Annotated in this window: 53 protein-coding genes (1 of these 53 running past the window's edge); 8 read left to right on the top strand and 45 right to left on the bottom strand. The window is 62.6% G+C overall.

Translation table 11 applies throughout. From position 1 onward, the window contains the following. The 31 genes from JGR68_RS00270 to JGR68_RS00115 all read right to left on the bottom strand — a co-directional run. Positions 1-49 carry the beginning of a hypothetical protein gene (locus JGR68_RS00270; protein WP_199363108.1) on the bottom strand. It extends 458 nt beyond the left edge of the window, so only the first 49 of its 507 coding nucleotides appear in the window; it begins with the start codon at positions 47-49; its stop codon lies off the left edge, out of view. A 119-nt stretch (positions 50-168) separates the two neighbouring features. Beyond that, complete coding sequence (locus JGR68_RS00265) at positions 169-702, bottom strand: hypothetical protein (RefSeq protein WP_199363110.1); 534 nt, start codon at positions 700-702, stop codon at positions 169-171. 696 nt (positions 703-1,398) lie between these two features. Further along, on the bottom strand, positions 1,399-1,692 hold the full coding sequence (locus tag JGR68_RS00260) for a PH domain-containing protein (RefSeq protein ID WP_200672708.1): 294 nt from the start codon (positions 1,690-1,692) through the stop codon (positions 1,399-1,401). 1,042 nt (positions 1,693-2,734) lie between these two features. Further along, positions 2,735-3,073, bottom strand: coding sequence for a tRNA-binding protein (locus JGR68_RS00255; protein ID WP_191728689.1), 339 nt, complete (start codon positions 3,071-3,073; stop codon positions 2,735-2,737). A gap of 74 nt (positions 3,074-3,147) precedes the next feature. Continuing rightward, the gene (locus JGR68_RS00250) at positions 3,148-3,876 is read right to left on the bottom strand and encodes a hypothetical protein (protein ID WP_199363112.1); all 729 of its coding nucleotides are present in this window, start codon (positions 3,874-3,876) and stop codon (positions 3,148-3,150) included. A gap of 541 nt (positions 3,877-4,417) precedes the next feature. After that, positions 4,418-5,071, bottom strand: coding sequence for a DUF998 domain-containing protein (locus tag JGR68_RS00245; RefSeq protein WP_141066046.1), 654 nt, complete (start codon positions 5,069-5,071; stop codon positions 4,418-4,420). Positions 5,072-5,210: 139 nt separating this feature from the next. After that, positions 5,211-5,561: a hypothetical protein gene (locus JGR68_RS00240; RefSeq protein ID WP_199363113.1), complete on the bottom strand. Its 351-nt coding sequence runs from the start codon at positions 5,559-5,561 to the stop codon at positions 5,211-5,213. Positions 5,562-7,877: 2,316 nt separating this feature from the next. Then, on the bottom strand, positions 7,878-8,285 hold the full coding sequence (locus tag JGR68_RS00235; RefSeq protein WP_199363114.1) for a hypothetical protein: 408 nt from the start codon (positions 8,283-8,285) through the stop codon (positions 7,878-7,880). Positions 8,286-10,207: 1,922 nt separating this feature from the next. Further along, positions 10,208-11,200: a hypothetical protein gene (locus JGR68_RS00230; protein ID WP_199363115.1), complete on the bottom strand. Its 993-nt coding sequence runs from the start codon at positions 11,198-11,200 to the stop codon at positions 10,208-10,210. A gap of 187 nt (positions 11,201-11,387) precedes the next feature. Beyond that, positions 11,388-11,813, bottom strand: a complete 426-nt coding sequence (locus JGR68_RS00225) for a hypothetical protein (protein ID WP_199363116.1) — start codon at positions 11,811-11,813, stop codon at positions 11,388-11,390. 139 nt (positions 11,814-11,952) lie between these two features. Beyond that, positions 11,953-12,231: a hypothetical protein gene (locus tag JGR68_RS00220; RefSeq protein WP_199363118.1), complete on the bottom strand. Its 279-nt coding sequence runs from the start codon at positions 12,229-12,231 to the stop codon at positions 11,953-11,955. A gap of 135 nt (positions 12,232-12,366) precedes the next feature. Continuing rightward, a complete protein-coding gene (locus tag JGR68_RS00215) occupies positions 12,367-12,687 on the bottom strand; it encodes a hypothetical protein (RefSeq protein WP_199363119.1) in 321 nt (106 codons plus the stop codon). 134 nt (positions 12,688-12,821) lie between these two features. Further along, a complete protein-coding gene (locus JGR68_RS00210; RefSeq protein ID WP_199363397.1) occupies positions 12,822-13,226 on the bottom strand; it encodes a hypothetical protein in 405 nt (134 codons plus the stop codon). A gap of 871 nt (positions 13,227-14,097) precedes the next feature. Next, positions 14,098-14,466 (bottom strand): hypothetical protein, encoded by a 369-nt coding sequence (locus JGR68_RS00205; protein ID WP_199363382.1) that lies wholly within the window; start codon positions 14,464-14,466, stop codon positions 14,098-14,100. Positions 14,467-14,540: 74 nt separating this feature from the next. Continuing rightward, positions 14,541-14,786 (bottom strand): hypothetical protein, encoded by a 246-nt coding sequence (locus JGR68_RS00200; protein ID WP_199363392.1) that lies wholly within the window; start codon positions 14,784-14,786, stop codon positions 14,541-14,543. 1,408 nt (positions 14,787-16,194) lie between these two features. Next, on the bottom strand, positions 16,195-16,650 hold the full coding sequence (locus JGR68_RS00195; protein ID WP_200672706.1) for a hypothetical protein: 456 nt from the start codon (positions 16,648-16,650) through the stop codon (positions 16,195-16,197). Between the two features lie 147 nt (positions 16,651-16,797). Further along, positions 16,798-17,043 (bottom strand): DUF6429 family protein, encoded by a 246-nt coding sequence (locus JGR68_RS00190; RefSeq protein ID WP_199363390.1) that lies wholly within the window; start codon positions 17,041-17,043, stop codon positions 16,798-16,800. Between the two features lie 158 nt (positions 17,044-17,201). Beyond that, on the bottom strand, positions 17,202-18,107 hold the full coding sequence (locus tag JGR68_RS00185) for a hypothetical protein (RefSeq protein ID WP_199363389.1): 906 nt from the start codon (positions 18,105-18,107) through the stop codon (positions 17,202-17,204). A 1,442-nt stretch (positions 18,108-19,549) separates the two neighbouring features. Further along, positions 19,550-20,266, bottom strand: a complete 717-nt coding sequence (locus JGR68_RS00175; protein WP_199363387.1) for a surface-adhesin E family protein — start codon at positions 20,264-20,266, stop codon at positions 19,550-19,552. Between the two features lie 143 nt (positions 20,267-20,409). Then, positions 20,410-21,543, bottom strand: coding sequence for an alpha/beta hydrolase (locus tag JGR68_RS00170; protein ID WP_199363386.1), 1,134 nt, complete (start codon positions 21,541-21,543; stop codon positions 20,410-20,412). Positions 21,544-22,486: 943 nt separating this feature from the next. Continuing rightward, complete coding sequence (locus JGR68_RS00165; RefSeq protein ID WP_182825506.1) at positions 22,487-22,993, bottom strand: DUF2199 domain-containing protein; 507 nt, start codon at positions 22,991-22,993, stop codon at positions 22,487-22,489. Positions 22,994-24,843: 1,850 nt separating this feature from the next. After that, on the bottom strand, positions 24,844-25,329 hold the full coding sequence (locus JGR68_RS00160) for a hypothetical protein (protein WP_199363385.1): 486 nt from the start codon (positions 25,327-25,329) through the stop codon (positions 24,844-24,846). A gap of 87 nt (positions 25,330-25,416) precedes the next feature. Further along, the gene (locus JGR68_RS00155; protein ID WP_199363384.1) at positions 25,417-25,764 is read right to left on the bottom strand and encodes a hypothetical protein; all 348 of its coding nucleotides are present in this window, start codon (positions 25,762-25,764) and stop codon (positions 25,417-25,419) included. Positions 25,765-25,851: 87 nt separating this feature from the next. Continuing rightward, on the bottom strand, positions 25,852-26,538 hold the full coding sequence (locus JGR68_RS00150) for a hypothetical protein (RefSeq protein WP_199363383.1): 687 nt from the start codon (positions 26,536-26,538) through the stop codon (positions 25,852-25,854). 109 nt (positions 26,539-26,647) lie between these two features. Beyond that, positions 26,648-27,016, bottom strand: coding sequence for a hypothetical protein (locus JGR68_RS00145; RefSeq protein WP_199363382.1), 369 nt, complete (start codon positions 27,014-27,016; stop codon positions 26,648-26,650). A 652-nt stretch (positions 27,017-27,668) separates the two neighbouring features. Further along, the gene (locus tag JGR68_RS00140) at positions 27,669-28,073 is read right to left on the bottom strand and encodes a hypothetical protein (RefSeq protein ID WP_199363397.1); all 405 of its coding nucleotides are present in this window, start codon (positions 28,071-28,073) and stop codon (positions 27,669-27,671) included. Positions 28,074-28,135: 62 nt separating this feature from the next. Beyond that, positions 28,136-28,798: a DUF998 domain-containing protein gene (locus tag JGR68_RS00135; RefSeq protein ID WP_200672704.1), complete on the bottom strand. Its 663-nt coding sequence runs from the start codon at positions 28,796-28,798 to the stop codon at positions 28,136-28,138. A 127-nt stretch (positions 28,799-28,925) separates the two neighbouring features. After that, a complete protein-coding gene (locus JGR68_RS00130; protein ID WP_199362637.1) occupies positions 28,926-29,243 on the bottom strand; it encodes a hypothetical protein in 318 nt (105 codons plus the stop codon). A gap of 112 nt (positions 29,244-29,355) precedes the next feature. Then, positions 29,356-29,637, bottom strand: a complete 282-nt coding sequence (locus JGR68_RS00125) for a hypothetical protein (RefSeq protein ID WP_199362636.1) — start codon at positions 29,635-29,637, stop codon at positions 29,356-29,358. Positions 29,638-29,746: 109 nt separating this feature from the next. Beyond that, positions 29,747-30,169 carry a VOC family protein gene (locus JGR68_RS00120; RefSeq protein WP_199362635.1) on the bottom strand — a complete coding sequence of 141 codons (423 nt, stop codon included), beginning with the start codon at positions 30,167-30,169 and terminating at the stop codon, positions 29,747-29,749. Between the two features lie 77 nt (positions 30,170-30,246). Next, positions 30,247-30,687 (bottom strand): hypothetical protein, encoded by a 441-nt coding sequence (locus tag JGR68_RS00115; protein WP_199362682.1) that lies wholly within the window; start codon positions 30,685-30,687, stop codon positions 30,247-30,249. Positions 30,688-32,674: 1,987 nt separating this feature from the next. Between JGR68_RS00115 and JGR68_RS00110 the strand changes: the two genes are divergently transcribed. Continuing rightward, complete coding sequence (locus JGR68_RS00110; RefSeq protein ID WP_199362634.1) at positions 32,675-33,685, top strand: integron integrase; 1,011 nt, start codon at positions 32,675-32,677, stop codon at positions 33,683-33,685. 23 nt (positions 33,686-33,708) lie between these two features. Here JGR68_RS00110 and JGR68_RS00105 read toward each other — a convergent pair whose 3' ends face one another. Continuing rightward, positions 33,709-34,191, bottom strand: a complete 483-nt coding sequence (locus JGR68_RS00105) for an Lrp/AsnC family transcriptional regulator (RefSeq protein ID WP_199362633.1) — start codon at positions 34,189-34,191, stop codon at positions 33,709-33,711. A gap of 171 nt (positions 34,192-34,362) precedes the next feature. Here JGR68_RS00105 and phhA point away from each other — a divergent pair, with 171 nt between their 5' ends. The 4 genes from phhA to JGR68_RS00085 all read left to right on the top strand — a co-directional run bounded on the left by phhA (position 34,363) and on the right by JGR68_RS00085 (position 39,996). Then, positions 34,363-35,265 carry a phenylalanine 4-monooxygenase gene (phhA, locus tag JGR68_RS00100; RefSeq protein ID WP_199362632.1) on the top strand — a complete coding sequence of 301 codons (903 nt, stop codon included), beginning with the start codon at positions 34,363-34,365 and terminating at the stop codon, positions 35,263-35,265. Between the two features lie 296 nt (positions 35,266-35,561). Further along, a complete protein-coding gene (locus JGR68_RS00095; RefSeq protein WP_199362631.1) occupies positions 35,562-37,760 on the top strand; it encodes a TonB-dependent receptor in 2,199 nt (732 codons plus the stop codon). A 203-nt stretch (positions 37,761-37,963) separates the two neighbouring features. Further along, positions 37,964-38,977, top strand: coding sequence for a class 1 fructose-bisphosphatase (locus JGR68_RS00090; protein WP_199362630.1), 1,014 nt, complete (start codon positions 37,964-37,966; stop codon positions 38,975-38,977). Between the two features lie 314 nt (positions 38,978-39,291). Further along, positions 39,292-39,996, top strand: coding sequence for a 2OG-Fe(II) oxygenase (locus tag JGR68_RS00085; RefSeq protein WP_199362629.1), 705 nt, complete (start codon positions 39,292-39,294; stop codon positions 39,994-39,996). Between the two features lie 18 nt (positions 39,997-40,014). On the opposite strand, the gene JGR68_RS00080 is transcribed toward JGR68_RS00085, so the two are convergent. Genes JGR68_RS00080 through JGR68_RS00070 form a run of 3 tightly spaced genes read right to left on the bottom strand, consistent with a single transcriptional unit; the run spans position 40,015 to position 42,456 of the window. Beyond that, positions 40,015-40,452, bottom strand: a complete 438-nt coding sequence (locus JGR68_RS00080) for a response regulator (protein WP_199362628.1) — start codon at positions 40,450-40,452, stop codon at positions 40,015-40,017. Then, positions 40,449-41,264, bottom strand: coding sequence for an ATP-binding protein (locus tag JGR68_RS00075; protein ID WP_199362627.1), 816 nt, complete (start codon positions 41,262-41,264; stop codon positions 40,449-40,451). Before JGR68_RS00075 ends, JGR68_RS00080 begins: the two co-directional genes overlap by 4 nt. Positions 41,265-41,322: 58 nt before the next feature. Next, entirely contained in the window at positions 41,323-42,456 is a 1,134-nt protein-coding gene (locus tag JGR68_RS00070; protein WP_199362626.1) for a PA0069 family radical SAM protein, read from the bottom strand. A 50-nt stretch (positions 42,457-42,506) separates the two neighbouring features. Between JGR68_RS00070 and cls the strand changes: the two genes are divergently transcribed. The 3 genes from cls (at position 42,507) to JGR68_RS00055 (ending at position 45,362) form a co-directional block, all read left to right on the top strand. Beyond that, complete coding sequence (gene cls / locus JGR68_RS00065; RefSeq protein WP_234446665.1) at positions 42,507-43,955, top strand: cardiolipin synthase; 1,449 nt, start codon at positions 42,507-42,509, stop codon at positions 43,953-43,955. 173 nt (positions 43,956-44,128) lie between these two features. Beyond that, positions 44,129-44,470 carry a hypothetical protein gene (locus JGR68_RS00060; RefSeq protein WP_234446535.1) on the top strand — a complete coding sequence of 114 codons (342 nt, stop codon included), beginning with the start codon at positions 44,129-44,131 and terminating at the stop codon, positions 44,468-44,470. A 115-nt stretch (positions 44,471-44,585) separates the two neighbouring features. Beyond that, positions 44,586-45,362: a pyridoxine 5'-phosphate synthase gene (locus tag JGR68_RS00055; RefSeq protein WP_199362625.1), complete on the top strand. Its 777-nt coding sequence runs from the start codon at positions 44,586-44,588 to the stop codon at positions 45,360-45,362. 601 nt (positions 45,363-45,963) lie between these two features. On the opposite strand, the gene JGR68_RS00050 is transcribed toward JGR68_RS00055, so the two are convergent. From JGR68_RS00050 to dnaA, 10 genes are all read right to left on the bottom strand, one after another. After that, positions 45,964-46,377: a biopolymer transporter ExbD gene (locus tag JGR68_RS00050; RefSeq protein ID WP_199362624.1), complete on the bottom strand. Its 414-nt coding sequence runs from the start codon at positions 46,375-46,377 to the stop codon at positions 45,964-45,966. A gap of 15 nt (positions 46,378-46,392) precedes the next feature. Next, positions 46,393-46,818, bottom strand: a complete 426-nt coding sequence (locus tag JGR68_RS00045) for a biopolymer transporter ExbD (RefSeq protein WP_199362623.1) — start codon at positions 46,816-46,818, stop codon at positions 46,393-46,395. Positions 46,819-46,849: 31 nt separating this feature from the next. Further along, positions 46,850-47,596, bottom strand: coding sequence for a MotA/TolQ/ExbB proton channel family protein (locus tag JGR68_RS00040; RefSeq protein WP_199362622.1), 747 nt, complete (start codon positions 47,594-47,596; stop codon positions 46,850-46,852). A 93-nt stretch (positions 47,597-47,689) separates the two neighbouring features. Next, positions 47,690-48,355: an energy transducer TonB gene (locus tag JGR68_RS00035; protein WP_199362621.1), complete on the bottom strand. Its 666-nt coding sequence runs from the start codon at positions 48,353-48,355 to the stop codon at positions 47,690-47,692. A gap of 144 nt (positions 48,356-48,499) precedes the next feature. Beyond that, the gene (locus JGR68_RS00030; RefSeq protein WP_199362620.1) at positions 48,500-49,705 is read right to left on the bottom strand and encodes a tetratricopeptide repeat protein; all 1,206 of its coding nucleotides are present in this window, start codon (positions 49,703-49,705) and stop codon (positions 48,500-48,502) included. A gap of 109 nt (positions 49,706-49,814) precedes the next feature. After that, positions 49,815-50,630, bottom strand: a complete 816-nt coding sequence (locus JGR68_RS00025; RefSeq protein ID WP_199362619.1) for a M48 family metallopeptidase — start codon at positions 50,628-50,630, stop codon at positions 49,815-49,817. A 68-nt stretch (positions 50,631-50,698) separates the two neighbouring features. Further along, positions 50,699-53,152 carry a DNA topoisomerase (ATP-hydrolyzing) subunit B gene (gene gyrB / locus JGR68_RS00020; protein WP_199362618.1) on the bottom strand — a complete coding sequence of 818 codons (2,454 nt, stop codon included), beginning with the start codon at positions 53,150-53,152 and terminating at the stop codon, positions 50,699-50,701. 553 nt (positions 53,153-53,705) lie between these two features. Further along, on the bottom strand, positions 53,706-54,770 hold the full coding sequence (recF, locus tag JGR68_RS00015) for a DNA replication/repair protein RecF (RefSeq protein ID WP_234446664.1): 1,065 nt from the start codon (positions 54,768-54,770) through the stop codon (positions 53,706-53,708). Positions 54,771-54,858: 88 nt separating this feature from the next. Further along, complete coding sequence (gene dnaN / locus JGR68_RS00010; protein WP_199362616.1) at positions 54,859-55,959, bottom strand: DNA polymerase III subunit beta; 1,101 nt, start codon at positions 55,957-55,959, stop codon at positions 54,859-54,861. A gap of 267 nt (positions 55,960-56,226) precedes the next feature. After that, positions 56,227-57,561 carry a chromosomal replication initiator protein DnaA gene (gene dnaA / locus JGR68_RS00005; RefSeq protein WP_199362615.1) on the bottom strand — a complete coding sequence of 445 codons (1,335 nt, stop codon included), beginning with the start codon at positions 57,559-57,561 and terminating at the stop codon, positions 56,227-56,229. Positions 57,562-57,671: the final 110 nt, after the last annotated feature.

Raw genomic sequence — 57,671 nt, 5'->3', positions numbered from 1 at the left:
CAGAAGCGAACAGAGCGGTGCAGATCCACACGAGCGTGAGATTCTTCATATGACGCCTAACGCCAGAGTTAAGCCGCGGCGCGTAGGGGCGTGAAGCACATGGCAAGCTTTACCTGCCATGTGGTTTGCGCCCCGAAGCGACGTCGGCTTGAACGAATTGTTAGCTGCTTACCTCACGACAAAGGAGGTGCGCAACGGAAGAGCGACCCCACGAGCCAAATCTTTGACGTTTACAGCTACCTCCCAGATGCCGCGCTGATCTGAAGGCTCTGCGACGTATTTGAGCGAGGCAGCGGTGAGATAGACGTTCGTAGGATCCGTCTTGAGCTCATAGTTGAAGCAAGGCATGTTGATTTCACTTACAGACTTTGAGCCATCTGGTCTCGTAACGATGAAATCGCATGTCACCTCGGTCATTCCGGAGGGCGAGATTTTCGGATTTGACAGAAAGGTCAGGATAGTTAGCTCGCCGCCTTCTGAGACTTCGTCGGCTTCGGTGAAGTGGGGGACTGTCTCTGGAGGTGTTTCCCACTTGGCTTGCCAGTCTCGATCTGGGGTAACAACAAGCGAGGCGCTGAATCCACCTTGCGATTTCCGAGACTCCGTCTCAGGCAGAGCATTGCCGTCCATATCACGCCAGCCACTTTGCGCCGGGAGCGAGACCGCGAGAAGAAGGATGCTTGAGAATCGGACAATTGTCATAAGCAGCTAACACCTAAGTTAAGCCGAGACGCGTAGTGGAGCCAACCGCATGGCAAGCTCTACCTGCCGTGTGGTTGGTGGAACGAAGCGGCTTCGGCTTGAACGCATTGTTAGCTGTCAGTGGATGGGGGCGACGGTTGGACATTGCGTGGCTGAAGTTCAACAGGGTCTTCTGGCGTCACAAGCCAGTACGGTCCAAGGCACTGTCCTTTTAACTCTGCGCTTACGTAGTGAGAAACGACCGAGTCATCGTTTAGGGAGCCACCTCCGATTTCGCGCTCTGCACCAACGAAGCCCCACGGATCGGCTCTTGAAGTAATGATGTCCCAACCTTTTCTTGATTTCCGTAGTCTATAATCAGGCGGAAATACAAGAGTAACCATATCAGGCTGGACCGGGCTTCGATCTAGCTTGATGCAATTCTCATCGATTACGACCAGTCCACGAGTTAAACCCAAGGGCCAGACATTGATTTCAGCATCTGGGTCTGTGGTCACCAGTATTGGGGGGCTAAGGTGTTCTTCCCGCCCGCACCCAAGCGCAAGCGCCAAGAATAGAAGGACTATGAGCGCCGAGAGGCTTTTCATGACAGCTAACACCTAAGTTAAGCCGACCCGCGCAGTGGAGCGGCGCACATGGCAAGCTCTTCCTGCCATGTGGGCCGTGTAACGAAGCGGGTTCGGCTTGAACGCATTGTTAGGCCGCACCGCGACGGGCAGCCTCAATATCTCGGAGGAACCGTTCCTTGTTCCGTGGAGAAATCATGAGCGACCTTCCCGAGCCGTAGTCAATACGCAGCCGGTCCAATGAAAGCGCTGGGCTGGAGAGCGCGTTGGAACTGGGCGTAATGCTGGTGATGTCCGCTACTTTGATGTGCCACTTGAACGGGCCGCTTTGTACTCTTAGCTGACGGGGCTCCAACGTATAGCGCGTTGAAAGCAACAGCCAGATAGGCAGGCCGACACCGATGACGACGATGAACGCGGCCACGGGCCACGCAGCGGGGGACCCGTCAGACACGGTTACGACAGCGGCGAAAAGTGACACCGCAATCGCAACTGCGAGAACAGCAAGCAACCACGCATCAGTTTTTGATTTGTAAACGGTCGCCATAGCCTTCCTTTGCGGCCTAACACCTAAGTTAAGCCGAGACGCGTAGTGGAGCTAAACGCATGGCAAGCTGTACCTGCCATGTGTTTTGCGGAACGAAGCGGCTTCGGCTTGAACGCATTGTTAGGCCCTACTCTGCCACGAAGAACTCAACCTTTCCGCAGGTTTCGCATGCGTAAGTGTCAAAGTTCTCCCGGTTAGTGAAGAGTCTTGCCACGTCGAGCAGAAGTCCAGGCAAGAGGCTTCCTTCGTGCAGCCTCATGCGCCGAACAAAACTCATCTTGTTGCTACACCGCAAGCATGCCAAGGCTCGCTGCTCGGCCTGCGAAGAGGACTCGCGATATTGGACGAAGTCTTCAGCGGGCGGACTCCCATCTACTCCGGCCCCACATTTCCAGCACACGACATAGCCATCTTCGATGGCTTCACCACAAGACTTACACGTATCGGTTGCCATGTACGCTCCGTGTAGGGCCTAACACCCAAGTTAAGCCGAGACGCGTAGTGGAGCGAAGCACATGGCAAGCTGTACCTGCCATGTGCTTTGCGGAACGAAGCGGCTTCGGCTTGAACGCATTGTTAGGCGCGCCGTGAGTAAGTACGTGCGCCCTTGGCGGAATGCTACTGGCCCCACGCATGTCCATTGGTACCACAGTTCCTCTCCAACGACTCCATCACCTCGTCCGCCGTGTATTGCCCGCTGCGATACGCGTCAACGTTCGCTTGGACGATCGCCCGGCAGTTCTTTGGCAGGCCGGATTCCTCGCCGAACGCCGGTTTAGCATTGGGATCGCCCATGCACGCTGCGAGAAGTGCTGCTGCTAAAAGAACTGCGAACCTGCTCAGAACTTTCATAGCGCCTAACACTAGAATTAAGCCGTGCCGCGAAGCGGCATCGGCTTGAATGACTTGTTAGCCGCCACTACAGCAGCCTCGTACCAAGTGGAACTGCCTGATCGGGCACGCAGAGCGCGACCTCCCCCTGCTCATTATGGAACCCGGTCACCAGACACTCGGACATTAAAGGGCCTACTTGCTTGCGAGGGAAGTTGACGACGGCTACCACCAGCTTGCCGACAAGCTCCTCAGGTCGGTAGAGCGCCGTGATCTGTGCGCTGGACTTCTTGACGCCAAGGTTCTTGCCGAAATCCACGTGCAAGACATAGGCGGGCTTTCGCGCTTCCGCAAACACCGACGCGCTTACGACCCGGCCAACGCGCAGCTCAACTTTCAGGAAATCGTCGAAGCTAATGGTTTCCACGCAGCTCTCTCTCTCACAGCGGCTAACGCTTGAATTAAGCCGTGCCGCGAAGCGGCATCGGCTTGAATGAATTGTTAGATTGCGGGCAGGGATTTACAGCACTTTAGCCTAGAGGCGAGAACCCCACTAACTCCTGATGAGTAGTGATTCCTCAAGACCAGTTCTGAGGCCTTCCCGGCCAAGCACAAAAGAAATCCGATAGCATCCTTTATGTACGCACTGTCATTCGGAATCTTCTTGCCCAACTTAAAGCTTGTGGAAGTTACTTCTCTCAGATATTTTCGATCTACGTACCCGTCATTGTGTGCAATAAGGTTTCTGCGGGCCACGATCTCCGCGAATTTGTCGATGTGCTGCTTACACTGCGGATCCGAAAAGTAGCCATGAATCCTGAGCTTGCTCTTCGGCTTTGTTAGCACATCCACTGGATTTCCGTAGAACAGCGCCCGAATTCTTTCTTCCACAATTCTTTCTAGAATCTCTGATTTGTCGGCGCTCTCAACAATCCAGTTGACTAGCTTAATTTCTTCTCTCTCGGCTGTTGTTGCATCCCCTTTCAGGAGATCAGGATTGTCCAATAGGACTATCTCTAGAAGGCATCCGAGGTACTCCTCAAAAGCAGCAACAGCATCCAGAAGTGCGTGGCGGGGATTGAGTGCTCTTTGCAGATGGGAGATTGCACCGTATGCATTTGAGGCACTAAGGTCTTTGGGTGCTCCGTAGAGAGTTGACCGCACAAAAACAGTAGATCCTGGCAGGCTCTTCTGAAGGGCTTTGATCCTGAGATGTTCGGTTGAACACATGTGTTGTATGAGCTCGTACGACTCCCAAATGTCTCGCATCTCCTTGTCGAATGATTTGAATCGCCTATGAATTTTTGGTGGGGTCGCCAAGAAGTTTCTCCGCAATCTAACACCAGAATTAAGCCGCGTCGCGAAGCGACGTCGGCTTGAATGACTCGTTAGGCCGCATAGCCGCAGCCTGACGCTCTCGTACCAACCTGCCTGAAACCAACAGATTTTTTGCTGGGACAACCAATCCGGACTCAAATGGAGTAAACAGCACCGTCATGATGATCATTGGAACAAGTCCGATCGTCTTGGCGTTTGGATCAATCGCTCGGCAAGTTCGGTGCACCGCTGCCGCGTAAGCGATGACGGGCGGAACCGTTACGAGCGCCAAGAAGATTGAGCTGGCGACCACCGTCCTGGATGAATGAGCTATCGCGGTAATGATCATGGCAGCGAACCAAGCCACATGGACTAGGTAGCTTTGTAGCAGCCTTCGCCTCTGCTTGATCAGTTTAGGGATCAGAGCTGCGTCCATTGCGGCCTAACACTTGAGTTAAGCCGCGCCGCGAAGCGGCGTCGGCTTGGACGAATTGTTAGGCGGCACCGAGGAGCTGTTGGCCCGCCACAGCGCCCAGCCTACCAGCGCAACCCACAGGAAGAAGCACAAGAAGGTGATGCGCTGACCGATGCTGGCCATGCCAGCGAAGCGCAGAAACCCAGTAGCGATTGACGCGATTACGAGGGCGAGCGACGGCGTTGCTGCCCAATGCCATGAGTTGACCTTCCGGAACAGTGAAGGCAGCCAGAAGCCTGCTACTAAGAACGCGATGTAGCAGCCAAAGCTGCCTACCGAGTGCAGGAGCGTCGTAGTGGATTTGAAGTCCGTCATGTTGGCGGGAAACGCGCCGGACAGTGCCATCAGGAGGCCTGCGGCCACCAATGCCATTGCTGGGGCAGTGGCCGGAAGCCCGCGGCCTACGAACTCGCGCCGGAGCCCGATGCCCAAGAGTGCTATAGCGAGGCCGGGCAGGATGTAACCGAGAACGTTCCAAGCCCAGAGGTTGGGTGCATCCAAGCTGCCCAGCTCACTAATAGCCTGGTCGGTGTGTACGTAGTCCGGCCGCATAGCCGACATTACTAAATAGACGGTCAAGAACCATGCCGGAGTGGCTATTGCGACAAGGCCAATCTTCTTTTGAGACATCATGTGTGGTGCGGTCCCTGTGCCGCCTAACGCCTAAGTTAAGCCGCGCCGCAGCGGGGCGTGAAGCACATGGCAAGCTCTTCCTGCCATGTGGTTTTCGCCCCGATGCGGTGTCGGCTTGAACGCATTGTTAGGCCGCATATCAGGATACCGGCTTTGGGCGCCGCTCCGAGAACTCCGACTCCAGCAGCTCGAGCCAGGCATCCACACGATAGTGCTCCTCTGGTGCAAACTTAAGCAGCCCCTTGAGCACTTGTTTCGCTTCTGACAGCTCACCCAATTGGTAGTGCGCCTTTGCTTGCGCCCAGTGTGCGTCAGGACTGAGCGGCTGAGCCTTGACCCACTCCATGGCGGTGAACTTTGCGGCCTTGCTCTGTCCCGAGGCGAGCAACTCGTCTAGCTCTGATCTCTTGTTACTGCTTCGGTTGCTGCTCCGTCCCTCTTTCACTGCGTCCAGTAGATTGACAGCAATTACAAAGAAGATGACCAGCATGCCTAGTACACACAGTGCAATGAAGATCAGGAGCCACTTTATGGCTGTGAGTTGACTCAGTAGCGGAGCAAGAGATTCCACCGAACTCTCCATTGCGGCCTAACACCTAAGTTAAGCCGCGCCGCAGCGGGGCGTGAAGCACATGGCAAGCTGTACCTGCCATGTGGTTTGCGACCCGATGCGGTGTCGGCTTGAACGCATTGTTAGGCGCGCCCGCCCGATGCGTCAGACGCGAACTCTTTCACACCAGCAGCAGCGAGCTGTGCCCGTGCCTCCGGATCCTCCGCCACCACACGGTGAAGCGTATGAAACACGTATGTGCGACACAAGCCTGGCCAAGCGACCAGCAGGTAGACCGCGCCTGCGGCCAGCCAGTCAGTTCGGGCCAGAGGCTTCCAGCCAGTGAAGTGTGCTGCGGCGGTGTAGCCAAGGACCAACAAGAGCACCCAGCGAAACCACGCCCAGAAGCGAGTTCCCCACAGCACGTTCTTGAAATGACGGACTTCGGATACCGTTAGTTTCACTTCATGCCTCCATGCGGTGCGATAGCGCGCCTAACGCCTAAGTTAAGCCGAACCGCGTAGTGGAGCGAACCACATGGCAAGCTATTCCTGCCATGTGGTTTGCGTAACGAAGCGGTTTCGGCTTGAACGCATTGTTAGGCCTCAACCAGTCACCAACTGCTGTTCGCGTCATCGGGTAGCCCCTGAACCGCTGACTCATCCCGCAACCTCGTCACGCGGCCACGCTCCTCCTCGGTGCAGGTGCGGCCAGTGAGCGACCTCAAGTACGCCGCCTGACCTGCTCCATGCAACACCGACAGGAATGCAACCTGCTTATCGACCATCCCCTTCGCTCTCGCCGCTCTGGTGAGTGCGAAGTAGTGCGGCTCCCACTCCAGCCCGCACCACTCTGCTACCGCAGAAATGTTACCGGCTTCAATTGCTCTGTACGCGGCGGCGCGACTAACAGGAACGATGATTCGATCCTGCTCATTCTCAGGCTGGATCGGCATGCCCCGGACATCCCGAGCACTTCCCCAGAACTCGCCAAGGATTTGCCTTATGACCTCGTCTCGAGCCGCGGAAGGTGCGCCAGGTTCCGTTGCAGCCGCACTCAGCATAGCCAGCGCGAGAATCATGCTTAGGAATACGCGAAATCGGTCCATGAGGCCTAACACCTAAGTTAAGCCGAGACGCGTAGTGGAGCGGGCCAGGTGGCAAGCTTTACCTGCCGCCTGGACCGCGTAACGAAGCGGCTTCGGCTTGAACGCATTGTTAGGCCGCCGCAGACCGAACCAGAACTGCGGTAGCCCAACACCTGAGCGAAACACTACAGCAAGTCCTGGCCGGGAGTATCGGCTCGGTCTGATCGGAGCCGGACTTATCGAGCGCGCGGCCAAGAACTCTCACAGCGCCCCTTTCCGAAGCCGACTCGGCCGGTCGAATCTTGCGGAGAGTCGCGCCTGTCCGAAGCCGAGGCGCTGCAAGGCTGGCTGCCGATGCCCGCACCGCGCGTGCGAGGTTCCAACACTGCGGATGAGCGATGCGCTACGAATCGCCTGGAACCCGGCAACAACAGTGCGGGAAACAAGGCCTAACGCCTAAGTTAAGCCGCGCCGCAGCGGGGCGTGAAGCACATGGCAAGCTCTTCCTGCCATGTGGTTTGCGCCCCGATGCGGTGTCGGCTTGAACGCATTGTTAGGCGCGCCTAGTGAATTGCAGTTGATTCAGCAAGCACTCCCTCTGGCGCAAGCTCCTGCATAAGGACGATACATGTGTCCTGCAAGAGCACCAGCAAAGGTATAGCAGCGGCCCTGCGATGCGTGAGGAAGAGCATTGCGTCATTGAACTTTGACTCTGTATCAAGGCGAGAGAACGGCTGTTCGACGTAATGATGGATGATCTCGTTGCGATACCGGACTAGCTGACGCCACGACTGGTCTAGTAGCTCTGGGTGATCCGACCTTACGTGCTCCTTAAGCTTCTGAATCAATGGGCCTAGTGTCGTCTTAGAGTCGAGATAAAGCCGCCAGCTGGAGAAATTTTCGCTCGTGAGACTAGACTCTTGCCCCACAGGAACCATGTGAGGCAGTAGCATTTTCAGCCTGGCTTCAATTGCCTGAAAAACATACAGGCATCGTCCAAGCTCGGCGAATAGCTGCTCCTGCTGCTCTGAAGTTGGTGCCCAGCCCGTACTCATCGATAAGCGCCTAACGCCTAAGTTAAGCCGCGCCGCGTAGTGGAGCCGACCACATGGCAAGCTTTCTCCGCCATGTGGTTGGCGTAACGAAGCGGTGTCGGCTTGAACGCATTGTTAGGCGGCACTCCCGGTACTTTGCCAAATGCTTGGGCTCCTAAAGGCATAGCGCCAAAGCCCTATGAGAAGTGGAACGGTGATGACCCATACGAAGAGCGTGACGACAGCCAGAAATCCATGCCAAGCGACGCCTGAGAATGGGTCCGGTGGGTCGCCGAAGATGGCGCTGAAGCCGCCATACAGCAACGACACTATGACAGCAAGGAAGTAAGCGCGCCAAAGCTGCAGGTGCACGATAGGTTTCCGACGAAGGTAACCCCATAGCCCGGCAATGCCGACGAGCTCGAAGCTCCATTGTGCCCAGCCCACTGGATCCAGCGGCCCAAAGAAAGGGCTGATCGTCGCTAAGGCGACCAAGAACCAGAAGTAAAACCACCAAGCAAACCGCGTCTTCTCCGGATCCATGGGGCTGTCTCGTTTGCCGCCTAACACCAGAGTTAAGCCGAGCAGCGTAGTGCAGCGAAACACATGGCAAGCTGTACCTGCCATGTGTTTTGCGGAACGAAGCGGATTCGGCTTGAACGACTCGTTAGGCCGCCGCTGCCCAGCACCTGTGCCTGACCTGCGGTGACCCAACCCCTGAGCCGAACATTACAACAAGTCTGGCCGGTCAGCCCGAGGCTGGAATCTGCCAGGCCGAAGCGATGATGTTGCAGCCTTCGCGGCCCAGAACTCTCACCGCACCCTGGCCGAAGCCGGTGCGGCAGGTCGAATCTTGCGGAAAGTCGCGCCTGTCCGAAGCCGAAGTGCTTCCCGACTGACTGCCGATGCCTGCATCGCGCGTGCGAGGTGCAAACGCTGCGGATGAGCGAGTCGCTACAGTTTGCTTGGAACCCGGCAGCAACAGTGCGGGAAACAAGGCCTAACACCTGAATTAAGCCGCGCCGCGAAGCGGCGTCGGCTTGAATGAATTGTTAGGGGGCGACCGATGCCGGTGAACCATCTGCGTTTGAGACCATGACGGTGATACCGCCACCCATTGACATGATGTAAGCCTCATAGTCAAAAAGCCTGCCGTTGCAGCCCTCGATGGTCCAGCGCTCCGTGACTCCATCGCTGTCTCTCTCGGTGACAGTGACCTTGACAGCGCGAGAGAACAAGCAATCTGGGTTTTGAGCGTTGTGCCAACCTTGAACGTCGCGAGTCACATTGGCGATATGGCCGCCTGAAACCGAAGTACCTAAACCTCCAGAAGAAGGGCTAGGTTGGTGTGCACAGGCTGCCATTAGTAGCACTGCGGGGAAAAGTATGGCCTTCACGTAGCTCCTCATTTCGATTAGCCCCCTAACACCCAAGTTAAGCCGAGACGCGTAGTGGAGCGAAGCACATGGCAAGCTTCTCCTGCCATGTGTTTTGCGTAACGAAGCGGCTTCGGCTTGAACGCATTGTTAGGCACCACGCCACACGGAGCCTCTACGGCAAGTACGTGCGGATACCTGGTCTTAGGGCACGTACCGCATCGTAGCTACTTGAAAGGATCGTCTCTAGTTCTCGGACGGTTTTCCGGCCTTCCTCTGCTGCGTACAAGGCGGGCCCAATGACCGTGTACTCCTTCAAGAGCGCTTTTCCCGCTTTGACGTGACCGAAGTGCATAAGGCTGCTTCCGATTTCGCCGAGATTGGAGATACGACCGCGTCTGACTTCGGTCCTCTCGCCATCCATGTACTCGACGCTATTCACGCACCTCAGAGCGTCTGCGATTAGACCTTGAAACCGCATGACTCTCGAAATGATAAGTCCAGAGTACAGCCCTGTGACCACCCCCGAGGCTAGGCCGGTGATGAGTCCGATGAGAATGCTTTGCGAGAGCTGCCCCATGTGAGTGCCTAACACCAGAGTTAAGCCGAGACGCGTAGTGGAGCAAAGCACATGGCAAGCTTTACCTGCCATGTGGTTTGCGTAACGAAGCGGCTTCGGCTTGAACGACTTGTTAGGCCGCCGCACACCGAGCTTGCACCCGACCTTGCGACAGCCCAACCCCTGAGCAAAACAGTACAACATGTCTGGTCGAGCGGCCTGGAGCTGGCACTCGCCCGAGCCGAAGCCAGAACCCGCGCCTCGCACGGCCAAGAACTCTCGCTGCGCTCTGTCCGAAGTCGACTCGGGCGGTCGAATCTTGCGGAGAGTCGCGTCCGTGCGAAGCCGAGGCGCTGCAAGGCCACCTGCCGATGCCTGCACCGCGCGTGCGAGGTGCAAACGCGACGGACAAGCGGGATGCAATGAACCGCCTTGAAGCTGGCAACAACAGTGCGGGAAACAAGGCCTAACACCAGAGTTAAGCCGCGCCGCGAAGCGGTGTCGGCTTGAACGAATCGTTAGGCCGCATCCTAGTTACCTTTCAAGCAGTTTTCCATGAAGTGCGCCATCTTTTGCTTCACGGGTCGAAGGTCAATCGTCGCGCCCCATCTCATTGGGCCACCGCTTTCTGTCCAAACTCCGAGCTGGTTGGTCCTTAGCAGTTCCACCAGATCGGAATTAGTTGGTAGGCGATCAAGCCACAGTACGCTACCGACTGCACTAGTTCCAGCTTTGCCTTGCGCAGCCATAAGCTCCCCAGAGTCCGTTTCTAGGTAGGTTCTTTTCAAGAACGACTGCTTTTCTCTTGACAGGTCGGGGGTTGTGACGATTCCTGCCAGCAAAGTGACACGGCCCAGATCACACCCAAATAAAATTCGCGTTGTAACGTTGCTAAGCGTCTGCTCAAGCCTCAAATATGGACTCGAACCGGCCATCTTGATCTCAGCCACCGTTGGATCGGCCCCGTTATTTGCGAGCCCTAGCGCAGTGGCCTGATCCTCGGTCAGCCAAAACATCGAATCGCCGCGCGCACTACTTGCGACCACAAATGCTTGTGGATTGACGCCCATGGATTGTAGATAATCAATAAGAATCGAACTGACGAGTTGAGTGTCTCCCATGTCGGCTTGGTTATCGCCAGACGAGTAGAACTGATGTATCCCGATTCTTTCGTCATTGCCGTAATAGAAGCGGTACTCGCCACCCGCGAAAGCATAAGCACACGAGCTTGCGCAGACGCCCTGATACCTTCGCCTGCCGTTTGGACCGTATGTGCCGACACCTGTATTGAACCGCATTGATCGAATGGCTCTTCCCAGGCGCATGCCTTCGGATAGCGAACCGCCAGGGGAGTCGAATAGCACAATGGCGTCTGTTATCGAGTTAGTGGCAGCGAACTTTTGAAATCTTTCAGTTGCGCCCGGATCTATCTCGCCAGAAGCAAAAATTTCAAATTGTCCGCCACGTATTGCAACGCGAAAAAGACTATTTTCGGGCGTTTCAGAAGCAATCTTGAACTGCATAGGCTCATTTGCATATGCAGGTGCGGCTAACACAAGCACAAGTATGATCAGAAATCGAAACATAGCGTCGCCTCCCCTGCGGCCTAACGCCTAAGTTAAGCCGAGCTGCGTAGTGGAGCCAAGCACATGGCAAGCTTTACCTGCCATGTGCTTGGTGGAACGAAGCAGCTTCGGCTTGAACGCATTGTTAGGGCTCAACTAGCTTGAACTCGACACCCGCTGTTGAGAACGTTTGACCAAGCTGGAAAGCCCCGTGCTTGTCGCGAGAGTACGGCACAAATACCTCTACTGTTTCGCCTGATACATGAGCCAGCCGGGTGCAAATTGCATCCGATTTTTGCTCTTGCCCAGGAGGAACTACGTACATATCCAAACACACACCAGCTGCCCTGATGGAGCCAAGAGCCGCCGAGTGAGCGAAAGATGATTGAAGAAACTCAACCATATCAGCCGACTTAGGCTGCTCGGTGCCGAGGCTCCCAGCTACTTGGGCTATCTTTCCGTCGGGGCTCATCGATACGCCAAATGGAATGAACTCGCCATGCGCAAGCAGCATGTACTCAGCGAACCCGAGAGCCTCATTGAACAGAGCATTGAGATCTTCGGAAGCCACAATTGAGCCCTAACACCTAAGTTAAGCCGAGACGCGTAGTGGAGCGAAGCACATGGCAAGCTGTATCTGCCATGTGCTTTGCGGAACGAAGCGGCTTCGGCTTGAACGCATTGTTAGGCGGCAACCGTGCTGCACGGAATCATCTCTCATACTCATCCAAGAAGATCATGTATTTTGAGTACGAAAGCTTGTCGCCCCAGACGAAGTCCGTCTTGCATAAGTAAGCGGTCTCCTCGTACCCCTCCGAGAACGTCGTGCCCGCCTCCCTGCACCCATTCTCCATCAGGAACTTCTGGAACCGGCGAGAGCTGGAAGAGTCTCGGGAATCCTTCAAAGCTCCGGAAATCAGAATAATTACGAGTGGAGCAACGATCAACGCCCCAAAGTACTTCAGACCCGTTTTGTCTTCTTCTTTCACATCATCACCTCGCGAGAGATCCCACTGCCGCCTAACACCTAAGTTAAGCCGAGACGCGTAGTGGAGCGAAGCACATGGCAAGCTGTATCTGCCATGTGCTTTGCGTAACGAAGCGGCTTCGGCTTGAACGCATTGTTAGGCGCGCCCCGCCGGGGTGCCAGACGCGAACTCTTTAACGCCAGCCGCAGCAAGCTGCGCCCTCGCCTCCGGGTCCTCCGCAACAACGCGGCGAAGCGTGTGAAATACGTAGGTGCGGCACAGGCCTGGCCAAGCGACAAGCATGTAGAGAGCTCCGGCAACCAGCCAGTCCGGACGGGTCTGCGGCCTCCAGCCGCTGAAGTGTGCGACGGCGGTGTAGCCCAGAACACCCAACAGAACCCAGCGGAACGACGCCCAGAAGCGCGTGCCCCACAGTACGTTCTTGAAGTGGCGAATTTCCGAGTCTGTCAGTTTCACTTCACGCCTCCTTGCGGTGCAGTGGTGCGCCTAACACTTAAGTTAAGCCGCGCCGCAGCGGGGCGCGAAGCACATGGCAAGCTTTTTCTGCCATGTGGTTTGCGCCCCGATGAGGTGTCGGCTTGAACGCATTGTTAGGCGGCGCCACGACACACCTCTGACGGGCAAACCACCACATGACAATTCTCGTGCGCTTCTAGCATGGGCGTCAGCACCCTATCGCTGGCGGAACAAAGTGCAACGGACATGACGCTTTTTGGGCCCAAGGCGCGGACGAGATCACGCGAGAAGAGTGCCTGGCCCATGAGGTACATGCCGAGCAGACTGTTCTTCGTTTGTACTGAGACGACGTCGCGACCCGCAACGTCGAAGCGCGTGCCCGGCGGCGCGATAGCTGCAGGCTCTCCAAGCACGATAAGTCCGTCTAGCAACCTACGGCCTTGACCCGGCGCCCTCGGCACCACAAGAAACTCTTCGAGCAGTAGCCCACCGATCTGGCTCCAGTACCAGCGGGTCATCGGGGTTTCGAGTCTGCTCATGTGCCGCCTAACACCCAAGTTAAGCCGAGACGCGTAGTGGAGAAAAGCACATGGCAAGCTCTATCTGCCATGTGCTTTGCGGAACGAAGCGGCTTCGGCTTGAACGCATTGTTAGGCGGCACCCGGTTTGCCGCCAGCGATGTGCCAGATTACGCCAACGCATACGCTGAGTAGACCGATACCGAACGCCACCGCGGCGGACCCCGGAGTTTGACCGGTCAAGTAGTAGACCCCAAGAGCTACGACGATACCCACGGCGGTCGGAATGACTATCCGACGCGCGAGCAGTAGGTCTAGCCAGCTCCCCGTCAGGTCAAACAGATCGATCGCCATATATCTCCCGAGTGCCGCCTAACACCTAAGTTAAGCCGCGCCGCGCAGTGGAGCCAAGCACATGGCAAGCTGTACCTGCCATGTGCTTGGCGTAACGAAGCGGTGTCGGCTTGAACGCATTGTTAGGCGGCACGCGCAGAACGACAGAATGAGCGTGAGCCGATGCGCGTGTGCTCCAGCAGCCTCTGGTCTTCGAGTCTTCTTGCGAGACTAGCGAACACCCAACCCTTAGGCCCGTACTGCGCTCCACCCTGTGGAACGGCGACCATATTGAGGTCAAGGCAATTCTTGACGTGAGCTATGGGTACCCAGCGATCGGGATAGCTGGACTCCGACTTCTTAACGAAATCGAGGATCTCTAGCGCCAATGCGTCAAGCAACTCTTGAACGTTCTGTCTGTGAAGCATCGGATCCCCCAGATCTTCCTGTGCCGCCTAACACCTAAGTTAAGCCGCGCCGCAGCGGGGCGTGAAGCACATGGCACGCTTTACCTGCCATGTGGTTTGCGCCCCGATGCGGTGTCGGCTTGAACGCATTGTTAGGCCGCTGGAATGTCAAAGCCGGCCTCCCTGAGGATTCTGATTATCCATGGCCGAGTGTACTTCTCTGCTGGATCCACTTCTTGACTGTCGCCAGCGTGATAGAACTCACCTTCATCGAAGGCGGAGTACACCGACCAGGCGAACGTTGGAACTTCATATCTGGTGAGACCCATAACAAAGTTCATTGCTGAGTCACAGAAGTGGTATTCGAGTGCGCCCGCCGCGTAGCCCATCGCGAGATGAAACGCCAAAGCATCATAGACCTGGCCAGTGGTCAAGAATTCTGCCGAAGCGTACGCCTGTACCTCGTCGACCGTGAGGTCACCGACACTGCTCTTTTCCGCAAGTTGGTGGATTGTTGCCATTGCGGCCTAACGCTTGAATTAAGCCGCGCCGCGAAGCGGCGTCGGCTTGAATGAATTGTTAGACCGCGCCAGAATCACTTTAGTGCGGCTTTCGCGTTCTTAACCAGCTCATTAGCTGATGCGAAACTGTGTTGACCATTTTTAGTGGTAATGGTGACAGATCCCGCCCCATCAAACTCGACTGTCCCGCCTGTGTCGGGCATTTTTATAACAACTGCAGCAGTTGGTGCTGTGCTCGCAATGTCTTCAGCTTCAGTTTTGCTGCAAATCAAGGTGTAGGGAATTTTGGTGCTTGGTTCTTTGTAAGGGATTGCAGGCATGATCTTTACCCGTGAGGTCTAACACCTAAGTTAAGCCGAGACGCGTAGTGGAGCAAAGCACATGGCAAGCTTTTCCTGCCATGTGCTTTGCGTAACGAAGCGGCTTCGGCTTGAACGCATTGTTAGGCCGCCGCTTCCGGGCAGATCGCGCCCACGCCTGCCAAGCGCCCGAAAGGCGAGCCGCGCAGGGAACGGCTATGTCCTTTCAACTCGCCACCTACCTGCTGCAAGAGTAGATACCAGAAACGCATAGATCATCGCGGCTGAGAAAAGCCCGTGGAGGAGTTCTCCCCTTGCCACCCACGCGCTTGCGCCGAAAATCAGAGACAGAACAAGCATTGCCGCTCCGGCACCGCTGGAAGCGGCAGATCGATAACAGCGTGCAAGTCTGCGCAATGTGCCTTCCCCGATTCTGCGAGTACGTAAGGCCTAACACCAGAGTTAAGCCGAGACGCGTAGTGGAGCGAAGCACATGGCAAGCTTTACCTGCCATGTGGTTTGCGTAACGAAGCGGCTTCGGCTTGAACGACTTGTTAGGCCGCCGCACGCCGAGCTTGCGCTCGACCTTGCGACAACCCATCCCCTGAGCCGAACAGTACAACAAGTCTGGCCGAACGGCCTGAGGCTGGCGCTTGCCGGGGCCGAAGCCAGAACCAGCGACTCGCGCGGCCAAGAACTCTCACTGCGCGTTGTCCGAAGCCGACTCGGCCGGTCGAATCTTGCGAAGAGTCGCGCCTGTCCGAAGCCGAGGTGCTGCAGGGCTGACTGCCGATGCCTGCGCCGCGCGTGCGAGGTGCAAACGCTGCGGATAAGCGAGGCGCTACAGGTTGCCTGGAACCCGGCAACAACAGTGCGGGAAACAAGGCCTAACGCCAGAGTTAAGCCGAGACGCGCAGTGGAGCGAAGCACATGGCAAGCTTTACCTGCCATGTGGTTTGCGGAACGAAGCGGCTTCGGCTTGAACGACTTGTTAGGCCGCCGCACGCCGAGCTTGCGCCCGACCCTGCAACAGCCCAACCCCTGAGCCGAACAGTACAACAAGTCTTGCCGCGCGGCCTGAGGCTGGCGCTTGCCGGGGCCGAAGCCAAAACCAGCGACTCGCGCGGCCAAGAACTCTCACTGCGCCCTGTCCGAAGCCGACTCGGCCGATCGAATCTTGCGGAGAAGTCGCGCCTGTCCGAAGCCGAGGTGCTGCAGGACTGACTGCCGACACGTGCACCGCGCGTGCGAGGTGCAAACGCTGCGGATAAGCGATGAGCTAGAGATTGCCTAGAACCCGGCAACAACAGTGCGGGAAACAAGGCCTAACACCTAAGTTAAGCCGAGATGCGTAGTGGAGCGGAGCACATGGCAAGCTGTACCTGCCATGTGCTTTGCGGAACGAAGCGGCTTCGGCTTGAACGCATTGTTAGGCGTCACCTACAACGTCTCCAGCCTCAACAGTGATGAAGCGCTCGTGCAAAAAGTCTAGTCGAGTTGCTAGCTGCGAGGCATGCTCCTTGGTCGGGGGCACATTTACCGGAATGAGATCCTCAACAGACTGACCAAGGCTGGCCGCCTCTACCCACTGCCGCATCTCGGAGACGTAGGCGGCCAGTGCCTCCTGCCAGTTGGCGGCGCTGTCGCAGACCAGATATGCCGGCGGCAAATCACCCACAACAACCCAAAGTTGCTCATCGATCTCCGGGTGATTCGGTTTGATCTGGGCCAGGAAAACACCAAAAATACCTGCGATAGAACAACCAAGGTCAAGAGACGAGACGGAACGACACCACCGCTTTGACAACAGGAAGTCGGTGGCCTCCTTGGCGTACGCTCGCACCTCAGGATCAATGATCTCTGACACCGGCTGTAGTTTGCTCAACGGCTTGCTCCGGTCCCTGGCATGACGCCTAACGCCTAAGTTAAGCCGAGACGCGTAGTGGAGCGAAGCACATGGCAAGCTGTATCTGCCATGTGCTTTGCGGAACGAAGCGGCTTCGGCTTGAACGCATTGTTAGGCACCCAGATGCTAAGCAGAACGATGGTCTTCTGCGGTTCCAAAAAGCCGCTTTGCGAGCTCTAGCCCGCGCTCCACTCCCTCTTCCGTAAGCTGCACCGACTTCTGCTTGCCCACGGGATTGAACAGATATCCGGCGTCATGAAGGCGGTTCATGACATCGAAGTCATACCCCTTCCAGGAACTGTTCGTGTCGAAGAGGTGGGCGGCAAGGAGCGCCAAGACTGCCTCATCAATTCGGGACTGATCGTAAGCCATGTTCCAACACTAAGCCTGCATCAAAGGGCGCGCAACGTCTGCGGCCTAACACCTAAGCTAAGCCGCGCCGCAGCGGGGCGCAAAGCACATGGCAAGCTGTTCCTGCCATGTGCTTTGCGCCCCGATGTGGCGTCGGCTTGAGCGCATTGTTAGGCCGCTTATCGGAAGCTAAAAGTATCCGATACTCTTAAGAGTTTGAGATAAATTGTGGGAAACACATCGGCTGGCGCATTGCAGAAGAACGAGTAGAGCCTGTCTTCTCGAACAGTCTGTATAGTCATGGTTGTTTGACGCTCGCCGTCCATAGATCCGCTGTATACATGCTGTAAGGCGCGTTGCCCGCCTAGCTCTGAGTTTGTGTTCCAGCTACCAATGACGACGTCCTGAAAGTTTAGGCTAAGCATCTCTTTAAGCTGCTCTTTAGACTGGTTATCAATGTAGCCGTCCGCTCCAGCAGCTAGAAAGCTGGCATCTTTGGAAACTATGACTCCGCAGTCTGGTTGTTCTGTGCCGCCGTTGCTGGCAACGTGCCAAGCCATTCTCCCAACCAAGGGTGCTTCACCCCATCCATCCGGAGTAGCAACATAAAAATGTGCTTCAGCTTTCGCAGCGATCTGCCCGCTTTGTGAAGAGTATGACTGTTGGTAGCCGTGGTCGATCGCACCACGCTTCCCGCACTGGGCATCCATCCAATTACGGACGGTTGGCGTCATAGCCCTCAACTTGTCGTCGTCGCATTGTCCCGACGCGACCAGTTCCGCCTGGTTGGCCTCAAAGCGTTTCATGGCCATGTGGTGGTCGATAGCCGCCAACACAAGTACGGCTGCAGCAATCACGCCAGCGGAAGAAATAACCCACTTAGAAAGGCGCTTACCCGCAAGTCTGCCAGCGTAGAGCATAAAGCCAAGCGCAGCAGGTAGACCAACAATCAACAGGCCAAGCACAGGCAGACTGTATATTTCAACATCATTGCGGATTGCAGCGAAGAGCGCCGCGACGATAACGCCAACAATCCATAGCGATAACGCTACCCCGCAGGCTCTACGTCCTACCGTCTGCATCATCCACAAGTCCAAGCTCTTATGGTTCATAGGTAACGGGTTCCGATCCGCCAATATAGATTCTTTGAACTGATGGTGTGCAGAGTTCCACGTAACCGACACTTCGGTTAACAGCCGCGGCCGTCGCGCCTGGAGCTGGATCGTAAAGCGGTTCAGTGCGGCCTAACACCTGAGTTAAGCCGTGCCACGAAGTGGCATCGGCTTGAACGAACTGTTAGGCGCGTGCTGACGAGACCACATGACTTGGCCGCTCCACGCCCGGCAGCAATAGAGAATCAAGATAGTGCGGATCATGCCATGCATCCCATGGCATGAGACCTTGGTATGCAGCCAAGAACTCTTGGACTATCCCCGATCCCGTGACTCTGACACCGACCCAATGCGAGGCCCGATGAATCTCATAAGGACGCTCCTCCGGCTCCAAGAACACCGGACCCTGACTCTTAACGGGCCATGCGCCACTCTTGAGCAAGTCAGGAGTAACCAGCAGAGCAGCGATCGGTTCCATGGCGCCGGTAAGGCCGCTTGGGCTGACAGTGGCTGCAAAGAAGACGCACCCCACTGAGTTGAGCGCATCTGGCTCCAAGCTAAGAACCTGACCAATGCCCATTGAGTTGTTCGGGAGTGGAACCCCAAAGATGTCACCGGGCTTGAACTTCTGAGCCATATGATGAGCGCCTAACGCCTAAGTTAAGCCGCGCCGCAGCGGGGGCGTGAAGCACATGGCACGCTTTACCTGCCATGTGATTTGCGACCCGATGCGGTGTCGGCTTGAACGCATTGTTAGGCCCCACCTCGACGTGCCGGCCGAACAAGGGTTTGGTGGAAGGAGATGAGTGAGATTGCCATTGCTATGTCCAGGAGCCGCTGAAGGAAGCCGCGCCAAGGTGACAAATCAGGCTGAACCATGAGAGCAAATACAAGCGGGAAGGCCAAGCCAGTCAGCAGCATGAAGGTGCGCCGCCATGCGAATGCGTTGAAGCCGTGAGCCAGAGACAACAAAGCGACGCTGACACCCATGCCTAGGTACACCAAGACCCCGAATAGATTGTGCAGCTGCTGGCTCGTTGAGCCCTCGATGGGGCAGCCGGCGTCGCAGGGAGCGAGTACGCCAAGAAGGAATGAAGCAGGAAGCGACCACAAGAGCCAGAAGCCCAAGCGGCTAATCCCCGAAACCTGGGCAAGCGGCCTGGCTGACAATAGAAACGCAGAAAATAGAATGGCGGTCGCAAAGAATCCGCCGAAAGTTAGGGTCCGTGCCCACGCAGTGCCAGTTGCGTTGTACTCGCTCACGAAGTTGGCTAGCTGAGAGTAGCCTGGCTTAATGGCGCTTCCGATGAAGTAAAAGCCAATCACATACAAGATGCACGCGATGAGCAGTAGGCGAGTGATCTGCGCTCTATCCATGAGTTTCGATGATGTCCCCGTGGGGCCTAACGCTTGAATTAAGCCGCGCCGCGAAGCGGCGTCGGCTTGAATGAATTGTTAGGGCGCGCACTCATGATGTTGGCGTCACTGTACTGACGATAACAAACGTACGGAATGCTGGCCTGTACTACTCGACCTGTTGAATCAGTCTCAACAGAGCCGGAGCAACTGTATGTTTTTCCGTCAATTGTCCAATCAAAATCAGCGTAGAACTCCGTCGGCGACTCCTTTGTTACATCTCCAACGGAAGAGACTACCGCCCCACCAATACTTATGTCCTTCTGCAGGGCATTGAGGACGTCTCGTTTGAAATCTGAAACTTGGCTGCCTGTCTGACCCGCACCGTGGCTCTGAGGCTCTGGATAAGAACACGCCGTCTCTATGATGTAGGCGTAGTTGGATTCGCTCGGCATCCTATGCCAGCCATCAGCGCTAAGGTTGGTCTTTGTTCTTAACGCGCCACTGCTACTGAACAGAAGAATTTCATTGAACTTGACGGCCCCAGACTCGCAGTTGAATTCGTTGAATGAAAGCGTGTAGTCGCCTTTGGGGTGTTCTCCATCACGGAGTTGAACGAGCTTTACCCAAGCTTGTCTCTCGGTGTGCTGAGCATTGCTGTACTTGATTGACTCTGCATCAATCAGAACGGCCTTGTCCGTTGTTCTTTCAATCTCAACCCAATCGGCAGATATTGCTGAAATTGGCAAGAGTGCCAGCAACGTGAGTGCCTTCATCCAGTCCCCCTGTTGTTTGGTAGCGCCCTAACGCCTAAGTTAAGCCGAGCTGCGTAGTGGAGCGAAGCACATGGCAAGCTGTACCTGCCATGTGCTTTGTGGAACGAAGCGGTTTCGGCTTGAACGCATTGTTAGCACCCAACCTAGAGACTTTCGGGCCGCGTGCCGCTTTTGACCCAATTGACGAGTGTTCCGAAGGCGGCCTGAATCTGATCCGGAGAGAAGTCGCAGTGCCCTTCCCCGACTGAAGGTAGCGAGACCAACTGTGCCGCAGGATCCGCAGCGAAAGCCAAGGCCGGATAGATCGACTCGAATCGCTCAGGAACCGTGGGGTCGTTGTTGTTCGACTGGATTACCACCGGCTTGTCAAAGCGGCCTGTGAGATCTGCGGCGCCGGCGAGATAGCTCATGGCGCTCCGATCACCAGCATAGCGCCGTGCACTCTTATTGAACGCCACATCGTCCCCGAAGCCCGCATACGAAATGGTCGTGTTGTCGACTGGAAATCCTCCCGAACGGGTTTGGGCTTCACGCAACACCATATAGTTGAGCATGAGTGCACCAGCAAGACCGGTCCTTGGGATCTCCAGGCGGTCGGCCAGAATTTTCGCAGAGGCCTCGTTCTCCGCAAGCGCAACCTCGATTGCTTGCGGGTCCAGCATCGGCGGGGATGCCGGATCAGAAAGTCCTTCCGACGCGAGTCCCATCACTCCCGGAAAGAAATAGTCAAACGACACGAGTGCCGTCAGTATCCCTTCCTCGAAAGCGATAGCAGCCGGAACGTTGACACCGCATAGTGAAAGCGCGCCGTCATAACGGTCTCCGTACTTCTCGAGGCTGGCAAGCGCGACATGACCGCCCAGCGAGAACCCAACGAGGTATGTGCGGTTAGGCTCAGCATGCTTGTCGGTGAAGTAAGACCGCAGCTGTTCATTATCTGGCAGCGCATCCGAGACCGACCAGCCCTGTGACGCATAGGCGCTTTCAGCGACCGCATAGCCCTGAGATAGAAAGATGGGCGACGCTTCGTTCTGAGGCCAAGGATATTCGCGTGGCACTCCTTTTGGCTCATAGCCATGAAGAAGCATTACCAGCTCGCCATTCCAGTTGCTGGGAATCTCGACTCTATAAGGCGCACCCCCTAGCTGGCCGCTATCTACCGCCGCTCCGAGTCCCGCTGGAGTGCTATGAGTCCCCGGCAGGGTGCTGGCGCAGCCGACACTGGCACCGAGAACGATCGCCAACGCAACAGCGCGGACTTGGGTTGTCGAAATCATGCGAACTCTCCATTGGGTGCTAACACCAGAGTTAAGCCGAGACGCGTAGTGGAGCGAAGCACATGGCAAGCTTTACCTGCCATGTGGTTTGCGTAACGAAGCGGCTTCGGCTTGAACGACTTGTTAGGCCGCCGCACGCTAGGCTTGCGCCCGACCTTGCGACAGCCCAACCCCTGAGCCGAACAGTACAACAAGTCTGGCCGAGCGCCCGAGCCTGGCAGTTGTCCGGGCCGAAGCCGAAACCAGTGACTCATGCGGTCAAGAACTTCCATAGCGCCCTGTCCGAAGCCGACTCGGCCGGTCAAATCTTGCGGAGAGTCTGGCCAATCCGAAGCCGAGGTGCTGCAGGACTGGCTGCCGATGCCTGACCGCGCGTGCGAGGTGCAAACGCTGCGGATAAGCGAGGAGCTAAAGATTGCCTTGAGCTCGGCAACAACAGTGCGGGAAACAAGGCCTAACACCAGAGTTAAGCCGAGACGCGTAGTGGAGCGAAACACATGGCAAGCTTTACCTGCCATGTGTTTTGCGTAATGAAGCGGCTTCGGCTTGAACGACTTGTTAGGCCGCCGCACGCCGAGCTTGCGCCCGACCTTGCGACAGCCCAACCCCTGCGCCGAACAGTACAACAAGTCTGGCCGAACGGCCTGAGGCTGGCACTTGCCGGGGCCCAGGCCGGAACCACCGACTCGCGCGGCCAAGAACTCTCATCGCGCCCTGTCCGAAGCCGACTCGGCCGCTCGAATCTTGCGGAAAGTCGCATCTGTCCGAAGCCGACGAGTTGCAGGGCTGATTACCAATGCCTGCGCCGCGCGTGCGAGGTGCAAGTGCTGCGGATAAGCGACGCGCTGCAGAGTGCCTGGAACCCAGCAACAACAGTGCGGGAAACAAGGCCTAACGCCTGAATTAAGCCGCGCCGCGAAGCGGCGTCGGCTTGAATGAATTGTTAGGGCCCGCCCGCGGACCCTGTGGCAACAAGTATCTCGTGATACCGCCGATTGTCTATGCCGTTGGATTGCTCCACAGCCAGAGGATGACCACTGACCGCTGGAACGTGAACAGCGGGCCGGCTTGTGCTGTTTTGGAACTGCACCATTACAGCTAGGCCAAGAGTAGATGGGTAACCTGGCATTGCATTGGCGATAGTGCCCGCGACTGGCGGCTCATTACTCCCGTCCTTGTCATAGAGCTCGACGTACCGGAAGAAGTCTGGCTCTTGCACTCCTACCCAGACACCCCAGCCGTAGTAGTCGGATTGCTCGTTGAAGGGGAGCTTGAGCAGGCAGCGTATGAAGAAGCTACTGCCAAACTGGCAAAGGTCGCTATTGAACTTTGCCTGATTGGCTCGCTCGCTCTCTGGGATGGCCCAAACCACATCCGGAAGCTTCCAGCCATGGTCGGTGGGCAGGCCGTCATGCGTTTCACCACAGGTTGAGCAAACGAAAGACTTCATGCGGGCCCTAACACCAGAGTTAAGCCGCGTCGCAGCGGGGCGTGAAGCACATGGCAAGCTGTACCTGCCATGTGGTTTGCGCACCGATGTGGCGTCGGCTTGAACGAATCGTTAGGCCTCAGCCGACTCACTGACCGAGATGCCGCAGGACGGACAATGGTCAAGCCGGGCCCGAAGTGGACCGACTGGAACAAGCTTGTACAACAATAGCCAGAGCTTGGTGGTGCAGCGTGGACAACGCGCCGTGCGATACAGGTAGACGAACGCACCAAGTATGACGGCGATGGATGCGACGGACACGAGAAGGGCCAACTGATGTCGCAGTGACGATATGGCCACAAGGCCAGCCAGCCAAGCGATAAAGACCACCGCCAAAAATGTGCGCTGCTTTGCTGCTAACAAATCGCGGACGGTCATATGAGGCCTAACACCAGAGTTAAGCCGTGCCGCGAAGCGGCATCGGCTTGAACGACTCGTTAGGCCGCCGTTCCCTGGCACCTGCGCCCGACGTGCGGCAGCCCAACCCCTGAGGTGAACAGTACAACAAGCGCCGTGTCTGGTGCTGCCGAAACGCACCATGCGCGCGGCCAAGAACTCTCACCGCGCACTGCCCGAAGCCGACCCGGCAGGTCGAATCTTGCGAACAGTCGCGCCCGTCCGAAGCCGAGGTGTTTCAGGGCTGACTGCCGATGCCTGCACCGCGCGTGCGAAGTGCAAACGCAGCGGATAAGCGATGCGCTACGGATCGCCTGGAACCCGGCAACAACAGTGCGGGAAACAAGGCCTAACACCAGAGTTAAGCCGAGACGCGCAGTGAAGCGAAGCACATGGCAAGCTGTATCTGCCATGTGGTTTGCGTAACGAAGCGGCTTCGGCTTGAACGACTCGTTAGGCCGCAGCTGCCTGGCACTTGCGCCCGACCCGCCGCGGCCCAACCCCGAACTGAAACATTACAACAACCTGGCGCAACTGGGCGGCACTTTGGGCGGCGAAGCGCGAACTACAGCTCGCGCGCGCGAAGAACCGCACCAAGATCTGTCCAAAGCCGACTCGGCGGGTGGAGTCTTGCGGGAGAGTCGCGCCCGTCCGAAGCCGAGGTGCGGCAGGCGCTGACACCGATGCCGCTCACCGCGCGTGCGAGGCGCCAAAAGTGACAGATGAGCGGCCAATCTGATGCGAGCGAAGTTGCCTATCCGGAAGTGCCGGACACAAGGCCTAACACCGAAGTTAAGCCGAGACGCGTAGTGGAGCAAAGCACATGGCAAGCTGTACCTGCCATGTGCTTTGCGCAACGAAGCGGCTTCGGCTTGAACGCATTGTTAGGCCCCGCAAGCTACGGCTCATCCGCAACCTCTTGGAAGTCGTGCGCTGCCAAGAGCGCCACGCGTCGTTCACCGGCGGCGTTGAGCGTGATGCGCCCAGTGAATCTGCCCCGAGCAGAACGCCAGACCAGATGGGGTGCCAGCAGCCGCAACTGGCCTAAGAACCGCGCGACGCTCTGGTCTGCATCTTCTGCCGGGGGACCAACTCTCACGCCTTTGTTTGGACACGCAGGGTCCCTTAGCGTGATGCCGTGATGGAGATCCGTTGAGGCTATAGCCTGGAACGAAACCAAAACCCCGAGCTGACTTGGCGTCGCGAGCACACCGCAAAGGCTGGCTGTCGGTGCCGATGAGGTGGTCGAGCGAACGTTCTGCACGCCGCAGCCCGACAGAAGTGCCGCCGCTGTAGCCAGCGCAATAGCGTAAAGTCTGACCCGTCCCATGGGAGTGCTGCAGATCCTCATTAGGGGCCTAACACCTGAATTAAGCCGCGCCGCGAAGCGGCGTCGGCTTGAATGAATTGTTAGATTAAATCTCTACCAACCCAAAGTCAGTAATTCTGTATCCAATTCTAACTTCTTGTGATGGGCAACAGCCGGGGTCATTTGGCCCCCAGCGGATTGCGTCAAAGTAGAAGGTGTCATTGGCAAATTGTATTGATTCAAATTTGATGCTACGCCACATTTTTGCACCGACTTTCGAAAATGCGATTAGGCTGTAGCTGGGTGGAGAGCTCTGGTTCTGACTGCGGCTATCATTACTGAGCTCGTATACGGCGATATATTGATCGTAACCATTTCCGCCATATCGTTCTGCGATGGAAATTGGAACGGCGTAAATTTTTCTTTGCTGATAGTTGAACTCAGTAGGAAGCCCCGCGCCACTGGTGGAAAAATTGTCATTTAACTGCGATGCAATGACTTGTGCCTTATTACGTACTAAGGATAGAGAGTTCTGTGCGAGCAATGGCGCTGAAGTCAGAAGCCCTACTAAGAAGATAAGTAAAGTTTTCATGATGCCTCTAATTTAATCTAACGCCTGAATTAAGCCGCGCCGCGAAGCGGCGTCGGCTTGAATGAATTGTTAGGGCGCAAAGCCACGTTATTGAGTTGCTTCCATGAACGGTTCGCCCTTGGCATTGAAGCCATAGCGAAAGGTGGCCGACTGCCCGTTGAGCGGCGCCCGGCGCTCCCATTGGGGCAGCGAATAGATCTTTTTGCAGATGTACGATTCCAGCGCCGGGCGGGCAAGAAGCTCTTTGGCTTCTGCCGGAGCGAGAACAGTTGTGGACTGACCTGGTTGGACACGACCGACTAACGCGCCATCCACATACAGCTCGGTTGCACAAAGCGATCCCATCTTTCCGGTATCGCGGTTCACAACGATCTGAGCTGGCCCGCTCGCGGTGGAAGCGGGTGGTGCTACCTCTTGGGCGGCAGTCGAGTTCATTGCGGAGCATGCAACCACTACAACTAAGATAGATCTAAGCATTTCGGTTCCCCCATTTACTGTTGCATTGAACGTGCGCCCTAACGCCTAAGCTAAGCCGCGCCGTAGCGGAGCGTGAAGCATGTGGCAGGCTTTACCTGCCACATGGTTTGCGCCCCGATGTGGTGTCGGCTTGAGCGCATTGTTAGCGCCCAGCTCACTCTTTGGCACCACCGGGAGCAAGTACACCAGCCACAGCGAGCCAGCTAGCAGCAGGGCGCCTATCAGACGACCGCTACGGAGTGGTCGCCAGCCCGTACTGATCCCTTTGCTGTGAAGAACATCGACATACAGGATCGCAACGAAGCCAAGAACGACTAGCGACAAGAGGAACGCTACGAAGACAAGAATCTGTAAAGGATCCAGGACTCCAGCGCACGCCATCACGACGCCGGCACCAAAAAAGAACCAGAACATTGGTGCTGCAAAGTCCGCGACAAATTCGGCAGGGCGCGTGGAAAAGTAGTGAAAGACTCTTCGACGCCATACCCCCCATTCATCCGTAGGCCTTCCAAGGATGGTCGAGACCAATCCGGTAAAGAACATCGCCGCAATTGCGACTAATGCTAAAGCATTTAGAGCTAGCATCTCCTGCGCTGCCCGATCCGCACTCTTGCTCAGAGGGCCGATGTCAAACGCTATCGCAATAGTGAAAAAGATCCCAAGTAGGCCGAACGACGGACCGACCCCCATGAATCGCTTTGCTGATGCCTTCAAGTGATGCGAATCTTTCATGGGCGCTAACACCTAAGTTAAGCCGCGCCGCAGCGGGGCGTGAAGCACATGGCACGCTTTACCTGCCATGTGGTTTGCGCCCCGATGCGGTGTCGGCTTGAACGCATTGTTAGGCCGCTGGAATGTCAAAGCCGGCCTCCCTGAGGATTCTGATTATCCATGGCCGAGTGTACTTCTCTGCTGGATCCACTTCTTGACTGTCGCCAGCGTGATAGAACTCACCTTCATCGAAGGCGGAGTACACCGACCAGGCGAACGTTGGAACTTCATATCTGGTGAGACCCATAACAAAGTTCATTGCTGAGTCACAGAAGTGGTATTCGAGTGCGCCCGCCGCGTAGCCCATCGCGAGATGAAACGCCAAAGCATCATAGACCTGGCCAGTGGTCAAGAATTCTGCCGAAGCGTACGCCTGTACCTCGTCGACCGTGAGGTCACCGACACTGCTCTTTTCCGCAAGTTGGTGGATTGTTGCCATTGCGGCCTAACACCCAAGTTAAGCCGAGACGCGTAGTGGAGCGAAGCACATGGCAAGCTTCTCCTGCCATGTGTTTTGCGTAACGAAGCGGCTTCGGCTTGAACGCATTGTTAGGCACCACGCCACACGGAGCCTCTACGGCAAGTACGTGCGGATACCTGGTCTTAGGGCACGTACCGCATCGTAGCTACTTGAAAGGATCGTCTCTAGTTCTCGGACGGTTTTCCGGCCTTCCTCTGCTGCGTACAAGGCGGGCCCAATGACCGTGTACTCCTTCAAGAGCGCTTTTCCCGCTTTGACGTGACCGAAGTGCATAAGGCTGCTTCCGATTTCGCCGAGATTGGAGATACGACCGCGTCTGACTTCGGTCCTCTCGCCATCCATGTACTCGACGCTATTCACGCACCTCAGAGCGTCTGCGATTAGACCTTGAAACCGCATGACTCTCGAAATGATAAGTCCAGAGTACAGCCCTGTGACCACCCCCGAGGCTAGGCCGGTGATGAGTCCGATGAGAATGCTTTGCGAGAGCTGCCCCATGTGAGTGCCTAACACTTAAGTTAAGCCGCGCCGCAGCGGGGCGCGAAGCACATGGCAAGCTTTTTCTGCCATGTGGTTTGCGCCCCGATGAGGTGTCGGCTTGAACGCATTGTTAGGCGGCGCCACGACACACCTCTGACGGGCAAACCACCACATGACAATTCTCGTGCGCTTCTAGCATGGGCGTCAGCACCCTATCGCTGGCGGAACAAAGTGCAACGGACATGACGCTTTTTGGGCCCAAGGCGCGGACGAGATCACGCGAGAAGAGTGCCTGGCCCATGAGGTACATGCCGAGCAGACTGTTCTTCGTTTGTACTGAGACGACGTCGCGACCCGCAACGTCGAAGCGCGTGCCCGGCGGCGCGATAGCTGCAGGCTCTCCAAGCACGATAAGTCCGTCTAGCAACCTACGGCCTTGACCCGGCGCCCTCGGCACCACAAGAAACTCTTCGAGCAGTAGCCCACCGATCTGGCTCCAGTACCAGCGGGTCATCGGGGTTTCGAGTCTGCTCATGTGCCGCCTAACGCCTGAGTTAAGCCGAACCGCGTAGTGGAGGCAAAGGCATGGCAAGCTTTTTATGCCATGCCTTTGCTGGAACGAAGTGGTTTCGGCTTGAACGAATTGTTAGGCGGCACCCGCGAGCTATGCGCACGCCATAGCGCAAAGCCAACCAGCGCGACCCAAAGGAAGAAGCAGGCGAACGTTAGGCGCTGACCGATGCTTTGCATGCCGGCAAAACGCAAAAAGCCAGTGGCAATGGAGGCAACGACTAGGGCGAGGGAAGGCATAGCTGCCCAGCGCCAGGCGGAAGTCTTGCGGAAGCTGGCCGGCAGCAAAAAGCCGGCGACAAGGAAAGCGACGTAACAGCCGAAGCTACCCACCGTATGGAGCAGGGTGGTGGTGGACTTAAAGTCCGACATGTTGGCCGGGAAGGCACCGGAAAGCGCCATGAGAAGGCCGGCGGCAACCACGGCCACGGAGCCGATGACAGCGCCGCGACCTTGCGGCGAGAACTCCCGCCTGAGTCCCATGCCGAGAAAGGCGACCACAAGGCCCGGAAGGATGTACCCGAGGATGTTCCAAGCCCAGAGGTTGGGTGCGTCGAGGCTGCCCAGTTCACTGATCGCGCGGTCGGTGTGATCGTAGTCGGGCCGCATGGCAGCCATGACGACGTACACAGCCAAGAACCAAAGGGGCACTGCCATGGCCAGAAAGCCGATCTTCTTTTGAGACATCATTTGCAGTGCGGTCCCTGTGCGGCCTAACACCTAAGTTAAGCCGACCCGCGCAGTGGAGTGGACCAGGTGGCAAGCTCTACCTGCCGCCTGGGCCGCGTAACGAAGCGGGTTCGGCTTGAACGCATTGTTAGGCGGACACCCGCGATGCCCGCCACTCCTCAAAGAACTGCTCATTGTCAGCGATCAGTTCTGATAGGTCTCCCTGCACATCCAGCTGGTAAAGCGCATCGCGTGCGATCCGAATAGCGTTCTCGCCCTCTTGGATCGTGATGGTGCTGCTTTTGAGGGTCAGTCCAAGCGTGTCGATGGCGGACTGGATCGCTCTCTGTCGTTCAACCAATTTCGCGTTCCGCTGCCTAGTAGTGCGGCTAGCTACAGCTCTTCGATAGATCAGGAGAGCCACCAGCACTGCGACAGCAATAGCTACGGGTGCGAGAAAGTCCATATGTCCGCCTAACACCTAAGTTAAGCCGAGCTGCGTAGTGGAGCCAAGCACATGGCAAGCTTTACCTGCCATGTGCTTGGCGGAACGAAGCGGCTTCGGCTTGAACGCATTGTTAGGCCTCACCTGGAAGCTGGACAATTGACTCGACCTTAACCTCGCCATCGAACAGCTCCTTGATATACGCCGAAGTGCAATCAGAGAACTCATCAATAAGCGCGAGCCCATCTGCGTCGACGTCGTTGTCGCCTTGGAGGAGGAGGCGCGCACCATCCCAAGTACAGCTGACATTCTTGTACCACTGCCGATGCTCCGCGAACTCGGCTGTTATGTCCGCCGCAGCTTCCGGGCCAGCTGACTCCGGTACTCCGTAACAGGCTAAGACGATTCTGTACATGAGGCCTAACGCCTAAGTTAAGCCGCGCCGCAGCGGGGCGTGAAGCACATGGCACGCTTTACCTGCCATGTGGTTTGCGCCCCGATGCGGTGTCGGCTTGAACGCATTGTTAGGCGGCCCCGAGACGATACGGGACCGACCCGTTGTACTGCAGCAGATCCCAGAGATTGCCATACAAGTCCTGGAACACCGCCACTGTGCCGTAAGGCTGCTCGGAGGGCGCGCGAACGAAGGTGACCCCGGCCGACCGATACCGCTCGTAGTCACGCCAGAAGTCATCTGTCTGGAGGAACAGGAACACCCGGCCACCGGTCTGGCCCCCAACTGCCGCCAGCTGATCTGCGCCCGAAGCTCGAGCGAGTAGTAGTGACGTGCCCGAGCTTCCGGGCGGAGCGACGACCACCCAGCGCTTGCCCTCTTCCGGCCGCGGCGAGTCCTCAACCAAGCGGAACCCAAGTGTCCCCACGTAGAACTCTATGGCCTCGTCGTAATCACGGACCAGTAGCGAGATGTGGGCAATTGCTTGCTGCACGTTGCGATGCTGCTCCGTGGGCCGCCTAACGCCTGAATTAAGCCGCGCCGCGAAGCGGCGTCGGCTTGAATGAATTGTTAGGCCGCGACCCGAGAGAGCTGGGACCAAGCCTGCCATGTGCCAACAAAGTGCACTACACCGATTGTGAGGCAGATTGTTGAGCTCCACCACCAGAAAGCAGGTCCGTTGCCGCCGGGTGCAAACGAGGCAAATGCGAACCCCACCACGCCACGCAGAAGATAGATGCCGGCAATGACGCACAAGGCCAGGCGCACAAAGGGAAGTCGCGGAATGAGGCCTGCGCCAGAGAAGGCGTACAGCGACCATATGGCGAGCACCAACACAATGCTCGAGGTGATAAAGGTTGGCCGCCAGCTGCCGGCCGCAGCAAGCTGAGCCATCTGTTCGCCAGCGCCGAAGAAGCGATACCACGAAGCGCCAAAAACGATGCAGCCAAGGTGCAGAAGAGCTGCGCCTGCACTTAGAACTGCGCCAGAGATTAGTAGCGGATTACCCATGTCTTCCTTGAGCGGCCTAACGCCTGAATTAAGCCGCGCCGCGAAGCGGTGTCGGCTTGAATGAATTGTTAGGCGGCAAGCGCCTATGCTGTGCCCAAAGAGCCATTGCATTGCCGAGAACGATGAGGCAGAAGGCCAAGCCGACTGGCGCAGAGGCCCAATGAACCTCGCCAGATAGCGTGCGAACAGTGTCACGAACAGTCACCGCAGCAAGAGTGGCCACGGCCAGCGCGAGCGCACCGAACAGGGCCTTGTACCGGGCGCCACGCAAGAAGAAGCGTTGCGGCACTAGGAGCAACATGCACAGTGCCGCGCTAGGTAAGACCGATAGACCGCGCTTGGAGAACGGCGGAGCTTCTACGGGGTTCAACTCACCAGACAGAGTCACTGCCACACTCATGGCTAGAAAGAGTGCCAAGAGAATTCCCAAAGCTCTAGTTGCGTAGATTGCCGAAGTGATCATCTGCCGCCTAACGCCTGAATTAAGCCGCGCCGCGAAGCGGCGTCGGCTTGAATGAATTGTTAGGCAACCGCCTCATGGCAATGTGTCCACTAGATGTTGGCACCACTTGTCAGATCGGGTCGCGTTGTAAGAATGCCGTATCTTGGTGGGCGGATCATCGCTGAATCGGTAAGTAAGCTCCTGCGGCCTACGCTCCAAGTAGATTGAACAGAATCTCTGTCCGACCGGCATAGTCTTGGGATCGCTTGTCTTTGTGACCGTCTCGCACAAGCTGTTGCCTGAAACCTCATAAGTCATTTTCAGGGCGAACTCAGGACCACCAGGCATCCGGCCGCAGGCGTCTGACGTGCCATCACCGTATGTCTCTCCGTAACCGAAGCACGTCTTTCCGCCGTCGTTGGAACTACATGAGACACGAACCAAGTCAGCGGGGGTGAGCTTCTGAGCTCCGGCAGAGCAAGAGATGAGAGCTGCTGCCATAAGCAAGTGACGGAGATGTTTCATAGGTTGCCTAACGCCTGAATTAAGCCGCGCCGCGAAGCGGCGTCGGCTTGAATGAATTGTTGGACGCCAACTCTAGCCGAAGCCGAGCCACCTGCGACCAGCTCGCAGCAACACGAAGCCGGTGCCACAAGCAGGCCCCTCCGCGTGGCGTCGCCCTGACCGAAGCCGGGGAGGGCCGGCCTCGCGGCCACGAACCCACACCGTGAACTCTCCGATGCGACTGCTTGGGCGGAGCGCAGCCCAGCGAGTGAAATCGCACCGCCCGAAGCCGAAGATGCCTGGCTAGACGCCCGCATCGCGAGCGAGATGCCACAGCGAAGCTCTCACACGCGCCCGCGCCGTCTCGATCGTGCGCTCTGATGCTTGGATGAAGCCGCCGGCGAAGACTCATCGCGACCCACAAGCTGAAGCTCTTAGCGGCCAACGCCAGAGTTAAGCCGAGACGCGTAGTGGAGCGAAACGCATGGCAAGCTTTACCTGCCATGCGTTTTGCGTAACGAAGCGGCTTCGGCTTGAACGATTTGTTAGGCCGCCGCACGCCGAGCTTGCGCCCGACCTTGCGACAGCCCAACTCCTGAGCCGAACACTACAACAAGTCTGGCTGAACGGCCTGAGGCTGGCACTTGCTGGGGCCGGAGCCAAAACCAGCGATTCGTGCGGCCAACAACTCTCTCAGCGCCCTGTCCGAAGCCGACTCGGCCGGTCGAATCTTGCGGAGAGTAGGGCCAGTCCGAAGCCGAGGCGCTGCAGGGCTGACTGCCGATGCCTGCACCGCGCGTGCGAGGTGCAAACGCTGCGGATAAGCGAGGCGCTACAGATCGTCTGGAACCCGACACCAACAGTGCGGGAAACAAGGCCTAACACTAAGTAGATCCCAAAAGCGGAATGTAGCAGCCCCACCTCGCCACACCCCACCGCCCAGTCACCAGAAAAATCCCACCCCGAATCAAGCCCTTGGCCCCTGCCGCCGCGTGCCGGCTGCGGTAACGCTTCCGGAAAATACCTCATGGACGAGGCGGTATGTCATACCGGGACAACGATGAGGCGGTAATCGGGATCCAGCAGGGTGCACCTCCGCCCCGTCTCCTCGACCAGGTTCGCATTCGCTGCCGGACCAGGCACTACAGCATCCGGACCGAGCGGGCCTACGTGGGCTGGGCGCGCCGCTTCATCCTGGCGAACAACCGCCGCCACCCGCGCGAGCTCGGGCTGGCCGAGGTCGAGGCCTTCCTGTCGTCGCTCGCGGTGCGTGACGACGTCGCGGCCAGCACGCAGAACCAGGCGCTCTCGGCGCTGCTGTTCCTCTACAGGGAGGTGCTGGGCGTCGAGCTGCCGTGGGTCGGCTCGGTCACGCGGGCCAAGCGCCCCAAGCGCCTGCCGGTGGTGTTGACGCACGCGGAGGTACGGGCGCTGCTCGCGCTGGTCGACGGCCAGGTGGGCCTGATGGCCTCGCTGCTCTACGGCGCGGGCATGCGCCTGCTGGAAGCGGCGCGGCTGCGGGTCAAGGACATGGACTTCGGGCGGCGGGAGATCGTGGTGCGCAACGGCAAGGGCGGCAAGGACCGGCGCGTGCCACTGCCGCGCCGGCTCGAGGCTGGCCTGCTTGCGCAGGTCGAGCGCGTGCGCGTGCTCCACGCGCGCGATCTCGCCGACGGCTTCGGGGAGGTCTGGCTTCCGCACGCGCTGTCGCGGAAATACCCGACCGCCGCCCGCGAATTCGGCTGGCAGTACGTGTTCCCGTCCTCGCGGCTGTCGGAGGACCCGCGCGGTGGGACGCGGCGCCGCCACCATGTCGACGAGGCCGTGCTGCAGCGCGCGGTCAAGGCGGCGCGCGTGCAGGCCGGCATCGACAAGCCGGCGACCTGCCACACGCTGCGCCATTCCTTCGCCACCCATCTGCTGGAGTCGGGCCACGACATCCGCACGGTGCAGGAGCTGCTGGGGCACAAGGACGTGGCCACGACGCAGATCTACACGCACGTGCTCGGCCGCGGCGCGGGCGGCGTGCTCAGCCCGCTCGACCGCGACTGAGCGCCGATCGGGGACGCATCGCCTCAGGCCGGCGGCAGCGGCAGCCCGCGCATCGGCTTCACCGTGCGCAGCACGAAGCTCGAGTTCACGTCGCCCACGCCGGGGCGCGCCAGCACGCGGTCGAGCAGGAACCGGGAGAAGTGTTCGAGGTCGGCGACCATCACCTGCAGCAGGTAGTCCATGTCGCCAGTCAGGGCGTGGCAGGCCACGACCTCGTCCCATTCGTTGACGCCGCGTGCGAAGTCCGCGACCGCGGCGGCGTCGTGGTGGTTGAGGCGGATGCGCACGAAGGCGGTCAGTCCCAGGCCGATGCGCTCGGGGTCGACCTCGGCGCGGTAGCCAGCGATCACGCCGCTGCGCTCGAGCCGCTGCACGCGCCGCAGGCAGGCCGAGGGCGAAAGGTGCACGCGCTCGGCGAGTTCGGCGTTGCTCAGCCGGCCCTGCCGCTGCAGTTCGGCGAGCAGCTGGAGGTCGGTGCGGTCGAGGCTGGTGTCGGGGCGGGGCATGCGGCGCTCCGTTCGGCGTGCGGCGCAAGGATATTGCGCGGAACGCGGACTTCATGGCGAGGATCGCAAGCATCTTGCGCACTCGAGGCGCTAGAGTCGATGGGTGATGGCGTCATCGCGCACGAAAGCTGCGTCGGCAGTCAGCGCGCCCCGCCGAACCAGGAGTCCACCATGTCCGCCCAGGCCCCCGTCCAGCCCCGCCGCGTCGAGAACCTCCACACCGACAAGGGCAAGGTGCCGGTCTACGCCACGGGCGTGGTCGACCAGAACTGGGGCGGCTACACCGCGGAGGACCACGCGACCTGGGCGACGCTGTTCGAACGCCAGCGCCGGCTGCTGGTCGGCCGCGCCAGCGAGGCCTTCCTCACCGCGCAGGACGCGATGGGCATGACGCCCGACCGCATCCCGAAGTACGACGACCTGAACCCGGTGCTGGAACCCGCCACCGGCTGGCGGCTGATCGGCGTCGAGGGCCTGCTGCCGGAGCTCGACTTCTTCGAGCACCTGGCCAACCGCCGCTTCCCGGTCACCTGGTGGATCCGTCGCCCCGACCAGATCGATTACATCGAAGAGCCCGACCTCTTCCACGACCTGTTCGGCCATGTGCCGCTGCTGATGAACCCGGTGTTCGCCGACTACATGGCCGCCTACGGCCGCGGCGGGGTCAAGGCGCACGGCATCGGCGCGGAGGCGCTGCAGAACCTGACGCGCCTGTACTGGTACACGGTGGAGTTCGGCCTGATCCGCGAGGCCGACGGGCTGCGCATCTATGGCAGCGGCATCGTCTCGTCCAGCGGCGAGTCGGTGCACGCGCTGGAGTCGCCGGCGCCCAACCGCATCGGCTTCGACCTCGAGCGCATCATGCGCACGCGCTACCGCATCGACACCTACCAGAAGACCTATTTCGTCATCGACAGCTTCGAGCAGCTGATGGCCGCGACCGGTCCCGACTTCACGCCGATCTATGCGCGCCTGGCTGAGCAGCCGTCGATCCCCGCCGGCACCGTGCTCGACTCCGACGCCGTCTTCCAGCGCGGCACCGGCGAAGGCTGGACCACCGACGGCGACGTCTGACCCCGCCGCCCCACCCCCGCCCCGCGCCCTGCAGGAGCGGCCACAGCCGCGATCGCCCCGAACCTCCACGCCCTGTAGGAGCGGCTACAGCCGCGATCGCTCTGGGCCCTTGGCCAGCGGCCACCTGCCTGCCCGATACCCTGTGCCGATCGCGGCTGTAGCCGCTCCTACAGGTCGGTCCACGCGCCGGCGCGCCCACGCTCGCTGCTCCGGGCCGCAGCATTGCAACCACACCGTTCCGCGCCCGCGACCCCCGCTCACGTCCCCGGGCGCAGCCCACGGGCGACAATGTCGACATGACTGCCTCCCCCCTGCACCGCCTGCCGGCCATCGCGCTGGCCACCCTCTCCTTCGCCATCGCCACGGCCCTCGCCTCCGCCCCGGCGCAGGCCCAGGACATCGTCAGTCCTCGTGCCACCGCCTCCTCCCCCGCGAGCGCGCCCGATGCATCCGGCTCGACGCCGGACTCCACCCCCACCACCCTCGACGCCGTCGTGGTCGAAGCCACGCGCCTGCGCACCGTCCCGGCCTTCGACACCCCCGCCTCCACCGCCACCATCGACCTGGAAGGCGAACGCGCGGGCGCCGATGGCGATGTCTCCGAAGTCCTGCGCGGCGTCCCCGGCCTGCTGGCGCGCGACCGCCAGAACCTGGCCCAGGACACCCAGCTCTCGATCCGCGGCTTCGGCGCGCGCGCGACCTTCGGGGTGCGCGGCCTGCGCCTGTACGCCGACGGCATCCCGGCCTCGATGCCCGACGGCCAGGGCCAGCTCTCGCACTTCAGCCTGGCCGGCGCCGAGCGCGTCGAGGTGTTGCGCGGTCCGTTCTCGGCGCTGCACGGCAATTCGTCGGGCGGCGTGGTCTCCATCCACAGCGCCGACGGCCAGGCCGGCGATCCCTGGCGGCTGCGCGCGACCGTCGGCAGCGACGGCACCTGGACCGGTGCGGCCCGCCTGCTCGGCGGCAACGACGTGGTCGGCTACAACGTTTCGCTCTCGCGCCTGGACACCGATGGCTGGCGCGACCATTCGGCCGCACGCCGCGACGTGGCCAATTTCAAGCTCGGCTTCGACCTGGGCGATCGCCGCTCGCTGGCCCTGGTGCTCAACCACGTCGACATCCCCGAAGCCCGCGATCCCCTGGGCCTGACCGCGCAGCAGGTGCGCGAGAACCCGCGCCAGGCGGTCGCCAACGCGTACCTCTACGACACCCGCAAGAGCGTGCGCCAGTCGCAGGCCGGCGCGGTGTTCGAGCAGGGCTTCGGCCAGGCACAGTCGCTGCGGCTGTCGGCCTGGGGCGGCGACCGCGAGGTCACCCAGGTGCTGCCGATTCCGCCGGCGCCGCAGCGCAATCCGCTGCATTCCGGCGGCGTGATCGACCTCGACAACCGCTACGCCGGCTACGACGCGCGCTGGTCGTGGAGCGGCAGCCTCGCCGACCGCCCGCTCGAGGTCGCCGCGGGCATCGCCGGCGAGCGCCAGCGCCAGCGCCGCCGCGGCTTCGAGAACTTCGTCGGCGACGCGCTGGGCGTGCGCGGTGCGCTGCGCCGCGACGAGCGCAACGAGGTCGAGACCGAGGACCTGTACGCGCAGGCCTGGTGGCGGTTCGCACCGCGCTGGTCGCTGCTGCTCGGCGCGCGCCGCAGCGAGGTGGAGTTCACCTCGCGCGACGGTTACGTCACCGCCGGCAACCCCGACGACAGCGGCCGGGTCGACTACTCGGAAACCTCGCCGGTGGCCGGCATCACCTTTGCGCCCTCCGAGCACCTGCGGATCTACGCCTCCGCGGGCCGTGGTTTCGAGACGCCGACCTTCAACGAACTCTCCTACCGCGCCGACGGCGGCGCCGGCCTGGCCTTCGGGCTGCGTCCGGCGGTGAGCGACAACTACGAGCTCGGCCTGAAGTGGCGCACGGCCACCGGCGGCCAGCTCGAGGCGGCGCTGTTCCGCGCCGACACCGATGACGAGATCGCGGTGGCGACCAACGTGGCCGGCCGCAGCAGCTACCGCAACGCCGGCGGCGCCCGCCGCCAGGGCGTGGAGCTGTCGTGGCTGCAGCCTCTGGGCGATGCCTGGGACCTGCAGCTGGCGGCAACCCGGCTCGAGGCCGAGTTCCGCGGCGGTGGGGTGGACGCCGGCGCGATCGTGCCCGGTGCGCGCATCCCGGGCGTGCCGGAGCGCCAGGGCTTCGCCCGCCTGCAGTGGAACGCCGGCGGCCCCTGGACCGCCGCGCTCGAAGCCGAGGCCATCGGCGACGTGGTGGTGAACGACGCCGGCACCGAGGCCGCGTCCGGTTACGGGCTGCTGCACATGGAGGCCTCGCGCCGCTGGAACACCTCGGCCGGTCCGCTGCGCGTGTTTGCGCGCGTCGACAACGTCCTCGACCGGGACCACATCGGCTCGGTGATCGTCAACGAAGGCAACGGCCGCTTCTACGAACCCGGCGCCGGCCGCACCTGGCTGCTGGGCCTGGAGTGGCAGCTCGACCGCCGCTGACGGCCCACCCCCACCCCCGTCCTCCCCCTGTAGGAGCGGCTACAGCCGCGATCGCCTCGTCGTCGATCCATCGCCAGGCCCGCTCGCGGCTGTAGCCGCTCCTGCAGGGGATGCCTCGCCCGCGGGGCGCGGGCCAACGCCCCTGCAGCCGCCGGGCCCTTGGGCGACAATGGCGGCCCCGTCCGCCACTGCGCAGGTCCGCGATGTCCAGCCACGTCTCCCTCACCCGCCACCTGATCGAGGAGCAGCGCGCCGGCCGCATCAATGCCGACCTGCGCCAGCTGATCGCGGTGGTCGCCCGCGCCTGCACCAGCATCTCGATCGCGGTCGGCAAGGGCGCGCTGGGCGGCGTGCTGGGTGACGCCGGCACCGGCAACATCCAGGGCGAGGCGCAGAAGAAGCTCGACGTGCTGTCCAACGAGATCCTGCTCGAGGCCAACGCCTGGGGCGGGCATCTCGCCGCCTGCGCCTCGGAAGAGATGGACCACTGCTTCCCGATTCCCGACGCGTATCCGCGCGGCAACTACCTGCTGCTGTTCGATCCCCTCGACGGCTCCAGCAACATCGACGTCAACGTGTCGGTCGGCACCATCTTCTCGGTGCTGCGCTGCCCCGAGGGCACGGCCGCGGCCTGCGACGAGGACTTCCTGCAGCCGGGCACCGATCAGGTCGCCGCCGGCTACTGCGTCTACGGCCCGCAGACCACGCTGGTGCTGACCTTCGGCCACGGCACCCACGCCTTCACCCTCGATCGCGAGTCGGGCACCTTCATGCTGACGCGCGAGGCGATCCGCATCCCCGAGGAGACGAAGGAGTTCGCGATCAACATGTCCAACCAGCGCCACTGGGAGGCGCCGATGCAGGACTACGTGCGCGACCTGCTGGCCGGCAAGGAAGGCCCGCGCGGCAAGGACTTCAACATGCGCTGGGTCGCCTCGATGGTCGCCGACGTGCACCGCATCCTGACCCGCGGCGGCATCTTCATCTATCCCTGGGACCGCAAGGACCCCGGCAAGGCCGGCAAGCTGCGCCTGATGTACGAGGCCAACCCGATGTCCTTCCTGGTCGAACAGGCCGGCGGCGCCGCCAGCAACGGCCGCGACCGCATCATGGAGATCGCCCCCACGCAGCTGCACCAGCGCGTGCCGGTCTTCCTCGGTTCGAAGTCCGAAGTCGAAGCCGCCACCCGCTACCACCGCGACCACGACGGGGGCTGATTCGCTCCGGTCCTGGCGGTTGGAGCAGAGCTTTGCCACGGATCACGCGGATGACGCGGATTTGCGCGGATAGAGCAGGAGTAGAAGAGAGCTTCTGTCTGTCTTGCGCGTGGTCTGACCGTCGGCCATGGCGAAGCCCGGACGAAGCGCTTCAGCAATCGCCCGCCCAGTTTTCTCCGCCAACTGTTTCTCCGCCAACTGTTCTTTTCCGCGCAATCTGCTTCATCGCGCCATCCGCTTGATCCGTGTAAATCCGCTCTTATCCGCGTCCATCCGTGGCAAAAAAATGCTCTTCCCCCCACCCGGAGCCCGAAATGCACGACAGCGCTGACTTCATAGAAGTGACGCCCGGCGCGCTCGACGCGGCGACGTGCGCGGCGATCGTCGAGCGCATGCGGGGGAGCGATGCGCTGCAGCCGGGGCGGGTGGGCAGCGGGGTGTTTCCCGAGCTGAAGAAGAGTCGCGACATCGGCCTGGCCGGGCGTGCCGACTGGGCCGATGTCGAGCAGGCGCTCAATGTCGCGGTCTACTCGGGGCTGCTGGCCTATCTGCGCCGGTATCCACAGGCGCTCATCGCGCCGCTGATGCTGCAGCAGCCGGGGCCGGACGGCGCGCTGCGCCGCCTCGAGGCGGACGACATCACGGCGATGGACGACCGCGCGCTGGGCCAGCTGGCGATGGCCTGCCTGCGTCCCGGAACGGTCAACCTGCAGTGGTATGCCGACGGCGAGGGCGGCTATCCCTACTGGCACTGCGAGCTGTATCCCCGCGACGCGCCGGCCGAGACCCTGCATCGCCACCTGCTGTGGACGCTCTACCTCAACGACGGCTTCGAAGCCGGCGAGACCGAGTTCCTGTTCCAGGGCCGCAAGATTGCACCGCGCACCGGCGACCTGCTGATCGCGCCCACCGCCTTCACCCACACCCACCGCGGCAACCGCCCGCGGGGCGGCGACAAGTTCATCGCCACCAGCTGGATCCTGTTCCAGCGCGCCGAAGCGCTCTTCCCCGCGTCCTAGATCCGGCCCGGCCGGGCTCTACGAATCCCGCGGGTGGTTGAGCATCAGCCAGTACAGCCCGACCTGCTTCACCGCGCCCATGAACTGGTCGAAGTCCACCGGCTTGCGGATATAGCTGTTGGCGCCCAGCGAGTAGCAGGCCTCGACGTCGAAGGGCTCGGTGCTGGTGGTCATGACCACCACCGGCAGGCTGCGCGTATCGCTGTCGGCACGGATCGCCTGCAGCACCTCGCGTCCGTCCATGCGCGGCATGTTGAGGTCGAGCAGCACCAGCGCAGGCGCGTCGTGGCGGACCTGGCCCGCCCACTGCCCGCGCCCGAACAGGTAGTCCAGGGCCTCGACGCCGTTGTCGACGACATGCAGCGGGTTCGCGATCTGCGCCTGCGCGAAGGCGATCCGCGTCAGCTCGACGTCGTCCGGATTGTCCTCCACCAGCAGGATCGGGCGGTTGCTCATGACGGCTCCCGCTCACCGACCGCCGGCAGTTCGACGTGGAACATGCTGCCTTCGCCCGGCACGCTCTGTGCGCCGATGCTGCCGTGCATCCGCGCGACGATGCGGCGCGCGATCGCCAGCCCGAGGCCATGACCGCCGCCATCGTCGGCCCCGTGCAGGCGCTGGAACGGTTCGAACACGCGTTCGCTGTGCCGGGCTTCGAAGCCGCTGCCCTGGTCGCGCACGCGGATGCGCACGCGCTCGCCGACGCGCTCGGCGTCGACCGTGATGCGCACCGACTCGCGTGCGGCGGAAAACTTCCAGGCGTTGTGCAGCAGCTGGTCGAAGACCTGCTTCAACTGGCGTTCGTCCGCGCGCACCCGCATGTCCGGCTGGACCGTGGCTTCGACCGCACGGCCGGGCTCGGCATCGCAGAGTTCGACCAGCGCCCAGTCCACCAGCAGGCTGGCGTCGACGTCGGTGATCTCCAGTGGATCGTGCGATGCGCGCGACAGCGCCTGCAACGAATCGATCAGCGCGGCCATGCGCGCGGCGGCGGCGCGGATGCGCGCGAGCTGTCCGCGCCCGGTGTCGTCCAGGCGTTCGCCCGAACCCGCTTCCAGCATGGCCGCGAAGCCCTCGATCGCGCGCAGCGGCGCGCGCAGGTCATGCGCGATACCGTGCGAAACCAGGGCATGGTCCTTGAGGACATCGGCAAGCTCGGCCTCGCAGTCACGCAAACGCTGGCCGAGGTCGTCCGGGGCCGTCGCCGCCGCGCCGGCCGGACCGCTCTGCCCGGCTGTCTCCGCGGCGTGGCCCAGTTGCTCTTTCATCGGCGCACCGTACACCAGGGGGACGTCGCCGGTGCGTGTAAGCAGCGCGGCCCAGGGCCTAGAACAGGCTTCCCTGGGGCGACGGTACAGGTTCGCGCACGGGCTTCGCGGGCGGTACGAACCGGCTGCAGTCGAGCGACGGCAGGCGGGTGAATCCCAGCTGTCGCCAGGCCTTGCGGAAGCGTGCCGCCAGCAGCTGGGCGAAGGGTCCTTCGCCACGCATGCGCGTGCCGAACCCGCTGTCGTAGTCGCGGCCACCGCGCATCTGCGAGACCAGGCTCATCACGTGCGCGGCGCGGTCCGGATAGTGCTGCGCGAGCCATTCACGCCACACCTCCTTCAGCTCGTGCGGCAGGCGCAGCAGCACGTATGACGCGTCGCGCGCACCCGCATCGCGCGCGGCGGTGAGGATCGCCTCGAGCTCGCCATCGGTGATCGCCGGGATGACCGGGGCCACCATCACGCTGACCGGCACGCCGGCTTCGTGCAGCCCGGCGATCGCCTTCAACCGCGCATGGGGCGCCGAGGCCCGCGGCTCCATGCGCGCGGCCAGGCGGTTGTCGAGCGTGGTGACCGAGAGCGAGACCTGCACCAGGCCCTGCGCGGCCATCGGCACCAGCAGGTCGAGGTCGCGCAGCACCAGCGCGTTCTTGGTGATCAGGTGCACCGGATGCCGGGTCTCGGCCAGCACCTCGAGCAGGCCGCGGGTGATGCGCTCGCGGCGTTCCAGCGGCTGGTAGGCATCGGTGTTCACGCCCAGGGCGATCGGCGAGCAGGCGTGGCGCGGGCGCGCGAGCTCGGCGCGCAGCAGCTCGACCGCATTGGTCTTCGCGAACAGCCGGGTTTCGAAGTCGAGGCCGGGCGACAGGTCGAGGTAGGCGTGGCTGGGCCGGGCAAAGCAGTAGACGCAGCCGTGTTCGCAGCCGCGGTAGGGGTTGATCGACTGGCTGAAGCCGATGTCGGGCGACTGGTTGTGGCTGATGATGCTGCGCGCGCGCTCCACGGTGACCACCGTGGCGGGGCCGGGCTCGAGCGCTTCGCCGCTGGCGTCGCTGAAGTCGTGGCCCGATCCCCAGCCGTCGTCCTCGCGGCTGGCCGAGCGCTGTTCGAAGCGGCCGGTCACGCGCGAGGCCGCGCCGCGGCCCTTGAGGGGCCCCAGGGCGGCCAGCCTGGCTTTGCCATCGTCGCGCATGCGGCTAGCCTAGGCGCCGGTTGTCTCAGTCCCTGCGACGGGGGAAGCGTCTGGACGTGTTGCGCGATGCCTGGCAGGGCCTGCTGTCGATTCCCCACCTGGGCAGCTGGCTGATCGCGGCCTGGGCGGCCTACCTGTTGCTGCTGGGCGGCTGGATCGTGCTGCAGAAGCGCGAGCCGGTGGCGACGCTCAGCTGGCTGCTGGGCCTGGCCCTCCTGCCCTATCTCGGCTTCCTGATCTACCACGTGTTCGGACCACAGCGGATCCGGCGCCAGCGCCTGCGCCGCGCGCGCAGCCGCGAGTCCATGGCCGCGTCTCCCGCCTTCGACGCGGGCGCGCACGTCGACGCCGCCGAGCTCGCCCGCCTCGGCACCGCCAGCACCGGGCTCGCCCCTTCCACCGCGCGCGACGTGCGCCTGCTGGTCGACGGCGCCGCCAAGTACGAGGCCCTGCTGGCCGACATCGCCCGCGCCACCCGCCATGTCCACCTCGAGTACTACATCTACGAGCCCGACCTGACCGGCACCGCGCTGCGCGATGCGCTGGCCGAACGCGCGCGGGCCGGGGTCGAGGTCCGGCTGCTGGTGGACGCGATCGGATCGGGGGCGGCGCGGCGCTTCTTCCAGCCGCTGCTCGACGCCGGCGGCGAGCTGGCCTGGTTCCACCCGATGCGCCTGGGGCAGTTCTGGCGCCGGCCCTGGGCCAACCTGCGCACCCACCGCAAGATCGTGGTGATTGACGGCCGCATCGCCTACACCGGCGGCATGAACATCACAGACGAGCAGGACGAACGCCTCGGCGACGCTGCCTATCGCGACCTGCACCTGCGCCTGGAAGGCGAGGTGGTGCGGCGGCTGCAGCTGGTGTTCTGCGAGGACTGGGCCTACGCGACCGGCGACCGGCAGTTCCTGTCGAACGTCGCGCGCGATGCGCCGGCGGATGCCGCCCCCGGACCGGTGCATGCGCAGGTGCTGGTCTCCGGACCGGACTCGCCCTGGGAGGCGATCCACCGCATGCACGTCTCGGCGATCCACGCCGCCAAGGCGCGGGTGTGGATGACCACGCCGTATTTCGTGCCCGGCGAGGCGGCGATGATGGCGCTGACCTCGGCCGCCGCCGCAGGCCTCGACGTCCGCCTGCTGGTCCCGCGGGAGAGCGACTCGAAGCTGGTCACGCTGGCCGCGCGCTCCTACTTCGGCGCCCTGCTGCTCGCCGGGGTGAAGATCTACGAATACGGCCCGCGCATGCTGCACAGCAAGAGCCTGCTGGTCGACGACGAACTGGTGCTGGTGGGCAGCGCGAACTTCGACCACCGCAGCTTCCGGCTGAACTTCGAGGTCTCGGTGCTGTTCGACGATCCCGGCATCGCCGCGCAGATGGCGGCCCTCTTCGAGGGCGAACTCGCCAGCGCCCCGCGCGTCCAGCGCGGCCGCCACCGCCCCCTCTTCCGCGCCCGCCTTCCCGAAGCCCTCGCCCGCCTCCTCTCCCCCCTCCTGTAGCCGCGGCTACCCGACCCTTGAGTCCGATCACGCTGCCCCGGCCTCGACACACCGCCAACCATCGCCGCCGCCGCCCCAAACTGCGACCAGCGGCAAGCTCCAAGCGCCCGGCGGCCGCGCGCCGCCCAGCCCAGCCGGGCTAGACTTCGCCATCGATCCCGCGGAGAAAGTCCATGCCCTGGCTGTTCCTCCTCCTGGCCGTGGCCGCGTTCGCGGTGGCGCTCAACGCATCCTCGATGGCGCTCGCCGTCCTCTGCCTGCTCGTGGCGCTCGCCGGCATCGTGGCCTGGGTCCTCGGCCTGCTGGCCCAGCGCGTCGGCAACCAGTCGCGCGACGACAGCATGATGCTCGACCCGCTGGAGCTGAAGCGCCTGCGCGAGGATGCGGAAACCCGCCGCGCGGCTGCCGGATCTTCGATCGGCGCGACAGCGGCAGCGTCAGCAGGCGCGGCCGCGAGTTCTGGCGGGGCGGGCGCCCATGTCGCTCCGCCATCGGTGGACGTCTCCCAGGGCTGAGCCGCGTTGCTCGCTGCGATCCAGCCCTGATCCGGCGTTCACCTGACTCGAGTCCGCTTCCAGCCCTTCGTACGAGCCGGGCTCGAACGGCCCGAGCGGCGTATCCTCCCGCGTCATGACCCGCCTCAGCGTCAACCTCAACAAGGTCGCCGTGCTGCGCAACTCGCGCGGCGGCGCCGAACCGGACGTGCTGCGCGCCGCGCGCACCTGCCTGGATGCCGGCGCCCACGGCCTCACCCTGCATCCACGCCCGGACGCACGCCATGCCCGTGCCGACGACGTCATGGCGCTCGCCGCCCTGGCGACCGCACGCGGCGTCGAGCTCAACCTCGAAGGCAACCCGTTCGCCGCTCCGCGCCCGGGCTATCCCGGCTTCATCGCCCTGTGCCGCGAGGCGCGCCCGGCGCAGGCGACCCTGGTCCCGGATGACGACGGCCAGATCACCTCGGACCACGGCTTCGACTTCGCCCGCGACCGTGAACGCCTCGCGCCGCTGATCGCCGAGCTGCGCGGCCTCGGCTGCCGCGTGAGCCTGTTCGCCGACGCCGGCAGCGCCGTCGAGTCCGCGGCCGAAGCCGGCGCGGACCGCATCGAGATCTATACCGGCCCCTTCGCCGAGGCCCACGCCGCCGGCACCCCGGACGACGCCCTCGCCGCCTGCGCCGACACCGCGCGCCGTGCCAGTGCCGCCGGCCTGGGCGTCAACGCCGGCCACGACCTCAGCCAGGCCAACCTGCGCGACTTCCTGGCCGCCGTCCCCGGCGTCGAAGAAGTCTCCATCGGCCACGCCCTGATCAGCGAAGCCCTCTACGAAGGCCTCGACACCACCATCCGCCGCTACCTCACCCTCCTCCACCCCCTCCGCCCTCTCCGCCCCCTCCGCCCCCTGTAGGAGCGGCTACAGCCGCGATGGCGAAAGACCTTTTTGCCACGCATCCACGCAGATCAGAGCGGATTGACACGGATAGAGCAGGGGTCAGTCGGAATACAGAGGGTGACGGAAGCGCCGCACTCCGCGACACGAGCGATGTGGCGGTCAGGGGCGCGCCGAAACCCAGGGGATGCGGAACCACGGAGGCCTGCCCCTCGGGAATGTCCAAGCGATGACCAACCCCCCAAACGCATCCGAAAGAGACTGGCTGCAGCGCCGCCCATTGGCCCTTGCCTGAAGCAGATCCGCGTAATCCGCGTAATCCGCGTAAATCCGTGGCAAAAGCTGTTCCCTTCATCCAGACAGGCGACTGCAGCCCCGTCCGATCTCGCCCTTTCCAACACTCCCGCGTCGGCTCTATCCGTGTCAATCCGCTTTGATCTGCGTGGATCCGTGGCAAAAACAGGTCCCTCGCCATCGCGGCTGTAGCCGCTCCTACAGGGGGGGGGCGTGGTTCCCGATCGACGGGCACAAAAAAACGCCGCCCCTGGGGGCGGCGCAAGAAAGCAAGCGTGTTGTTCCTCCCGGCGCGCTGCAGGCGACGCCGGGAGGATCTTGCGGATCAGTTCCTGACGAAACCGATCTTCATCATCTGTGCGTTCTTCGCTTCGGCCAGCACCTTGGCCAGCACCCCGTAGTCGGCATCGGCGTTGACGTCGATCTCGAGCGTGGGCTGGTTGTTCGGATCGCGCTGGACCTCGCTTTCCATCATGTTGCGCAGCGCCGACATCGGCGCCGGGCTGTCGTTCCAGAAGACCTGGCCGCCGGCATCGATGCGCAGGCGGATCGGCTCCGGAGGATCCACCGGGTTCACCGGTGGATTCGTCGAGCGCTGCGGCAGGTCGATGTCGATCGGATACGACAGCTGTGGGGCGGTGACCATGAAGATGATGAGCAGCACCAGCATCACGTCGCAGAGCGGAATGATGTTGATGTCGGCCATCGGGCCGTCACCGGAATCGGAAGAAAAAGCCATGGTGCAAACTCCGGATCAGTTGCTCTCGCGGGTGGCGACGAAGCCGACCTTGCGCATGCCTTGCTGCTGCGCGACCTGGACGACTTCCTTGACCATCCCGTACTTCGTGGTCTTGTCGGCGCGGACGTTGACCGGCGGCTGCGGGGTCTTCTGCGCTTCGACCGCCAGCGAACTCTCCAGAAGCTGGAGCGTCACCGGCGAATCGTTGAGGAAGATCTCGCCGCTGTCGGTCACCGCGATGGTGATGGGCATCGCGGCCGGAGCCGAGTCCGGCCGCTCGTCCAGGTTGGCCTGCGGGAGCTCGACCTTGACCTTGTGGGCCATCAGCGGCGCCGTGACCATGAAGATGATCAGCAGCACCAGCATCACGTCGACCAGCGGCACGATATTGATCGTGGCGTTGACCTTGTCATGGCCTCTACCACTTGAACTGTAAGCCATGTCGGTTCTCCTCGGGCCTGTCCGTCTGCGCTTAGTGCTTCTGCTCGCCGACGCGCGAGCCGGTGGCGAAGAAGTCGTGCAGGTCGTGGGCGAAGGTGTCGAGCTTGTTGTTCACGCCGCGGTTCAGGCGGACGAAGAAGTTGTAGCCGAGCACCGCCGGGATCGCGACGCCGAGGCCGATCGCGGTCATGATCAGCGCCTCGCCGACCGGACCGGCAACCGCGCCGATGTCGGCCTGGCCGCTGGCGCCGATGCGGATCAGGGCGCGGTAGATGCCCCACACGGTGCCGAGCAGGCCGACGAACGGCGCGGTCGCACCGACGGTGGCGAGCACGGTCAGGCCGGCCTCGAGCTTCAGCGACTCGCGGGTCACGCCCTGGCGCAGCGCGCGGTCGACGAACTCGGAGCGGTTGAGCGACTCGACCAGGCGCGAACCTTCATGGCGCTGATGGTGCGCGGCGGCCTGGGCGGCATCGAGCGCGACCTTGGAGAAGGGCTCGCTGCGACGCTCTTCTTCCATCGAACGGATCGCGTCCTGCGCGTTCTGGGTTTCCCAGAACGTGTTGATCACGCGGTCGGAGCTCCCGCGCAGGCGGGCGTGCTTGATGGCGTTGAAGATGATCCAGTAGATCGACATGGCCGACATGATCAGGAGGGTGATGAGCACCACCCAGCCGACCGCGTCCATGTGTTGGATCATGTCCGCGAAGCCCATCTGCTGGAGCGCTGCGGCGTTGCTGCCTCCAGCGGCGGGGACGTTAGTGGTTTCCTGCAGCATGACGCTTACCTTCTAGATGTTGGAATGTTGGAAAAGGGTGGAGCGGGCGGAGCGGTGGGGCAAAGCTTGCAGCGGATCGCTGTTGCGGACGCTTCAGAGGACGAAGTCCACCGGGACGCGGACGCGGCCGGCCACGGGGACGCCATCACGCACTTCCGGGTTGAAGCGCCAGCGGCGGGCGGCATCGATCGCGGCGCGGTCGAGGTCACGGTTGCGGCTGGACTTCTCGACCGACACGTTGGTCACGTTACCCGAAGCATCGACCTCGACCACTAGGACGACCTGGCCGGTGATGCCGGCGCGAAGGGCGGCCGGCGGGTACTTCGGCGGGTTCATGCTCTTGGACGACGGATCCACGCTGGCGCCGATGCTCGGGGCCGGGGCCGGGGGAGCAGGCGGGGCCGGCGGCGGGGCCGGGGTGTCGATCGGCGACGGCTCGTCGAAGACCACCGGCGGATCCTCCGGCGGCGGCGGCAGCGGCGAGGGCTGCGGCGGCACCAGCTCGCGGATCGGCTGCGGCTCCGGCGGCTTTGGCGGCGGCGGCGGCGGCGGCGGGGGCGGCGGCGGCGGTTCGATGATCACCACGCGGGTGACCTGTTCCTCCTCCTGCGCGGCGCCGGGCGGATTGACCGGGGCGAGCAGGAGCAGGACGGCGGCGGCGTGGAAGGCCACCACCATGGTGAAACCGGCGATACGCGCCCAGTTGAGGCCCTCGTCCTGTTCGTTGTTCCGGTCAAGGGTCGTGGCGTGCTGCGTCATGCGGGGAACTCGAGTCTGGCCGGGCGGCGAGCGCCCCGAATGTTGTCTGGATCCGCGACCGTGTTCTGCGCGGGAATTTCCAAGCTTAACCCAATCGTGCAGCGCAGTACCACCGCACGAAAGGACATGTTTTGACCTGCCGTATCAGCGCGCAAGCAGCTTGCGCGCCTCTTCGGGATTGCTCAGGCCCTTGTCGAGGGCCTTCTGCGCCGCGGCCTTGGAGTCGGCCCCGCGGCCCTCGTTGGCCAGTGCCTTGGCCAGGTTGAGCCAGGTGCTGCCGTCATCGTCCAGCGGCGCGGCCTTGCCGTAGAACTCGATCGCCTTGTCGTACTGGTCGGTGAAGTAGTAGGCCTGGGCCAGCGAGGCATAGGTCCGGTAGTCGCCCTTGAGGATGCCCTTGTCGAGGCCCTCGTTGAGGACCGCGATGGCCTTGGCCTCGCCGCCCTCGGTGTTGAGGTAGAGCGCCGAGAGGTTGCTGTAGTCGCGATCCTCGCTGAGCTCACCGGCCTGGCGCAGGCGCTCGTAGACCTCGATCGCCCTGGCGTGGTCGTCGGCCTGGAGGTAGATGTTGGCGAGGTTGAGCTGGGCGCGCTTGTCGCCGGGCACCTGCGCGGCGACCTGTTCGGCCAGGGCCGTGGCTTCGCCGGGGCGGCCGGCGTCCGCGTAGGAGGCCATCAGCAGCTGGGTCCAGTCCGGACGCGCGTCCGGATTGCCCTTGACGACCGGTTCGAGCGCGGCGATCGCCTCGTCGAAGCGCTCCAGGCGGTACAGGGCGTTGCCGCGCATCACGTGCACGTCCGCCTTCTCGGTGCGGGTCTCGGAGACCAGGCGATCGAGGGTGGCCAGCGCGCCGGTGTAGTCGTCCTCCACCAGCTGGATCTGCGCGATCGCCAGCATGGTGCCGTAGTGCTCGTTGTTGCCCAGGCCGTCGAGCTGGATCGCCTGCTGGAGCAGGTCGGCGGCGCGCGCGTTGTCCTCGTTGATCAGGAGGTCGGCCAGCAGGCGCAGGCTGATCGCGCGCTCGTAGGCATTGGCCTTGTCGTTGTCGAGGATCACCTTGGCCGCGGCTTCGGTCGCGGCCAGGTCACCGGCCTGCTGCGCTTCGGACAGTTTGTTGATCTGCGGGCCGATGCGCGGGGTCGCGCGCAGCCCGGGCTCCTTGCGGGTGGCCGCGGGATATTCGTTCACCACGTCGGCCTTCGGCGCGGACGCTTCCTGCTGCTGGCGCGAGGAGCTACGGCGCTCGGAGGCGCCGCGGGCCTGCGCGAACGCATCGGCGGCGGTGCCCAGGGCGAGCACGGCGGCCATCGCGGCAACCAGGTAATGGCGTTGGGGATTCGAAGCGGACATGGGGACCTCTCGGGTGCGGTGCACGGGGGCCGCGTGTGCACGGGGGGTGCCAAAACTAACAGAACGGGAACCGCCGGCGCGACCGCACCATTGGCACATGCCTAACGCGTCAGCCGCAGGCAGGGCGACGGCCGCCGGCGCGGGCCTGCTCGTAGGTCGGGACCAGCGCCGCGGCCCGGGACTGGAGCTCGCCGATGCGCGCGGCGGGGTCCGGATGGGTCGACAGCCACTGCGGCGAACGCGCGCCACCGCTGGCGGCGATCATGTTCTGCCACAGGTTGACCGCCTCGCGCGGGTCGAAGCCGGCGGCCGCCATCAGGCGCTGTCCGACCACGTCCGCCTCGCTCTCCTGCACGCGCGAGCCCGGCAGCAGGAACGCCGTCTGCAGCGCCGCGCCGCCCAGCTGGTTGGTGGTCTGGGTGGCGCCCTCGCCGTAGCGCGAGCCCACCAGGGCGCCAACCACGCCCAGCGCGCCCTGTGCGCCCATCTGGCGGGTGATGCGTTCGTCGTGGTGCTTCTCGACCACGTGGCCGACCTCGTGGGCGATGACCGCCGCCAGCTGGTCTTGGTTGCGGGCCACGCCGAGGATGCCGGTGTAGACGCCGACCTTGCCGCCCGGCAGCGCGAAGGCGTTGGGGTTGTCGTCGACGAACACCGCGGTTTCCCAGGCGATCCGCCGCTGGTCGGCGGGCAGCTGGGCGACGATCGCGTTGACCACGCAGCTCACGTAGCGCTTCTGGCCCGCGTCGCCGGTCTGGCGCATCTGCGTCTTCTGCTCGGTGAAGGCCTGCGCCCCCATCTGGTCGAGCTGCTCCTGGGACACCGCCCCGACGTACTGGGTGCGCCCGGTGGACGAGGTGGTGGTGGCACAGGCCGCGACCGCCAGGGTGGCGGCGACGGCGGCGGCAATCGGGAGGGTCTTCATCGTGACGTCCTGGATGGGCTCTGGACGTTGTAGGCCCCGCGAGCTGAAGGCGGCGTCAACCGCCCTGTTCAGACGTCAAGATTCGACACCCGCAGCGCGTTGTCCTCGATGAAGGCCCGTCGCGGCTCGACCACGTCACCCATGAGGGTGCTGAAGATCTGGTCGGCACCCACGGCGTCCTCGATCGTCACCTGCAGCAGGCGGCGCGTCTCCGGATTCACCGTGGTGTCCCACAGCTGCTCGGGGTTCATTTCGCCCAGGCCCTTGAAGCGCTGGATCTGGCGGCCCTTCTTGGCCTCCTCGAGCAGCCAGGCCTGGGCCTGGGAGAAGCTGGAGATGGCCTGTGCACGGTTGCCGCGGATGATCTGGGCGCCTTCGCGCACCAGGCCGCTCAGCAGCGCCGCGGCGTCACGCAGCGCACGCAGTTCGCCGCCCTCGAAAGCCGAGAACGGCAGCACCTGGACCGCATCCACGCCCATGTGGCGGCGCTTGACCACCAGCGCCGGCCCCACGCCCTCGGTGGCCGGCTGGAACTCCAGCGCATAGCGCGGCTTGCCCAGGCCGGATTCGTTCAGGCGCTTTTCCAGCAGGTCGAGCTCGTGGCGCTCGTCGACGTTGCGGGTCAGCGCATCGGCATCCAGCGGCGTGAAGTCGACCAGCGCGCCCAGCAGCTCCGGATCGTAGCGCCAGGCGTTGCGGGCGATGGTGTCGCGCGCCGCGGCGTACGCCAGCAGCAGCCGCTCCAGGCCCTCGCCGGTGATCGGCGGCTCGCCGCTGGCGGGCACCAGCGAGGCGCCCTCGACCGCGTTGCCGGCCAGGTAGGCGTCGAGCGCCGCGTCGTCCTTCAGGTACAGCTCGGTCTTGCCCTGCTTGATCTTGTACAGCGGCGGCAGGCCGATATAGATGTGGCCGCGCTCGATCAGCTCCGGCATCTGCCGGTAGAAGAAGGTCAGCAGCAGGGTGCGGATATGGGCGCCGTCGACGTCGGCGTCGGTCATGATGATGATGCGGTGGTAGCGCAGCTTGTCCGGGTTGTACTCGTCCTTGCCGATGCCCGTGCCCAGCGCGGTGATCAGCGTGCCGACTTCGGCCGAGCCCAGCATGCGGTCGAAGCGCGCGCGCTCGACATTGAGGATCTTGCCCCTGAGCGGCAGCACCGCCTGGTTCTTGCGGTTGCGGCCCTGCTTGGCCGAGCCGCCGGCCGAGTCACCCTCGACGATGAACAGTTCCGACAGCGCCGGATCCTTCTCCTGGCAGTCGGCGAGCTTGCCGGGCAGGCCGGCGATGTCCAGCGCGCCCTTGCGACGCGTGAGGTCGCGGGCCTTGCGCGCGGCCTCGCGGGCGCGCGCGGCGTCGACGATCTTGCCGGCGATCGCCTTGGCCTCGCTCGGGTTCTCCTGCAGGAACTCCTGCAGCTTGGCGCCGAAGGTGTGCTCCACCACCGGGCGCACGTCCGAACTGACCAGCTTTTCCTTGGTCTGCGAGGAGAAGCTCGGGTCCGGCACCTTCACCGACAGCACCGCGATCATGCCTTCGCGCATGTCGTCGCCCGACAGGCTGACCTTGGCCTGCCTGGCAACGCCGTTCTGCTCGATGTAGTTGGTGAGCGTGCGCGTGAGCGCCGCGCGGAAGCCCTGCAGGTGGGTACCGCCGTCCTTCTGCGGGATGTTGTTGGTGAAGCAGAACATGGTCTCCTGGTAGGAGTCCGTCCACTGCAGCGCCACCTCGACGGTGATCCCGTTCTCCTCGCCCGACACCGCGATGACCTTGGGGTGCAGGGGCGTCTTCAGCTGCGCCAGGTGCTCGACGAAGGAGCGGATGCCGCCCTCGTACTCGAACACGTCGCGACGCGCCTCGCCGCGCTCGTCGGCCAGCGTGATCTTGACCCCGGAGTTGAGGAAGGACAGCTCGCGCAGGCGGCGCGCCAGGATCTCGTAGTGGAACTCGACGTCGCTGAAGATCCCGGTGGCGGGCTTGAAGCGCAGCGTGGTGCCGCGGCGCGTGCCGGCCGGGCCCACGGCCTTGAGCGGGTACAGCGGCTCGCCCAGCGCGTATTCCTGCTGGTGGTGTTCGCCGTCGCGCCAGATGTCGAGCCACAGGTGCTCGCTCAGCGCGTTGACCACCGACACGCCGACGCCGTGCAGGCCGCCGGAGACCTTGTAGCTGTTGTCATCGAATTTTCCGCCGGCGTGCAGCACGGTGAGGATGACCTCGGCGGCCGAGACGTTCTCTTCCTTGTGGATGTCGACCGGGATGCCGCGACCGTTGTCCGACACCGAGACCGAGCCGTCCTCGTGGATGATCACCGAGATGTCGTCGGCGTGGCCGGCCAGCGCCTCGTCGATCGAGTTGTCCACGACCTCGAACACCATGTGGTGCAGGCCGGTGCCGTCATGCACGTCGCCGATGTACATGCCGGGACGCTTGCGGACGGCCTCGAGGCCGCGCAGGACGGTGATCTTGCTGGAATCGTAGCCGGTGTTGGCGGCGGTCTCGGGGGTGCTGCCGTGGTCTTCGGTCATCGAGGTGCTTCTGGCCGTGGAAACGCCCGGCAATGGCCGGCGCACGGGGGCCGCGCGCGACACATTACTTATAGGGCTTGAGACGGCGATTATAGCATTTCGGGGCCGTTGGCAAGGGGTTTGGCGGGGCAGGCGCCGATGGGGCTGGGCGCGGGCATCGCGGGGGCATCAGCCAGGAATCAGCGTGCGGCTTTGAAGACAAGCTGCGGCAGCGCGACGCGCTTGATGCTGACGAGTCGAATCCCGCAGATTGGCTCAGTGTGGCCACGACAGGACGGCAGGATCAATGCGGAGGCCCTGAACACTCCGGAGCCGCAACGGCCTGGGGTTGGATACTTTGCATCTGCTCCACACGTTTCACGTGGAACACCCCGCCTGCCTCGAGGCGCCAGCCTGCCTCGGGCGAATTCCGCGATGATGCCGAGATGCAATAAAAAAGGAGGGCGGCACGCTGACGCCGCAAACCGATGGCAGGTATCGACAGGGACATCCGTTCGTCAGGGGCGGCGTGGACAGGTGGATGGAGACCCAGGCGAGACCAGACTGAACCGCTCTAAGGCTGTGAGGGCGCCACAGCACCTTGTTTCACGTGAAACAGGCGCGATCCCACACTCCCTTGGAGCTGATCCGTCCCGGTCACAAACGCCTGCGCCGGCGTGCCGCCAAGAAACGCCAACACGCGCGTCCGATGCTCCGCATCCAGCTCCGAGGCGAGGTCGTCCAGGGCGATCACCGGCCAGTCGCCGCGCTCTTCCGCACAATCCGTCGCCTGCGCGAACAGGCAGGACAGCGCCGCCAGCTTCGCCTGCCCACGCGACAGGGCCTCGCCGTCCTGCTTCCCATCAAGCCGAAGGCGCCAGTCGGCCCGGTGTGGGCCCACGCTGGTATGCCCGATCATCCGGTCCCGCTCCCGTGCCACGGCCAGGGCGTCCGCCAGAGACAGGTTCGACTGCCGCCAGCCCGGTTCGAAGTCCAGCTGGGGGCGCCCGAGCGACGGCGCCAGGGCCTGCGAGACCGTCTCCAGACGCTCCTGCAGCCGGTCAAGGTACAGGGCGCGCCGGCGCGTCAGCTCCTCGCCGGACGCCGCAAGCTCATGATCCCAGGCCGCGATCTGTCCGGCAGCGGCACCGGACTTCAGCAGCGCATTGCGCTGCTTCAATGCGCGAGAATACCGACGCCAGACCGGAAGAAACCCCTGTTCCACGTGGAACAGACCCCAGTCGACAAAGCGGCGTCGCGGTTCGCCCCCGCCGGACACCAGTGCGTGGCTTCCGGGTTCGAACGTGACCACCATGAAGGCTGCACACAGCTCCCCCAGATGACCGATCGCGCGCCCGTCGATCCGCGCCTCCCAGCTGGCGCCCGCGTGGCGCAGGCCCACCTTGTGGCTGGCTGCGTCCGCGTCGTCGCGCCATTCGGCGAATACCTCGACCGCGCTGGCTCCAGTCCGCACCAGGCCGTCGCGCACGCGGCCACGAAAGCTGCGCCCGTAGGCGAGCAGGTGCAGGCCCTCCAGCACGCTGGTCTTCCCCGCACCGTTGGGCCCGACCAGCACGTTGAGGCCCGGGCCCGGCTCAAGCGCCACCTCCACCAGGTTGCGCAGGTCCCTGAGCTGCAGCCGCGTCAGGCGCACACCCGCGCCCCCGGAAAAGCAGAACGCCCGGACCTGGCCGGGCGTTCCTGTTCCACGTGGAACCTGGCCGGGTTCACAGCCTCAGCGGCATCACGACATGGCGTGAACGCTCATTGGCCGCCTCGCGCACCAGCGCCGAGGAATTCGCGTCGCGCAGCGCCAGCACCACGGTCTCGTCGCGCAGGGCACCCAGGGCGTCGAGCAGGTAGTTCACGTTGAAGCCCACGGCCAGGCCGTCGACCGGGGTATCGGCCTCGATCTCTTCCTGCGCTTCTTCCTGCTCGGGGTTGTGGGCGCTGATCTTGAGCTGGCCCGGCGACACCTCGATGCGTACGCCGCGGTACTTCTCGTTCGACAGGATGGCCGCGCGCTGCAGGGCGGCGCGCAGGACCTCACGATCGACCTTGACCTCGCGGTCGGCGCCGATCGGAATCACCGCCTCGTAGTCCGGGAAGCGGCCGTCGATGAGCTTGCTGGTGAAGGTGACGTCGTCACGCTTCACGCGGATGTGGTTGCGGCCCATTTCCAGTTCCAGCACCCGGTCGCCGCCCTCCAGCAGGCGCTGCAGCTCGGTCACGCCCTTGCGCGGCACGATGATCTGGCGCTTGGCATGGGCGCCGCCCTCGAGCGCGGCCTCGCACAGCGCCAGGCGGTGGCCGTCGGTGGCCACGCAGCGCAGGCGATGTTCACCCAGGTCGAAGAGAAGGCCATTGAGGTAGTAGCGAACGTCCTGCTGGGCCATCGCGAACGCGGTGCGCTCGATCAGCTCCTTGAGCGCCGCCTCCGGCACCTCGACCCGCTCGGTGGCCTCGACCTCGTCGATCGACGGGAAGTCATTGGCGGGGAGGCTCGCCAGGGTGAAGCGGCTGCGGCCGGCCTGGACGGTGATCCGGTCACCGGACTGGCTCACCGTCACCTTGCTGCCGTCGGGCAGCGCCCGGACGATGTCGAACAGCTTGCGGGCCGGGATCGTGACCTCACCGTCCTGGGCGTCGTCAACCGCGCAGCGCGCCACCATCTCGACCTCGAGGTCGGTACCGGTCAGCGAAAGCTGGCCGTCCTTCACCAGGGCCAGCAGGTTTGCCAGCACCGGCAGCGTCTGCCGGCGTTCGACCACGTTGACGACCTGCGCCAACGGCTTCAGGAAGGCTTCTCGCTGCAGACTGAAACGCATGCCGGTGGTATCCCCTTGCCCTAGCTCTTGAATTGGATAAATACAAAAAGCGGTGGTGGTGGTGTCCGGAAAATCAGTTGACAACCATCACAAACGATTGATTTTAAACGGTATTTCCTTCCGACAACCCCGTGGACAAGCCGGCTTCCAGCGGTGGGAGAACCTGTGGACAACTTCCGGTCCCCGATCGGGACGACGACTTGTCCACAGCTTGTCCCGGGTCCGTCCACCGGCTTTGCAGCCCCTGTTTCGACCCCACTGCCGGGCTCATTCGCTGAGCTTGCGGATGAGCTTGTCCCAGTCCTCGCGGAGCTTGCCGTCGGTCTGCGCCAGGGCGCGGATCTGCCGGCAGGCATGCAGGACCGTGGTGTGGTCCCGACCCGAGAAGGCGTCGCCGATTTCGGGCAGGCTGTGCTCGGTCAGTTCCTTGGCCAGCGCCATCGCCATCTGGCGCGGACGGGCCAGGGAACGGGTCCGCTTCTTGCCCAGCATGTCCTTGATCTGCAGACCATAGTAGTCTGCCACGGTCTTCTGGATATTGGGGATGCTGATCGCCGCCTGCTGGGCGCGCAGCAGGTCGCGCAGCGTCTCCTGGGCGAACTCGGTGGTGATCGCGCGGCCGGTGAAGTTGGCCTGGGCGGACAGCGTATTCAGCGCCCCCTCGAGGTCGCGCACGTTCGACGGCATCTTCTTGGCCAGCAGGAAGGCGACGTCCTCGGGGATGTGCACGCCGCGCTCGCGCGCCTTGGCCAGCACGATGGCCGCGCGGGTCTCGAAATCCGGCGGGTCGATGCCCACGGGCAGGCCCCAGGCCAGGCGCGACTTCAGGCGCGGCTCCAGGCCCTCCACTTCGCGCGGGAACCGGTCGCAGGTCATGATGATCTGCTGGCGGCCCTCGAACAGCGCGTTGAAGGTGTGGAAGAACTCCTCCTGCGTGCGGTCCTTGCCGGCGAAGAACTGGATGTCGTCGATCAGCAGCGCGTCGAGCTGCTGGAACTGGCGCTTGAACTGGTCCGCCGTGCGTTCCTGCAGCGCGCGGAAGAACGCGGTGTAGAAGTCGTTGGAGCGCATGTAAAGCACCCGCGCGCCGGGGTTGTTGCGGCGCATCTCGTTGCCGGCCGCGAACATCAGGTGGGTCTTGCCCAGCCCGGTGCCGCCGTACAGCAGCAGCGGGTTGTGCGCCCGGTCACCGGGCTTCTGCGCCGCCTGCCAGGCCGCCGCGCGACCCAGCTGGTTGCTGCGCCCTTCGACGAAGTTCTCGAAGGTGTAATGCGGATCGAGGTTGCCGTGGAACGCCGCCGCGCTCGCGGTCGCCGAGGCGGCATTGGCCGCGGCGGTCGCGGTCACGCGCTGCGGTGCCGGCGCCACGGGCATCGAACCGATTTCGAGCGAGACGTCGGCGCCGCCGCCGAAATGCCCCAGCAGTTCGCGGATGCGCGGCAGGTAGCGTTCCAGCACCGCATCGCGCACGAAGGCGTTGGGCGCGTAGAGCACGGTCGCATCCTCGCGGCGCGCGGCCTGCAGCGGCCTCAGCCAGGTGTGGACATCCTCGGCCGGGAGTTCGGCTTCCAGGCGTTCGAGGCAGCGGGGCCAGGCATCCATGTGGGAGTTCACATCACCGACAGCGAGACCGCCGCGCGTCGTGGCAGGCCACGTGCGGCGGAGGTGGAAAGGGGGAGGCCAGCCTATCACCGCGGTTCCCGGCCTGCTCG

It is taken from the genome of Luteimonas sp. MC1750, from assembly GCF_016615955.1.
In the GTDB taxonomy this organism is placed as follows: Bacteria; Pseudomonadota; Gammaproteobacteria; order Xanthomonadales; family Xanthomonadaceae; genus Luteimonas.
This window is presented reverse-complemented; position numbering and strand designations above follow the sequence as displayed.

Excerpts from the sequence above, each read along its gene's own strand:
- JGR68_RS00085 (WP_199362629.1), top strand. The coding sequence starts at position 39,292 with ATGCACGACAGCGCTGACTTCATAGAAGTGACGCCCGGCGCGCTCGAC.
- JGR68_RS00080 (WP_199362628.1), bottom strand. The coding sequence starts at position 40,452 with ATGAGCAACCGCCCGATCCTGCTGGTGGAGGACAATCCGGACGACGTC.
- JGR68_RS00235 (WP_199363114.1), bottom strand. The coding sequence starts at position 8,285 with ATGGATCCGGAGAAGACGCGGTTTGCTTGGTGGTTTTACTTCTGGTTC.
- JGR68_RS00150 (WP_199363383.1), bottom strand. The coding sequence starts at position 26,538 with ATGAAAGATTCGCATCACTTGAAGGCATCAGCAAAGCGATTCATGGGG.
- JGR68_RS00125 (WP_199362636.1), bottom strand. The coding sequence starts at position 29,637 with ATGTACAGAATCGTCTTAGCCTGTTACGGAGTACCGGAGTCAGCTGGC.
- JGR68_RS00025 (WP_199362619.1), bottom strand. The coding sequence starts at position 50,630 with ATGAAGACCCTCCCGATTGCCGCCGCCGTCGCCGCCACCCTGGCGGTC.
- JGR68_RS00265 (WP_199363110.1), bottom strand. The coding sequence starts at position 702 with ATGACAATTGTCCGATTCTCAAGCATCCTTCTTCTCGCGGTCTCGCTC.
- gyrB (WP_199362618.1), bottom strand. The coding sequence starts at position 53,152 with ATGACCGAAGACCACGGCAGCACCCCCGAGACCGCCGCCAACACCGGC.
- JGR68_RS00205 (WP_199363382.1), bottom strand. The coding sequence starts at position 14,466 with ATGGCAACAATCCACCAACTTGCGGAAAAGAGCAGTGTCGGTGACCTC.
- JGR68_RS00145 (WP_199363382.1), bottom strand. The coding sequence starts at position 27,016 with ATGGCAACAATCCACCAACTTGCGGAAAAGAGCAGTGTCGGTGACCTC.
- JGR68_RS00210 (WP_199363397.1), bottom strand. The coding sequence starts at position 13,226 with ATGAGCAGACTCGAAACCCCGATGACCCGCTGGTACTGGAGCCAGATC.
- JGR68_RS00165 (WP_182825506.1), bottom strand. The coding sequence starts at position 22,993 with ATGAAGTCTTTCGTTTGCTCAACCTGTGGTGAAACGCATGACGGCCTG.
- JGR68_RS00245 (WP_141066046.1), bottom strand. The coding sequence starts at position 5,071 with ATGATGTCTCAAAAGAAGATTGGCCTTGTCGCAATAGCCACTCCGGCA.
- JGR68_RS00160 (WP_199363385.1), bottom strand. The coding sequence starts at position 25,329 with ATGAAAACTTTACTTATCTTCTTAGTAGGGCTTCTGACTTCAGCGCCA.
- JGR68_RS00110 (WP_199362634.1), top strand. The coding sequence starts at position 32,675 with ATGTCATACCGGGACAACGATGAGGCGGTAATCGGGATCCAGCAGGGT.
- dnaN (WP_199362616.1), bottom strand. The coding sequence starts at position 55,959 with ATGCGTTTCAGTCTGCAGCGAGAAGCCTTCCTGAAGCCGTTGGCGCAG.
- JGR68_RS00175 (WP_199363387.1), bottom strand. The coding sequence starts at position 20,266 with ATGAAGGCACTCACGTTGCTGGCACTCTTGCCAATTTCAGCAATATCT.
- JGR68_RS00250 (WP_199363112.1), bottom strand. The coding sequence starts at position 3,876 with ATGTGTTCAACCGAACATCTCAGGATCAAAGCCCTTCAGAAGAGCCTG.
- JGR68_RS00040 (WP_199362622.1), bottom strand. The coding sequence starts at position 47,596 with ATGCTGCAGGAAACCACTAACGTCCCCGCCGCTGGAGGCAGCAACGCC.
- JGR68_RS00135 (WP_200672704.1), bottom strand. The coding sequence starts at position 28,798 with ATGATGTCTCAAAAGAAGATCGGCTTTCTGGCCATGGCAGTGCCCCTT.
- JGR68_RS00030 (WP_199362620.1), bottom strand. The coding sequence starts at position 49,705 with ATGTCCGCTTCGAATCCCCAACGCCATTACCTGGTTGCCGCGATGGCC.
- JGR68_RS00060 (WP_234446535.1), top strand. The coding sequence starts at position 44,129 with ATGCCCTGGCTGTTCCTCCTCCTGGCCGTGGCCGCGTTCGCGGTGGCG.
- JGR68_RS00240 (WP_199363113.1), bottom strand. The coding sequence starts at position 5,561 with ATGCTGGTCATCTTCTTTGTAATTGCTGTCAATCTACTGGACGCAGTG.
- JGR68_RS00170 (WP_199363386.1), bottom strand. The coding sequence starts at position 21,543 with ATGATTTCGACAACCCAAGTCCGCGCTGTTGCGTTGGCGATCGTTCTC.
- JGR68_RS00045 (WP_199362623.1), bottom strand. The coding sequence starts at position 46,818 with ATGGCTTACAGTTCAAGTGGTAGAGGCCATGACAAGGTCAACGCCACG.
- JGR68_RS00070 (WP_199362626.1), bottom strand. The coding sequence starts at position 42,456 with ATGCGCGACGATGGCAAAGCCAGGCTGGCCGCCCTGGGGCCCCTCAAG.
- dnaA (WP_199362615.1), bottom strand. The coding sequence starts at position 57,561 with ATGGATGCCTGGCCCCGCTGCCTCGAACGCCTGGAAGCCGAACTCCCG.
- JGR68_RS00140 (WP_199363397.1), bottom strand. The coding sequence starts at position 28,073 with ATGAGCAGACTCGAAACCCCGATGACCCGCTGGTACTGGAGCCAGATC.
- JGR68_RS00190 (WP_199363390.1), bottom strand. The coding sequence starts at position 17,043 with ATGGCTTACGATCAGTCCCGAATTGATGAGGCAGTCTTGGCGCTCCTT.
- JGR68_RS00130 (WP_199362637.1), bottom strand. The coding sequence starts at position 29,243 with ATGGACTTTCTCGCACCCGTAGCTATTGCTGTCGCAGTGCTGGTGGCT.
- JGR68_RS00155 (WP_199363384.1), bottom strand. The coding sequence starts at position 25,764 with ATGAACTCGACTGCCGCCCAAGAGGTAGCACCACCCGCTTCCACCGCG.
- JGR68_RS00095 (WP_199362631.1), top strand. The coding sequence starts at position 35,562 with ATGACTGCCTCCCCCCTGCACCGCCTGCCGGCCATCGCGCTGGCCACC.
- JGR68_RS00090 (WP_199362630.1), top strand. The coding sequence starts at position 37,964 with ATGTCCAGCCACGTCTCCCTCACCCGCCACCTGATCGAGGAGCAGCGC.
- phhA (WP_199362632.1), top strand. The coding sequence starts at position 34,363 with ATGTCCGCCCAGGCCCCCGTCCAGCCCCGCCGCGTCGAGAACCTCCAC.
- JGR68_RS00105 (WP_199362633.1), bottom strand. The coding sequence starts at position 34,191 with ATGCCCCGCCCCGACACCAGCCTCGACCGCACCGACCTCCAGCTGCTC.
- JGR68_RS00230 (WP_199363115.1), bottom strand. The coding sequence starts at position 11,200 with ATGCAGTTCAAGATTGCTTCTGAAACGCCCGAAAATAGTCTTTTTCGC.
- JGR68_RS00075 (WP_199362627.1), bottom strand. The coding sequence starts at position 41,264 with ATGAAAGAGCAACTGGGCCACGCCGCGGAGACAGCCGGGCAGAGCGGT.
- JGR68_RS00115 (WP_199362682.1), bottom strand. The coding sequence starts at position 30,687 with ATGGGTAATCCGCTACTAATCTCTGGCGCAGTTCTAAGTGCAGGCGCA.
- JGR68_RS00200 (WP_199363392.1), bottom strand. The coding sequence starts at position 14,786 with ATGCCTGCAATCCCTTACAAAGAACCAAGCACCAAAATTCCCTACACC.
- JGR68_RS00055 (WP_199362625.1), top strand. The coding sequence starts at position 44,586 with ATGACCCGCCTCAGCGTCAACCTCAACAAGGTCGCCGTGCTGCGCAAC.
- JGR68_RS00050 (WP_199362624.1), bottom strand. The coding sequence starts at position 46,377 with ATGGCTTTTTCTTCCGATTCCGGTGACGGCCCGATGGCCGACATCAAC.
- JGR68_RS00185 (WP_199363389.1), bottom strand. The coding sequence starts at position 18,107 with ATGATGCAGACGGTAGGACGTAGAGCCTGCGGGGTAGCGTTATCGCTA.
- JGR68_RS00035 (WP_199362621.1), bottom strand. The coding sequence starts at position 48,355 with ATGACGCAGCACGCCACGACCCTTGACCGGAACAACGAACAGGACGAG.